Raw genomic sequence first — 57,671 nt, forward strand, 5'->3', positions numbered from 1 at the left:
TTGGAACACTTAGACGAAATTTGGTCGAGTGTCTTAGCCCAAGTCGAGAAAAAAATCTCCAAGCCCAGCTTTGAAACTTGGCTCAAATCTACTAAGCTCTTGTCCTATAAAGAAGACACTGTCACCATCTCAGCCCCGAATTCATTTGCGCGCGACTGGCTCGAAAACCATTACGTGCACTTGATCACCGGCATTTTGACAGATCTCACAGGGGACGAAGCGCTTATTAAATTTGTGGTGCCAAAAGATCAGGATATGGATGATTTCCAGCTTCCCGCTCCCCGTGTCAAACCGGGGCAGGCGGAACAGCAAGAGTTTTTGCCGGGCATGCTGAACCCGAAGTACACCTTTGACACATTCGTCATTGGTTCCGGCAACCGCTTTGCGCACGCTGCATCGCTCGCTGTCGCCGAAGCACCGGCAAAAGCGTACAACCCGCTTTTCATCTATGGGGGCGTAGGACTTGGCAAGACCCACCTAATGCATGCAATCGGACATTATGTTATCGAACACAACCCGGACGCCAAAGTGGTTTATTTGTCGTCTGAAAAATTCACCAACGAGTTCATCAACTCGATCCGTGACAACCAGACCGTCGATTTCCGCAATAAATATCGAAATGTCGATATTTTGCTCATCGATGATATCCAATTTTTAGCCGGCAAAGAGCAGACACAGGAAGAGTTCTTCCATACGTTCAATACGCTGCACGAAGAATCCAAGCAGATCATCATCTCAAGCGATCGGCCGCCGAAAGAGATCCCGACGCTTGAAGACCGCTTAAGATCTCGCTTTGAATGGGGATTGATCACCGATATCACACCGCCGGACCTGGAAACGCGGATCGCCATTTTGCGCAAAAAGGCGAAAGCGGACGGCCTGGACATCCCGAACGATGTCATGACCTATATCGCCAATTCGATCGATTCCAACATCCGCGAGCTCGAAGGCGCATTGATCCGCGTCGTCGCTTATTCCTCCCTGATCAACCGGGACATGAGCGCCGAACTCGCTTCAGAAGCCTTGAAAGACATCATGCCGAACTCCAAGCCGAAAGTGATTACTATTTTGGACATCCAAAACGCAGTCGGCGAGCAGTTCAACGTCAAGCTTGAGGATTTCAAGACAAAACGCCGCACGAAGGATATCGCCTATCCGCGCCAGATCGCGATGTATCTATCACGCGAAATGACGGATTTTTCATTGCCGAAAATCGGCGAGGAATTTGGCGGGCGTGACCACACGACGGTCATCCATGCGCACGAAAAGATCAATACGATGCTGAAAGAGAACCAGCAGCTTCAGCAGGACATCAAAGAAATTCGATCTGCACTCGGGAAATAGGGTTGTGGATAACCCTCGATTTCCTTAAGCAGTTTATGCACAGTTTACCTACATGTGGATAAACTGCTTTGATTGCTTTTTTAAGGCTTATCCACATATTCACAGCCCCTATTACTATTACTGTCTTTAATTACTAATAACTAAAATATATATATAAGCGAGGTTCGAGAATGAAATTCGAGATAAAACGTGAGCGACTAGTTGAAGGTTTAAACGATGTAATGAAAGCAGTCAGTTCAAAAACGACAATCCCGATTCTGACAGGGATCAAGATGGATGTTTCTACAGAAGGCATGCGTTTGACAGGTAGCGATTCCGATATCACCATTCAAACCTTCATCCCGGCAGAAGAGGATGGACAGCAATTGATCGAGGTCACGGAAGGCGGAAGCATCGTCCTTCAGGCAAAAGTATTCGGGGAAATCGTCCGCAAATTGCCGACCAACGAAGTCGAAATCGAAATCAACGGCAATTTCCAGACGCATATCCGTTCAGGGAAATCCGAATTCCACTTGATCGGCCTTGACGCCATGGATTATCCGCAACTGCCCGATATCCAGGACGACCGCATTTTCACGATTCCAGCGGATTTGTTGAAAACAATCAATAGAGAAACGGTATTCGCCGTGTCCAGTTCTGAGACACGCCCGGTGCTTACTGGCGTCCATTGGGAAGTGAAAGACGGGGAGCTTGTCTGTGTCGCAACTGACAGCCACCGCCTGGCACGCCGCAAAACGAAACTCGAAACTTTGCCGGAAGGGGAGTACAGCGTCGTCATTCCAGGGAAAAGCTTGAATGAATTGAACAAAATCCTCGATGACACGTCCGATCCGGTCGAGATCGTCATGACCAACCAGCAAGTGTTGTTCAAATCGAAGCACATCTTGTTCTTCTCCCGCCTATTGGAAGGGAACTACCCGGATACTTCACGCCTCATCCCATCTGAATACAAGACGACGGTGACGGTAAACGGCCGTTCATTGCTTCAGGCAATCGACCGTGCATCACTACTAGCCCGTGAAGAACGCAATAACGTCGTGCGCTTCTCCACAAACGACGGCAGCGAAGTCGAGGTATCTTCGAATTCTCCGGAAGTCGGGAAAGTCGAAGAGCAATTGCAAGCGCAAAGCGTGGACGGTGAAGAGCTGAAGATTTCCTTCAGTGCGAAGTTCATGATGGATGCATTGAAAGCGATCGATGGGCAGGATGTCATCATCCAGTTCACTGGAGCGATGCGCCCGTTCATTTTGAAATCGGCATTGGACGACTCGATTCTTCAATTGATTCTTCCTGTCCGGACATATTAATCAGCACCAAAACCCTCAGGATAGCCCATACAGGCTATCCTTTTTACTTATGGGGTCAAATAGGGTAAAATAAAGGGATAGACTACGAATCGAAGGATGAGTGCATTTTGAAGGAAATCGGTATTGAGACGGAATTTATTACACTTGGGCAATTGCTGAAAATGACGGATACGATCAGTTCAGGCGGCATGGCCAAATGGTTCTTGAGTGAACACGAAGTATTCGTGAACGGGGAAGCGGAAGACCGCAGAGGGCGCAAATTGCGTCCCGAGGACACTGTGAACATACCGGGGACGGGGGAATTCCGCATCGTTGTCGCCGAAGGCATGAGCTTCGATGCGGATTGACAACCTCGAGTTAGTCGATTACCGCAACTATGAAACGCTCAAGCTCGACTTCTCGCCGGAGATCAACGTCTTCATCGGCGAGAACGCGCAAGGCAAAACCAATATCATGGAATCGCTCTATGTTTTATCGATGGCGAAATCCCATCGGACGAGCAATGACAAAGAATTGATACGCTGGGACGCGGAATATGGTAAAATTAAAGCTGATGTGCTCCGGAAATATGGCAAACTGCCGCTTGAAATCAGCTTTTCCAAAAAAGGCAAGAAAGCGAAAGTGAACCACCTGGAGCAAAGGCGGCTGAGCGATTATATCGGCCAGTTGAACGTCGTCATGTTCGCTCCTGAAGACCTGCATTTGGTTAAAGGCAGTCCACAGGTCAGGCGCCGCTTCATCGATATGGAGATCGGCCAGATTTCACCGGTCTATCTCCACGATCTCGTCAATTACCAAAAGCTGTTGAAACAGCGTAACCATATATTGAAGCAGCATTATGGCAAACAGGCGATCAATGATGTCATGTTCGATGTTTATACCGAACAATTCATCGAAGCTGCTGTAAAAATTATACAAAAAAGATTCCAGTTCATGGAATTGCTGCAAAAATGGGCAGAACCGATCCATCACGGCATTTCCCGTGGGCTTGAAAAACTGGAAATCCGCTATCAGCCGATTAGTGGGTTGAAGCCCGAATGGACGCCTGCTGAAATGGCGTCCTTTTTAGAGCAGAAACTCCAGGAAGTGAAAAAGCGGGAACTTGACCGTGGCGTAACGCTGGTCGGGCCTCACCGTGACGATCTGCAGTTCATCGTCAACGGCTACGACGTCCAGACTTACGGCTCTCAAGGGCAGCAGCGCACGACAGCACTGTCCTTGAAGCTCGCGGAAATTGAGCTCATCAAGCAGGAAGTCGGCGAAGCGCCGGTTCTTCTTCTGGACGATGTACTTTCGGAGCTGGACGATTATCGCCAATCCCATCTACTCAATACCATCCGTGGATCCGTGCAGACCTTTGTCACGACCACCAGCGTCGAAGGCATCCAGCACGAGACCATTCAAAGCGCCCGCCTTTTCGAGGTGTCGAAAGGGACGGTCAAGGAGTGAGCATGCATGTATGTCCAGATCGGGGCCTCCCATTTGGTTGCCGTAACGGAAATCCTTGCGGTGGTCCATCATGAACACTATGTCCACTCCGCTTTTACGCGGCTTTTGGTACCGCCCGAGGCAGTGAAATCCTATGTCGTCACCGATGATTTCGTCTACGGGTCGCCTTATCGGCCCCAGGCATTATTGAATAAAATTCAGCAAAACAGGTTATAACCGATCAATGGAAATAATGAGTTGTCAAGAAAGAGCAGGTGAACGGAATGGCTATGGAAGATACGAATCTTGAACAATCGTATGGTGCCAACCAGATTCAAGTATTGGAAGGCTTAGAAGCGGTCCGGAAACGGCCGGGCATGTATATCGGTTCTACGGGATCGAGAGGACTGCATCATTTAGTATGGGAAATCGTGGATAACAGCATCGACGAAGCCCTTGCCGGTTATTGCGATGAAATCCGCGTCACGATTGAAAAAGACAATTGGATCCGGGTAGAAGATAACGGCCGCGGGATTCCAGTCGATATGCAAGAAAAAATGGGCCGCCCGGCTGTTGAAGTCATCATGACGGTCCTTCATGCAGGCGGTAAATTCGGCGGCGGCGGCTATAAAGTATCCGGCGGCCTCCACGGCGTCGGCGCTTCTGTCGTCAACGCCTTGTCCGAGACGACAGAAGTTTACGTTCACAGGGATGGCAAGCGCCATTTCATTCAATTCCAGCGCGGCGCTGTCACAAAAGAGCTCGGTGTCATCGGCGAAGCCGACAAAACCGGAACGACCATCCGATTTAAAGCGGACGGTGACATCTTCAAGGAAACGACAGTGTATGAATTCGATATTCTCGATCACCGACTGCGTGAGCTCGCTTATTTGAACCGCGGCTTGAAAATCGTGGTCGCAGATGAACGCGAAGGCCTCGAGCAGGAAAAGAAATACCATTACGAAGGCGGTATCAAATCCTACGTCGAGCATTTGAATAAATCGAAAGACCCGCTTCACGACGAAGCGATTTTCGTCGAGTCGGAGCGGGATGGCATCGATGTTGAAGTCGCGATGCAATATAATGGCGGATTTGCCGCGAATATCTTTTCATTCGCGAACAATATCAGCACCCATGAAGGCGGAACGCACGAATCCGGCTTCAAAACGGCATTGACGCGCGTCATCAATGATTACGGCCGCAAAAACGGCTTGATAAAAGACGCTGAAGCGAATCTGACGGGTGAGGATGTAAGAGAAGGGTTGACGGCAATCATTTCCGTCAAGCATCCGGATCCTCAGTTCGAAGGCCAGACCAAGACGAAGCTTGGCAACACGGAAGTGTCGACGATCGTCAATAATCTGTTCTCAGGCGGATTCGAGCGCTTTTTGCTCGAAAATCCAACGACGGCAAAGAAAATCATCGAAAAGGGCATCATGGCTTCCCATGCGCGGATGGCTGCCAAAAAAGCACGCGAATTCACACGCCGCAAATCGGTCCTTGAAGTATCAAGCCTGCCAGGGAAACTTGCAGACTGTTCTTCGCGCGATCCGAAAATCAGCGAAATCTACATCGTAGAGGGAGATTCAGCGGGCGGATCCGCAAAATCCGGCCGCGACCGCCACTTCCAGGCGATTTTGCCATTGCGCGGGAAAATCCTCAACGTAGAAAAAGCGCGCCTGGATAAAATTCTCGTTAACGCGGAAATCCGTAATATCATTACGGCGCTTGGCACAGGGATCGGTGAAGAGTTCAACCTCGACAAAGCCCGTTACCATAAAGTCGTCATCATGACCGATGCCGATGTCGACGGCGCCCATATCCGGACTTTGCTATTGACGTTCCTCTTCCGCTACATGCGCCCGCTGATCGAAGCTGGCTATATTTACATCGCACAGCCGCCTTTATTCCAGATTAAACAAGGCAAGCATGTCGATTATGTCTATTCGGATGCACAGCTGAAAGAAGCATTGGCTAAATTGCCAGCAACCCCAAAACCGCATGTCCAGCGCTATAAAGGCCTAGGGGAGATGAATGCTGAGCAACTATGGGATACGACAATGGATCCGGATTTCCGGACCTTGCTGCAAGTGACGCTTGAAGATGCAATGACAGCGGATGAGACTTTCCATATGCTAATGGGGGATGACGTCGAACCGCGCCGCAACTTCATTGAAGAAAACGCCAGTTATGTAAAGAACTTGGATGTATAAAGCAACAAGAGTTGAGAGGAGGCTGCGGATATGGCGGAACGGCCAGGCAGCGGAGTAGAAGAAATAAACATCAGCACGGAGATGCGCACATCATTCCTTGACTATGCGATGAGCGTCATCGTGTCGCGTGCGTTGCCGGATGTCCGGGACGGCTTGAAGCCGGTGCATCGGCGTATTTTATATGCGATGCATGACCTCGGGATCACAGCAGATAAAGGCTATAAAAAATCAGCCCGTATCGTCGGTGACGTAATCGGTAAATATCACCCGCACGGTGATAGCGCAGTTTATGAAACGATGGTACGCATGGCCCAGGATTTCAGCTATCGCTATATGCTCGTCGATGGCCACGGGAACTTCGGTTCAGTGGACGGCGATGCAGCAGCGGCAATGCGCTATACAGAATCCAAAATGTCAAAAATTTCCATGGAACTTTTGCGCGATTTAAATAAAAATACAGTTGATTATAAGGAAAACTACGATGGCCAGGAAAAAGAACCAATTGTCCTCCCAAGCAGATTCCCGAACTTGCTTGTCAACGGAACTTCCGGAATCGCGGTCGGCATGGCTACCAATATCCCGCCTCATAATCTAGGCGAGACGATCGATGCGGTTCTTGCGTTGGCTGAAAACCCGGCCATTACGACGGAAGAATTGCTTGAGTTCCTTCCAGGGCCCGATTTCCCGACCGGAGGCATCATCCTCGGACGGAGCGGCATCCGCCGTGCTTACGAAACCGGAAAAGGTTCGGTGTTGATCCGTGCGGTTGTTGAAATCGAAACGAAACCGAACGGCAAAGAAGTAATCCTCATCCACGAGCTGCCTTATCAAGTCAACAAAGCGCGTCTGATCGAAAAAATCGCAGAACTCGTGCGCGATAAAAAAATCGACGGCATCACTGATTTGCGTGACGAATCCGACCGCAACGGGATGCGTGTCGTCATCGAAGTGCGCAGGGACGCGAGCGCCAATGTCATATTGAATAACTTGTACAAACAGACGGCGATGCAAACAAGCTTCGGCATCAATATGCTCGCGCTCGTCGATGGCCAGCCGAAAGTTCTGGGCTTGAAAGACGTTCTTTATCATTACCTTGAGCACCAGAAAGTCATTATCCGCCGCCGGACGGAATTCGACTTGCAAAAAGCGGAAGACCGCGCGCATATCCTTGAAGGCTTGCGCATCGCACTTGATCATATCGATGCCATCATCGCTTTGATCCGTGGGTCGCAAACAACCGAAGAAGCCCGCAACGGTTTGATGAATGATTTCAATTTGTCTGAGCGCCAATCCCAGGCCATCCTGGACATGCGCCTTCAACGTTTGACCGGTCTCGAACGGGACAAAATCGAAGAGGAATACCAAGGGCTCGTCGCACTCATCAATGAGTTGCGTTCAATTCTTGCGGACGAATCGAAAATCCTCGAAATTATCCGCGAGGAAATCCTGGAAATTAAAGAACGTTTCAATGACCCTCGCAGAACGGAAATCACTGTCGGGGGATCTGAAATGATCGAAGATGAAGACCTTATCCCACGTGAAGCTTCGGTACTGACACTCACGCATAACGGCTACATCAAACGCTTGCCTGCCAATACTTACCGCAGCCAGAAGCGCGGCGGACGCGGCGTCCAGGGAATGGGAACCAACGAAGATGATTTCGTGGAACACCTTCTATATACATCGACGCATGACACCATCCTGTTCTTCACAAGCGAAGGGAAAGTCTATCGCAAGAAAGGCTATCAGGTTCCTGAATACGGCCGGACTGCGAAAGGCTTGCCACTAGTAAACTTACTGGAGATAGGAAAGAACGAAAAAGTGACAGCGGTAATCCGTGTCGAAGAATTTAAGGAAGATGATTTCTTCTTCTTCACGACACGCGGCGGCCTTAGCAAGCGTACACCAGTAAGCAGCTATGCAAATATTCGCCAGAACGGATTAATTGCTATCAATTTGCGTGAAGATGACGAATTGATTTCAGTCAAGATGACTGACGGCAATAAAGAAATTATCATCGGAACACGCGATGGCGCATTGATCCGATTCCCTGAGACGGATATCCGCAGCATGGGACGCGCAGCAAGCGGTGTCCGGGGCATTCGTCTCCGTGAAGGCGACCAAGTTGTCGGAATGGAAACTTTGGAGTCAGGTGACGATATTCTCGTAGTAACAGAGAATGGTTTTGGGAAGCGCACTAAAGAAAGCGAGTATCGTGTACAGTCAAGAGGCGGAATGGGAATCAAGACTTGCCATATCACAGAGAAGAATGGCCCGCTTGTGGCTGTAAGAGCTGTAAACGGTACTGAAGATATCATGCTGATCACACAACACGGCGTGTTGATCCGCATGGACGTTGAAGGAATTTCAACCACTGGCAGAAACACGCAAGGGGTTACATTAATTCGTCTTGGAGACGAAGAGATCGTTGCTACGGTCACTAAAGTTAAAAAGGATTTAGATGATGATGAAGTAGCAGAAGTTGAAGAAGAGACAGAACAAGTTAGTGAAGACAAAGTAGAAGCACTCATCGAAGAAAGTGCAGAAGCAGATGTCTACACAGAGGATGAGCTTGTTGAAGATGAAATAGAAGAAAATGCAGAAGACGAACTAAAAGAATAGAAGATTTTAAAAGAGCTTGCCGGCAACTCGGCAAGCTCTTTTATTTCTTAATAGAAAGAGATTTGAAGAAAGGAAAAGTTTTTTTTCTTAAAACTGTTGACGTGAATAGTAAGGCGTGATATATTTATCAAGTCGCCAAAACAAGGCGTACAACATGAACCTTGAAAACTGAACAGCAAAACGTCAACGAATATGTTTCGAGCGCTTAGCGCGAGAAACCATATTTGCGAGGGTCGCCCTTGGGCGATCGGAGCAAAAAAACTACTGATCAGCGTATGCAGATCAAGCGAATCGCGCGTCTTTCGAGACGGCGATGCGCCAGCAACTATTGAGCAATCAATACTACTCTATAATGGAGAGTTTGATCCTGGCTCAGGACGAACGCTGGCGGCGTGCCTAATACATGCAAGTCGAGCGGAACCATTGGAGCTTGCTCCTTTGGTTTAGCGGCGGACGGGTGAGTAACACGTGGGCAACCTGCCCTGCAGATCGGGATAACTCCGGGAAACCGGTGCTAATACCGAATAGTTTGCGGCCTCTCATGAGGCTGTACGGAAAGACGGTTTCGGCTGTCACTGCAGGATGGGCCCGCGGCGCATTAGCTAGTTGGTGGGGTAACGGCCCACCAAGGCGACGATGCGTAGCCGACCTGAGAGGGTGATCGGCCACACTGGGACTGAGACACGGCCCAGACTCCTACGGGAGGCAGCAGTAGGGAATCTTCCGCAATGGACGAAAGTCTGACGGAGCAACGCCGCGTGAGTGAAGAAGGTTTTCGGATCGTAAAACTCTGTTGTGAGGGAAGAACAAGTACCAAGTAACTACTGGTACCTTGACGGTACCTCACCAGAAAGCCACGGCTAACTACGTGCCAGCAGCCGCGGTAATACGTAGGTGGCAAGCGTTGTCCGGAATTATTGGGCGTAAAGCGCGCGCAGGCGGTCCTTTAAGTCTGATGTGAAAGCCCACGGCTCAACCGTGGAGGGTCATTGGAAACTGGGGGACTTGAGTGCAGAAGAGGAAAGTGGAATTCCACGTGTAGCGGTGAAATGCGTAGAGATGTGGAGGAACACCAGTGGCGAAGGCGACTTTCTGGTCTGTAACTGACGCTGAGGCGCGAAAGCGTGGGGAGCAAACAGGATTAGATACCCTGGTAGTCCACGCCGTAAACGATGAGTGCTAAGTGTTAGGGGGTTTCCGCCCCTTAGTGCTGCAGCTAACGCATTAAGCACTCCGCCTGGGGAGTACGGCCGCAAGGCTGAAACTCAAAGGAATTGACGGGGGCCCGCACAAGCGGTGGAGCATGTGGTTTAATTCGAAGCAACGCGAAGAACCTTACCAGGTCTTGACATCCCGCTGACCGCCTTGGAGACAAGGCTTTCCCTTCGGGGACAGCGGTGACAGGTGGTGCATGGTTGTCGTCAGCTCGTGTCGTGAGATGTTGGGTTAAGTCCCGCAACGAGCGCAACCCTTGATCTTAGTTGCCAGCATTCAGTTGGGCACTCTAAGGTGACTGCCGGTGACAAACCGGAGGAAGGTGGGGATGACGTCAAATCATCATGCCCCTTATGACCTGGGCTACACACGTGCTACAATGGACGGTACAAAGGGTCGCGAACCCGCGAGGGGGAGCCAATCCCAGAAAACCGTTCTCAGTTCGGATTGCAGGCTGCAACTCGCCTGCATGAAGCCGGAATCGCTAGTAATCGCGGATCAGCATGCCGCGGTGAATACGTTCCCGGGCCTTGTACACACCGCCCGTCACACCACGAGAGTTTGTAACACCCGAAGTCGGTGGGGTAACCCTTATGGGAGCCAGCCGCCGAAGGTGGGACAGATGATTGGGGTGAAGTCGTAACAAGGTAGCCGTATCGGAAGGTGCGGCTGGATCACCTCCTTTCTAAGGATAATATCGGAACCGATTCTTCGGAATCGGGTTGACGTTTTGCGTTCAGTTTTGAAGGTTCACTCCGCAAGGATTGGCTTTCAGACTTGTTCTTTGAAAACTGGATAGATCGACATTGATTAAGAAACAAGCATCAAGTAGCGTGATCGCCTCAAGCGATCAACTTATTGTTTGACCATCAGTGGTTAAGTTAATAAGGGCGCACGGTGGATGCCTTGGCACTAGGAGCCGAAGAAGGACGGCACTAACACCGATATGCCTCGGGGAGCTGTAAGTGAGCTGTGATCCGGGGATTTCCGAATGGGGAAACCCACTGTTCGTAATGGAGCAGTATCCATGTGTGAATTCATAGCACATGAGAAGGCAGACTCAGGGAACTGAAACATCTAAGTACCTGAAGGAAGAGAAAGCAAATGCGATTCCCCAAGTAGCGGCGAGCGAAACGGGAACAGCCCAAACCAGAAGGCTTGCCTTCTGGGGTTGTAGGACACTCTATACGGAGTTACAAAGGAATGGATTAGGCGAAGCGACCTGGAACGGTCCGCGAGACAGGGTAAGAGCCCCGTAGCCGAAAGTGCATTCCCTCCAGAGTGGATCCTGAGTACGGCGGAACACGTGAAATTCCGTCGGAATCCGGGAGGACCATCTCCCAAGGCTAAATACTCCCTAGTGACCGATAGTGAACCAGTACCGTGAGGGAAAGGTGAAAAGCACCCCGGAAGGGGAGTGAAAGAGATCCTGAAACCGTGTGCCTACAAGTAGTTAGAGCCCGTTAATGGGTGATAGCGTGCCTTTTGTAGAATGAACCGGCGAGTTACGATTGCATGCAAGGTTAAGGTGAGAAGCCGGAGCCGCAGCGAAAGCGAGTCTGAACAGGGCGAATGAGTATGCAGTTGTAGACCCGAAACCAGGTGATCTACCCATGTCCAGGGTGAAGGTAAGGTAACACTTACTGGAGGCCCGAACCCACGCACGTTGAAAAGTGCGGGGATGAGGTGTGGGTAGCGGAGAAATTCCAATCGAACCTGGAGATAGCTGGTTCTCTCCGAAATAGCTTTAGGGCTAGCCTCAAGATAGAGAATCCTGGAGGTAGAGCACTGTTTGGACTAGGGGCCCATCCCGGGTTACCGAATTCAGACAAACTCCGAATGCCAGTGATTTATGCTTGGGAGTCAGACTGCGAGTGATAAGATCCGTAGTCAAGAGGGAAACAGCCCAGACCACCAGCTAAGGTCCCCAAATATCCGTTAAGTGGAAAAGGATGTGGCGTTGCTTAGACAACCAGGATGTTGGCTTAGAAGCAGCCATCATTTAAAGAGTGCGTAATAGCTCACTGGTCGAGTGACACTGCGCCGAAAATGTACCGGGGCTAAACGGATTACCGAAGCTGTGGATGGACATCTGAGATGTCCGTGGTAGGAGAGCGTTCTAAGGGCGGTGAAGTCAGACCGGAAGGACTGGTGGAGCGCTTAGAAGTGAGAATGCCGGTATGAGTAACGAAAGACGGGTGAGAATCCCGTCCACCGAATGCCTAAGGTTTCCTGAGGAAGGCTCGTCCGCTCAGGGTTAGTCGGGACCTAAGTCGAGGCCGATAGGCGTAGACGATGGACAACAGGTTGATATTCCTGTACCACCTCCCCGCCGTTTGAGTAATGGGGGGGACGCAGAAGGATAGGGTGAGCGTGCCGTTGGTTGTGCACGTCCAAGTTGTGAGATGAGAAACGAGGCAAATCCCGTTTCTATATACATCAAGCAGTGATGGCAAGAGGTTTAACCTCAGAGTCCCTGATTTCACACTGCCAAGAAAAGCCTCTAGCGAGGCGGGAGGTGCCCGTACCGCAAACCGACACAGGTAGGCGAGAAGAGAATTCTAAGGTGAGCGAGTGAACTCTCGTTAAGGAACTCGGCAAAATGACCCCGTAACTTCGGGAGAAGGGGTGCTCTGGTAGGGTGAATAGCCCGAGAGAGCCGCAGTGAATAGGCCCAGGCGACTGTTTAGCAAAAACACAGGTCTCTGCAAAACCGTAAGGTGACGTATAGGGGCTGACGCCTGCCCGGTGCTGGAAGGTTAAGGGGAGTGCTTAGCGCAAGCGAAGGTGCGAACCGAAGCCCCAGTAAACGGCGGCCGTAACTATAACGGTCCTAAGGTAGCGAAATTCCTTGTCGGGTAAGTTCCGACCCGCACGAAAGGCGTAACGATCTGGGCACTGTCTCAACGAGAGACTCGGTGAAATTATAGTACCTGTGAAGATGCAGGTTACCCGCGACAGGACGGAAAGACCCCGTGGAGCTTTACTGTAGCCTGATATTGAATTTTGGTGCAACTTGTACAGGATAGGTAGGAGCCAGAGAACCCGGAGCGCCAGCTTCGGGGGAGGCGTCGGTGGGATACTACCCTGGTTGTATTGAACTTCTAACCCACAAGCCTAAGCGGCTTGGGAGACAGTGTCAGGCGGGCAGTTTGACTGGGGCGGTCGCCTCCTAAAGAGTAACGGAGGCGCTCAAAGGTTCCCTCAGAATGGTTGGAAATCATTCGCAGAGTGTAAAGGCACAAGGGAGCTTGACTGCGAGACGGACAGGTCGAGCAGGGTCGAAAGACGGACTTAGTGATCCGGTGGTTCCGCATGGAAGGGCCATCGCTCAACGGATAAAAGCTACCCCGGGGATAACAGGCTTATCTCCCCCAAGAGTCCACATCGACGGGGAGGTTTGGCACCTCGATGTCGGCTCATCGCATCCTGGGGCTGTAGTCGGTCCCAAGGGTTGGGCTGTTCGCCCATTAAAGCGGTACGCGAGCTGGGTTCAGAACGTCGTGAGACAGTTCGGTCCCTATCCGTCGCGGGCGCAGGAAATTTGAGAGGAGCTGTCCTTAGTACGAGAGGACCGGGATGGACACACCGCTGGTGTACCAGTTGTTCTGCCAAGAGCATCGCTGGGTAGCTATGTGTGGCCGGGATAAGTGCTGAAAGCATCTAAGCACGAAGCCCCCCTCAAGATGAGATTTCCCATTGCGCAAGCAAGTAAGATCCCTCAAAGACGATGAGGTAGATAGGTTCGGGGTGGAAGCGTGGCGACACGTGCAGCTGACGAATACTAATCGATCGAGGACTTAACCAACCAACTGAAACGCACGTTTCCCACAATGTCGATTTATCCAGTTTTGAGCGAACAAGCTCAAAAAAGTCCAGTGATGATGGCAAAGAGGCCACACCCGTTCCCATCCCGAACACGGAAGTTAAGCTCTTTTGCGCCGATGGTAGTTGGGGGTTTCCCCCTGTGAGAGTAGGACGTCGCTGGGCAAGCAGCAAAGCCGTTACCGGTTCATTCCGGTAACGGCTTTTTTGTATTGTATGAAAACTTCTCTTAATCTTATGTACTCACTAAGGCTTGTTTGATAAAAGAATAAATGAAATTTCAATTTGACGTTGCACACCGTCGCTAAAACTATAGTAAATAGTAAAAGATATACAGAAAATTTCATGATCCATTAGTCGGAATAGTTTTACTTTTTTCAGTTTCTTGACACCCCCTGAAACCGCTGATAACCTTACAATAATATTCAAAAGGAAGCAGGAGGCGTGTCAATTATGTGGGAATCGAAATTTCTTAAAGAAGGGTTAACCTTCGATGATGTATTGCTAGTGCCAGCTCATTCAGAAGTCTTGCCAAAGGATATTGATTTGTCAGTGGAACTGACGCCGAAAATCAAGCTGAACATCCCGATTATTAGTGCTGGAATGGACACTGTGACAGAAGCGAAAATGGCTATTTCAATGGCACGTCAAGGCGGTCTTGGAATCATCCATAAAAATATGAGTATCGAAGAGCAGGCTGAACAAGTAGTGACTGTCAAACGTTCGGAAAATGGCGTCATTACTGATCCGTTCTACTTGACTCCTCAACATCAAGTTTACGATGCTGAGCATTTGATGGGTAAATACCGTATTTCTGGTGTACCGATTGTCCAGAGCGAAGAAGATCTTACCTTGGTGGGTATCATTACTAACCGCGACCTCCGCTTCATCCAAGACTATTCATTAGAAATTAAGGACGTTATGACAAAAGAAAAGCTAGTGACGGCCCCGGTCGGCACGACTCTGGAAGATGCTGAAAAAATCCTTCAACAATATAAAATTGAGAAACTACCGATCGTGGATCAAAACGGCATGTTAAAGGGGCTTATCACCATCAAGGATATCGAGAAAGTGATCGAGTTTCCGATTGCTGCAAAAGATGAGCATGGACGCTTGCTAGCTGGTGCAGCTGTAGGGGTAACATCTGATACGATGAAACGTGTAGAGCAATTGGTGAAAGCTCAGGTAGATGTGATAGTTATTGACACCGCACATGGCCATTCAGCAGGTGTATTGAACATGGTCAGCCAGATTCGCGAGGCGTATCCGGAACTGACGATTGTAGCAGGGAACGTAGCCACTGCAAGTGGAACAAAAGCTTTGATTGAAGCGGGTGCTGATATCGTTAAAGTTGGTATTGGACCAGGTTCTATCTGCACAACACGGGTTGTAGCAGGTGTCGGGGTTCCGCAAATCACAGCTGTTTACGATTGCGCTACAGAAGCCCGTAAACATGGCAAGTCAATCATTGCCGATGGGGGCATTAAGTTCTCTGGCGATATTATCAAGGCGTTGGCTGCAGGCGGACACGTTGTTATGCTAGGCAGCTTGCTCGCAGGAACGACTGAAAGCCCAGGGGAAACGGAAATCTTCCAAGGACGCCGCTTCAAGACTTACCGTGGCATGGGCTCGATTGCTTCCATGGAAAAAGGCTCGAAAGACCGTTATTTCCAGGATGAAGCGAAAAAATTGGTGCCTGAAGGAATTGAAGGGCGTTTGCCTTATAAAGGCCCTCTTACAGATACAATCCACCAATTACTTGGAGGCATTCGCGCAGGCATGGGCTATTGCGGTACAAAAGACTTGCGTTCACTTCGCGAGGATGCACAGTTTATCCGCATGACTGGCGCAGGGTTGATCGAGAGCCATCCGCATGACGTACAAATTACTAAAGAATCACCGAATTATTCTATGTAGGATGAGGCACCTCCCCAAGGATTGGGGAGGTGTTTTTTCGTTTTGCTTCTGGAGAATATGATAAAATAGCAAAAGGAATGAAACGATGGAGGACAAGTGAGTGAAAAGTTTAGTGAAATGGGTTCAAGTGATGATTGTGTCAGCTATTGTTTTTACAATATGGGTTCCGGCTGATGTGCAGGCAGAAGAAACTGTTCCTGTATTGGCGGATGCAGCTATTGTCGTGGATGCCGAGACTGGGCAGATTTTATATGGGCAGAATGATGAAGCTGTCCTTGGGATCGCTTCGATGAGCAAAATGATGAGTGAATATCTTTTGTTTGAAGCAATCGAGGAAGGTGTCGTCAGTTGGGACGATGAATACGAGGTGACGGATTATAGCCACCGTATTTCTCAGGACTTGCGCTTGAGCAATGTTCCACTGCGCCGGGATGGTTCCTATACGATGAAGGAGTTATATGAAGCAATGGCCATTTATTCGGCGAATGCGGCGACGATCGGCATTGCAGAAACGATTGCGGGTACTGAGAAAGAGTTTGTCCGGATGATGAATGATAAAGCGAAGGAAATGGGCATAGAAGACGCACACTTCGTCAATTCGACAGGGCTTAATAATTCGTTTCTATTAGGGATGCATCCGGAAGGGACAGGAGAAGATGAAGAAAACACGATGTCAGCACGTTCAGTGGCCGTATTGACTAAAGCTTTGTTGGATGATTACCCTGAAATCCTGGATACTGCTAAAATTCCGGAATTGATGTTCCGGGAAGGCACGCCTGATCAGATCCGTATGGTCAATTGGAATACGATGCTCCCTGGAATGGACCATGAATATGAAGGCATGGACGGTTTGAAGACTGGAACGACGGATTTTGCGGGCCATTCATTTGCAGGGACTGCCAAACGTGACGGAATCCGGTTGATTGCGGTAGTGATGAAAGCGGTCGATACCGAAGGGGAGGGTTCCTATAAGGCACGTTTTGATGCGACACGTGCCTTATTGGATCATGGTTTTGGATTTCAAGAAACGGAGATCATGAAAGCTGGTCAGCAATTTATGGGGCAGGAATCCATTCCTGTCGCAAAAGGTGAAAAAGAGCAAGTCGCAATAGCAGTTAAAGAACCGATACGTTTGTTGGCGCCGTCTTCTGGTACGTATCAGGCTGAGCTTGAATTGACAGAAGCTGCCCCACTTGAGGCAACTGTTGAGGAAGGCCAACTTGTAGGTAAGGTCAGGGTTTTGGATTCTGAAGGCAGTGAAGTGGAATATTTGAAAGGCGAAAAGCCAGCTGCGGGCGTTGAAGCGATAGAAACGGTGGATCGCGCCAATTGGTTTGCGTTGTCCATGAAAGGCGCAGTGGATTTCATTAAAGGTTTATTCTAAGAAAAACCAGCTCATCCCTTAGGGGTGAGCTGGTTTTTTTGTATGTTCCAACTATGCATCAGTTGTTCGACGCCTTGCTGGATTTCAACTTCATTCAAGCCGCCAAAACCGAGGACGATTTTTGGTAAAGTGGATCTTTGCTTAAGCAGGTCATAATTCTGCATCGCGAATACGCGGATTCCGGCATCGCTTGCCAAGGACACTAAGTTTTGTTCCGTGCGTTCCGTATCGATGGTCAACACGACGTGCATGCCTGCTTGCTCGCCGGAAACAGTGACTATTGGTTGATAAGGGCTAAGTGCTTGCATCAGGCATTCGAGCTTTTTCCGGTACAGTTTACGCATGCGGTTTAAATGTCTCGAGAAATGGCCTTTTTGCATGAAGGTCGCGACGATTTGCTGGTCGATGCGCGGCACGGTGGAGGTGTAATGCAAAAAAGTATTACGGTAGGCGTTCAGCAGCCTTGGAGGTAATACGAGATAGGCGATGCGTAATGACGGCATGATCGATTTGGAGAAGGTGCTGATATAGATGACCCGCCCGCCAACGTCCATGCTTTGCAGGGCAGGGATGGGCTGGCTCGTATAGCGGAATTCGCTATCGTAATCGTCTTCGATGATAAAACGTTCAGGTTTTGCTGCTGCCCAGTTCAGCAATTGTGCGCGGCGTGTGGCGCTCAAGATGGAGCCAGTCGGAAATTGGTGGGACGGGGTAACGTAAGCGATGTCGACGCCGGTTTTGTCGAGTTCCTGCACATCGATGCCGTCTTCGTCGACTGCAATCGGGAAGGCCTGTCTGTCGTCATGTTCGAAAATACTATGGGTCAAGGCGTAACCCGGGTTTTCAAAGCCGAAGTTCAAGTTTTTGTCGAACAGGCGAATCAATAGCGGCATCAATTGCTCGGTCCCGGAGCCGACGATGATTTGTTCGGGTTCGCATACCACGCCGCGGGATTGATACAAATAGCGTGCGATTTCAACGCGCAGCGACTCGTCTCCTTGCGGGTGGCCAGCAAGAAGAAGTTCATGGTTTTCTTCATCAATCACTTCGCGTGCGGTTTTGCGCCATGTCGGGAATGGGAATGAACGGGTATCGATGCGCGCGGGGTTAAAATCATATGCATAACTGGGTTTTGGTACATCGCGGATAGCCGGTTCTTCTTGAGGCAGATCCAAATAAGCCAGTTCTTCCACCGGCATCGTGAAAAAGCCTTTGCGCGGGCGTGGTTCAATAAAGCCTTCTGCGACTAATTGGGAATAGGCGAGTTCGACGGTCGTCTGGCTGATCTGCAGATAATCTGCCAGTTTGCGCTTGCTCGGAAGCTTGGTGCCAACTGCGATTTTTCCGGCTGTGATGGCAGTACGGATTTCTCTATAAAGCTGCTTATATAGTGGCACGCTTGATTGTTTTTGCAATTGGAACATGAGCATATCCATCGGGGTTCCTCCAACTGACCTTTTAATTTAATGCAAACTGAGTCTTTTTATATGGTCACAGTTCATTATACTGGAAACAACCAACAAAAGGGAGGAATTTTCAGATGAGTGAAAAAGGCACAGATCGAGTGAAGCGCGGCATGGCAGAAATGCAAAAAGGCGGCGTCATTATGGACGTGGTCAATGCAGAACAGGCGAAAATTGCAGAAGCGGCAGGGGCGACGGCTGTCATGGCGCTTGAGCGCGTCCCATCCGATATCCGCAAAGAAGGCGGCGTGGCGCGTATGGCGGACCCGCGCATCACCGAAGAAGTGATGAATGCGGTGTCGATTCCGGTCATGGCGAAAGCGCGTATCGGCCATATTACAGAAGCGCGCGTGCTAGAAGCGATGGGCGTCGACTATATTGATGAAAGCGAAGTGCTGACACCGGCGGATGAGGAATTTCACTTGTTGAAAAATGATTACACGGTGCCGTTCGTCTGTGGCTGCCGCAATATAGGTGAAGCGGCGCGACGCATCGGGGAAGGGGCCTCTATGCTGCGCACGAAAGGCGAGCCCGGCACAGGGAATATCGTCGAAGCGGTACGCCATTTGCGCCAAGTGAACGCCGAAGTGCGCAATATCGTTGCGATGGGTGAAGACGAATTGATGACAGCCGCGAGAGATCTTGGCGCATCGTATGAGTTCTTGAAAGAAGTGAAATTGCTTGGACGTTTACCCGTCGTTAATTTTGCGGCAGGGGGCATCGCGACGCCAGCGGATGCAGCGCTCATGATGGAACTTGGGGCGGATGGCGTCTTTGTCGGATCTGGCATTTTCAAATCGGATCAGCCGGAACGTTTTGCGCGTGCGATCGTCGAAGCGACAGCTCATTATCAGGATTACGCATTGATCGCGAAACTGTCGAAAGATCTTGGGCCGGCGATGAAAGGATTGGAAATGGAGACGATCGGTGCGGCGGATCGCATGCAGGAAAGAAGTTGGTAATGATGAAAATCGGTGTATTGGCGCTGCAAGGAGCGGTGCGTGAACATGTACAGGCGATTGAGGCATGCGGCGCGGAAGCTGTCGTGGTGAAAAATGCCGGCCAGTTGGCGGAACTCGATGGTTTGGTGCTGCCAGGCGGTGAAAGCACAGCGATGCGGCGGTTGATTGACCGTGCGAATTTGCTGGAGCCATTGAAACAATTTGCTCAGGCCAAGAAGCCAATCTTCGGGACGTGTGCGGGGCTGGTGCTGCTCGCTAAAGAAATTGAAGGGCAGGACGCCGCACATCTCGGTGTCATGGACATAACGGTCGCGCGCAACTCATTCGGCCGGCAAGTAGATAGTTTTGAAGCAGATCTGGAGATTGCGGGAATCGATGAACCATTTCCGGCAGTATTTATCCGTGCGCCGCATATCGTATGTGCCGGTGAAGATGTGGACGTCTTGTGCGAATACGGCGGGCGCATCGTGTTGGCTAGGAGCGGGCCGTTCCTTGGCTGTTCATTCCATCCCGAACTGACCGGAGACCACCGGCTGATGCAGCTGTTTCTGGAGATGGTGGAAAACAGGGAACTCTTGCCAACCGAAGCGCACTATAGTAAAATATGAATAATTTCAAAGAAGAAACGTTGATGGGAATAGTAAAGCGCAGTTTTTCTGTAAGAGAGCCGGTGGTTGGTGCGAACCGGTGTCAAACGCGTTTGAATCCACCCCGGAGTTGCATGGCGATGAGCCAGTGCCGGTTTTAATGCCGTTATGTGATGAAGAGGACCAGGCTTTTTGCCGGTCAATCAGGGTGGCAACGCGGGTAGCTCTCGTCCCTTTACCAGGGGATGAGGGCTATTTTTGCGTTGTTTTTTCTTTTTTGACGAAGACTTAAGGAGGAATTTCTATGTTGGATATCCGTTTTGTACGGGAAAATTTTGACCAAGTGAAAACCAAGCTCGGAAAGCGCGGGGAAGATATTTCCGTACTCGATGATTTTGAAGCGCTCGACCAGAAGCGCCGTGAATTAATTGTCCAGACCGAGAAATTGAAAGCAGAGCGCAACGAGGCGTCCCAGCAGATCGCCGTCATGAAGCGTAACAAGGAAAATGCCGATGAGGCAATTGCGAAAACGCGTGAAGTCGGCGACCAGATCAAAGCAATCGACGATGAGTTGCGTGAAGTCGAAGAAAAACTCGACTTTATCATGATGCGTGTGCCGAACATCCCACACGACAGCGTGCCGTTTGGCGACTCCGAAGACGATAACGAAGAAATCCGTACATGGGGCGAGCAGCCGCAGTTCGGATTTGATGCAAAGCCGCATTGGGATATTGCGACCGATTTGAACATCGTCGATTTCGAACGCGCCGCCAAAGTAACCGGAAGCCGTTTCGTGTTCTACCGCGGGCTCGGGGCACGCCTAGAGCGCGCGCTCATCAATTTCATGATGGACCTTCACCAGGAAGAGCATGGCTATGAGGAAATTTTGCCGCCGTATCTGGTCAACCGTGAAAGCTTGACCGGCACAGGGCAATTGCCGAAATTCGAAGAAGATGCGTTCTTGATCGAGAAAGAGGATTATTTCCTCATCCCGACGTCTGAAGTGCCGGTAACGAACTTCTACCGCGATGACATCTTGACTGCCGACATGCTTCCGCAAGCCTTTGCTTCTTATAGCGCGAATTTCCGCTCTGAAGCGGGTTCTGCGGGACGCGACACGCGCGGCTTGATCCGACAGCACCAATTCAATAAAGTTGAACTTGTGCGCTTTGTGAAGCCGGAAGATTCTTATGAGGAACTCGAGAAGCTGACGGGCCATGCAGAGAAAGTGTTGCAATTGTTAGGGCTTCCTTACCGCGTCCTGAAGATGTGCACGGCTGATCTTGGCTTTACGGCCGCGAAGAAATACGATATCGAAGTATGGATCCCGAGCCAGGAAACGTATCGTGAGATCTCTTCTTGTTCAAACTTTGAGGATTTCCAGGCTCGCCGTGCAAATATCAAATTCCGCCGCGAAGCAAAAGGCAAGCCGGAATTCGTCCACACCTTGAACGGCAGTGGGCTTGCTGTCGGGCGTACAGTGGCCGCATTGCTCGAAAATTTCCAGCAGGAAGATGGTTCTGTTGCCATCCCTGAAGTATTGCAGCCTTATATGGGCGGGAAAACGACGATCCGCTAAACGAAAAGACCCGAATGCATTTCGGGTCTTTTTTTCGTGGAGAAAGGGTAGATAATTAAAAACAGGGAAAAGGGGCGGTGAATATGCAAGAAGTGGATTTTCACTTTGTAGAAACGAATGGCATCCGGCTTCACGTAGCGGCAGCCGGGCCGGAAGAGGGGGAGTTGGTCGTATTATTGCACGGGTTTCCGGAATTCTCTTATGGATTCCATCACCAAATGGAAGAACTAGCTGCATCGGGTTATCGCGTAGTGGCCCCGGATCAGCGTGGATATAATCTAAGTGACAAGCCTGAACGTATTGAAGACTACACAATTGATCAACTGCGTGATGATATTGTTGGCTTGATTGAAGCATTTGGGGAAACTTCGGCATTTATCGTCGGCCATGACTGGGGAGGGGCAGTGGCGTGGCATTTGGCTGCAAGCAAGCCGGTATACGTCAAAAAGCTCATCGCCATCAATATTCCTCATCCTGCAGCGATGCCGCGCGTCATGATGAAAAATCCGGTGCAATGGGTGAAAAGCTCGTATATGGCGTTTTTCCAACTCCCGGAAGTGCCGGAAAAGCTGATGGCGGCAAATGATTTCGAATCGATGAAACAGGCGATGAAAGGGACGGCAAGACCGTCCGCCTTTACGGAACAAGAGTTGGATCGATATCGGGAAGCCTGGAGCCAGCCCGATGCTTTGACAGGTATGCTCAATTGGTACAGGGCACTTCGCAAAGGCAGCCTCAATCAAGTTCCGAAAAGACCGATCGAAACCCCGGTGCGCATTTTGTGGGGGATAGGAGACCAGTTCTTATCGCCGATGCTCGCCAAAGAAAGCCTGGAGTTTTGTGAGGATGCAGAACTTGTCTGGGTGGGCGAAGCGACACATTGGGTGCATCATGAGCAACCAGTTATCGTTAACCGGCTGATCAAGGAATTTTTGGCATAGAAAAACGGAAAACCCTAGGCTTGGGTTTTCCGTTTTTCTTTATTGCGTTTGCGCAAATCGCGGAAGAACTGGGTGAGCAAGCCGCCGCATTCATCCGCCATGACGTTTTCCGTTACTTCGCATTGATGGTTGAAGCGCTCGTCGTTCAGTAGTCTATACAACGAATCGACGCAGCCTGCCTTGCTATCACGCGCGCCATAGACGATATGCGGGATGCGCGACTGCAAAATGGCGCCGGCGCACATCGGGCAAGGCTCTAACGTAACGTAAAGCTTTGTGTTTTCAAGGCGCCAATTGTCGAGCGCTTCACACGCTTGCTGGATGGCGAGCAATTCGGCATGTGTCACCGCATTGCGCGTCGTTTCACGCAAATTGTGGGCACGCGCAATGACACGGTCGCCTTGCACAATGACCGCGCCGATCGGTACCTCGCCTTTCGCCGCGGCTTTTTGGGCTTCTTCAATGGCCAACCCCATAAAATAATGGTCTTTTTCCATTCCGTTCATGATTCATCGCTCCCTAGCTTTCAGTGTATCATCTTTTCATCCTGACAAAGAACTACCAAGCGTATACATTTTTGAACACCATTTGGCTCTACTTTTAGTATCGCGGTTATGGTAAAATAAATGGCATTGCATTTCACTTGAATCGAAGAAGGGGGACTTCTTGTGCCGGTGCCATTTATCACCGTAGAAGGTCCGATCGGAGTGGGGAAAACCTCGCTGACGAAAGCACTTTCAGAACAACATCAATTTCAATTGCTGAAGGAAATCGTGGATGAAAATCCGTTTTTGAATAAATTTTACGAGGATATCGAGGAGTGGAGTTTCCAGACGGAAATGTTCTTCCTATGCAATCGCTATAAGCAATTGAGCGATATCCAAAAGAAATTCATCTCCAATCAGGAGCCGGTCGTTGCGGATTATCACATCTTCAAAAACTTGATCTTCGCCAAACGCACGCTGCCTGAAGAAGAATACGCCAAATACGAAGCGATCTATAAAATCCTGACGGCTGATATGCCGAAGCCGAATATGGTTATTTATTTGCACGCGAGCCTCGATACCTTGATGAAGCGCATTAAATTGCGCGGCCGAGAATTCGAGCAGATGATCACGCCGGATTACATGGAGCAATTGTCTGCAGATTACCACGAATTCATCGAACGTTTCGAGCGTGAGCATCCGGAAATCCCGGTCTTGCGTTTTAATGGGGACCAACTCGATTTTGTGCAGAATCATTCCGACCTCGAAGTGATTCTCGGGCAGGTCGAAGGAACGCTTGAAAAAAGGAGCTTATCAATATGAACGAGAATTTACGAGATAAGTACGGCATCCCGAAAGATGCTGTCATCACCATCGCTGGAACGGTCGGCGTCGGAAAATCGACGATGACGAAAGCACTTGCGGACTCATTGCAATTCCGTACTTCTTTTGAAAATGTGGACGGCAATCCGTATCTGGATTTGTTTTATGACGATTTCGAGAAGTGGAGTTTCCATCTGCAAATCTATTTCCTGGCAGAGCGCTTCAAGGAGCAAAAGCGCATGTTCGAATACGGCGGCGGCTTTATCCAAGACCGCTCGATTTATGAAGACACCGGCATTTTTGCGAAAATGCACCAGGAAAAAGGCACGATGAATGAAGTCGATTACGAAACATATACGAATTTATTCGATGCGATGGTCATGACGCCGTATTTCCCACATCCGGATTTGTTGATCTATCTGGAAGGGTCAATCGAGGATATCCTAGGTCGCATCCAAGAACGCGGCCGTACAATGGAGCAGCAGACACCAGTCGAATACTGGCTGGAAATGCATGAACGTTATGAACGCTGGATCGACTCGTTCAACGCTTGCCCGGTACTGCGCCTCAACATCAATGATTACGATTTGATGAACGATCCTGATTGTTCAGAGCAGATTGTTGAACGCATCGGCAAGTTCATGCAGCAGACAGCTGTACTAAAACGCTAAAAAAGAACGGGGAATCGTCTCCGTTCTTTTTTATTTCCCAGGAAATGAAGACAACAAAAAACCCACAGAGTTGATCTGTGGGTTTTTTATAATATTCAGACACATGGTTGTTAAGAAAAATTCGTTACCGGAGCAACGAATCAATCTCTATCTACATGCGCGTAGTTATTCAAAAAATGGAGGAGGAAGAGGGATTCGAACCCCCGCGGGATTTGACTCCCCTGTCGGTTTTCAAGACCGATCCCTTCAGCCAAACTTGGGTATTCCTCCGTGTTGGACAAGATATAATTTATCACGGTTTTAAAAATGCGTCAACAGTTTTGAAAGAAAAAATCGTTTTTTACTCAAAAATATAGAAAACGGTGAGAGAAAGGGGGGCTAGGCAGCTGTTTTATGCCGTTCTTAACTTTATGTTTGATTTTTCCTCTATCACTCCGTATACTAGTAAATGCCGTGCTAGGTGGGAAGGTAGCGGTGTCCTGTAACCTGCAATCCGCTCTAGCAGGACTGAATTCCTTTCTGAGGCTGTTTGTATGCAAGGTCTGCCTCATGCACGTAGTGTTGACATCTGGGTCCTGCGCAATGGAAACCCATGAACCATGTCAGGTCCGGAAGGAAGCAGCATTAAGTGGTACTTTCTATGTGCCGCGGGGTTGCCTAGATCGAGCCAACGACATGAGTAACGCTTGTGTACAGCAGTCGAAGAAAGGTGCACGGCTTAACCTAAATGATCCAAACCTGTCCGCAGTTTGCGGGCAGGTTTTTTTCTGTCCAAGAAAGCGGCCGGCCCGGTGAAATGATTCGGGGACATGCCCGTTTTATGGTACAATAAGAGGACGGAACAAAGACTTTTTAAAAGGGGAGAACCAGGTGGCGTATCAAGCTTTTTACCGTGTGTACAGACCGCGGACTTTCTCGGAAATGACCGGCCAGACGCATGTCAAACAAACCCTTCAGAATGCTCTCCTTTATGATAAAACGACCCACGCGTATTTATTCTCAGGGCCCCGGGGTACAGGGAAGACAAGTGCGGCGAAAATTTTCGCCAAGGCGCTGAATTGTGAACAAGCCCCTGCGGCAGAACCGTGCAATGAATGTTCTTCTTGCCGGAGCATCGACGAAGGCTCGAATACCGATGTCATCGAATTCGATGCAGCTTCCAATTCCCGGGTCGAGGAAATGCGGGAAATCATCGAGAAAGTGCGTTTTTCTCCAGCCAATTCCCGCTTCAAGGTATATATCATTGATGAAGTGCATATGCTGTCGAACAGCGCTTTCAACGCGTTGTTGAAAACATTGGAAGAACCGCCGGAACACGTCGTCTTCATTTTGGCGACGACCGAACCGCATAAATTGCCGCTGACCATCATCTCCCGCTGCCAGCGCTTTGATTTCAAATCGCATACGCAAGCGGACATCGTTGCACGCATGATCACCGTCTTGGAAGATGCCAAGATTCCTTATAATGAACAAGTGCTGAAAATTATCGCCCAGGCAGCAGCGGGCGGCATGCGTGATGCGCTCAGTTTGCTCGACCAGGTGGTGTCGTTCAGCGGCGATGAAATGACCATTGAAGATGCGCTTCTCGTCACGGGCTCCATCAGCCAGGATATGTTTTACGGCATTGCCGAAGCGCTGTTGAAGAAGGACGTCGGCCAAGCATTGACCCTACTTGAGCAATTGGTGCGTGACGGAAAAGACCCGGTGCGCTTAGTGGAGGATTTCATTACCTTCTTCCGCGACCTATTGCTGATCCAAACGGCGCCAGGGTTGCGCGATATGCTCGAGCTCGCTGCCTTCGAACCGCGTTTCGAAGAGCTGGCGGAACAGTTTGAAGCGTCGACGCTCTATAACTGGATCGATATTTTAACGAAGACCCAGCAGGAGATGCGTTTCTCAAACCATACGAAAATTTATATGGAAACCGCACTCCTGAAAATGGTGCAAGCAGACGCCCCAGTGCAAACCATCGGGGTAGGGGCGCCGTCTCCTGAACTTGAAGCAAAAGTCACGAGCCTTGAGCAATTGGTGCGTGAGTTGCAGCAACAACTGAAAGAAGGCGGAGGGGCAGCTAGTGCTGCACCGCAAGCAGAACAGAAAAAGCGCCAGCGTTCGCAAAGTGCCTTTAAAATTCCAACCGGCCGCATTCAGGAAGTGCTGAAAAATGCGACGAAACCGGACATCCAGGCGATCAAAACCAATTGGGCGACAGTAATGGGGCAATTGCAGCGCTCGCATTCTGCATTGCTCAACGATGCCGAGCCAGTAGCGGCATCCCCAGATGCTTTTGTGTTAAAATTCAAGTATGATATTCATTGCCAGATGGCTTCTGAAAATCAGACTTTTGCGGCTGCGTTCAGCCAGTTGCTCGAGCAGTATACAGGCAAGGCTTATACGCCAGTTTATGTACCGGACGCCAATTGGCTGAAAATCCGTGAAGAGTTTATCCGCAACGGCGGCTTGAAAAATGATGGCGGCGCTCAGGAACCGGAAGGACAGGAAGAGAATCCGTTTTCCGGTGACGGTACAAGCCCTGAAGAAGATCCATTCGTCTCTGAGGCGGAGCGGCTCTTCGGCAAAGGTTTTGTCGAAGTCCATGATGATTAACGAATACAAAATTTGAGGAGGAACCAATTATGCGTGGTGGAGGAAATATGCAAGGCATGATGAAACAAATGCAGAAAATGCAAAAACAAATGGCGGAGGCTCAAGAAGAGCTCGGCACATTGAAATTTGAAGGAACAGCAGGCGGCGGAATGGTTAAAGTAACAGTTTCCGGACATAAAGAAGTTCTTGATATTGCCTTGGATCCAGCAGTCGTAGATCCAGAAGATGTTGAGATGCTGCAAGATACATTGATCGTTGCGACAAACGAAGCGTTTAAAAAAGCGGATGAGCATGCGAACTCTACAATGGGTAAATTCACAAAAGGATTGAATATCCCCGGCATGTTCTAGGAGGTAAGCGACAATGCACTACCCGGAACCGATTTCCAAACTGATGGAGAGCTTCATGAAGTTGCCAGGGATCGGGCCGAAAACAGCGGCCCGGCTGGCATTTTTTGTGCTCGGAATGAAAGAAGACACAGTGCTTGATTTTGCGAAAGCATTGGTCGATGCCAAACGTAATTTGAGTTTTTGCTCAGTCTGCGGACATATCACAGATGTCGACCCGTGCCGGATTTGCCAGGATACAAGCCGTGACCGTTCAATGATCTGTGTGGTCCAAGACCCGAAAGACGTCATCGCCATGGAAAAGATGCGCGATTACACAGGGCTTTACCATGTGCTCCAAGGCGCTATTTCACCGATGGATGGAATTGGTCCAGAAGATATCAATGTGCCATCACTCCTGACCCGGCTTCAAGATGAAGAAGTGAAAGAGTTGATTTTGGCGACCAACCCAACGATTGAGGGCGAAGCTACCGCGATGTATATTTCGCGATTGGTAAGGCCATCCGGCATCCGGACGACACGGATTGCTCACGGGCTTCCTGTAGGCGGCGATTTGGAGTATGCAGATGAAGTGACGCTTTCCAAAGCACTCGAAGGACGGCGCGAGCTTTCCTGAGCTCTCGATAAATGGAAAATATTCTGACAAATAATGATATTTGTATAATTATTCCGTTTCGATTTAAATGGAGCTATATAGAAGGAAGTCATTTAAACCCTCCTAATTAAAAGGGTTGAATGACTTCTTTTTCTTGTTAGAAAAGAGGAAAGGATAAAGAAAGGTTTTTAAATATAATTTAATTTACCAAAAGTGTTGACTTTCTAAAGGACGTGCTTTAATATAGTAAGAGTCGTCAGGAACGACAGCAAACATGAACCTTGAAAACTGAACAGCAAAACGTCAACGAATATGTTTCGAGCGCTTAGCGCGAGAAACCATATTTGCGAGGGTCGCCCTTGGGCGATCGGAGCAAAAAAACTACTGATCAGCGTATGCAGATCAAAGCGAATCGCGCGTCTTTCGAGACGGCGATGCGCCAGCAACTATTGAGCAATCAATACTACTCTATAATGGAGAGTTTGATCCTGGCTCAGGACGAACGCTGGCGGCGTGCCTAATACATGCAAGTCGAGCGGAACCATTGGAGCTTGCTCCTTTGGTTTAGCGGCGGACGGGTGAGTAACACGTGGGCAACCTGCCCTGCAGATCGGGATAACTCCGGGAAACCGGTGCTAATACCGAATAGTTTGCGGCCTCTCATGAGGCTGTACGGAAAGACGGTTTCGGCTGTCACTGCAGGATGGGCCCGCGGCGCATTAGCTAGTTGGTGGGGTAACGGCCCACCAAGGCGACGATGCGTAGCCGACCTGAGAGGGTGATCGGCCACACTGGGACTGAGACACGGCCCAGACTCCTACGGGAGGCAGCAGTAGGGAATCTTCCGCAATGGACGAAAGTCTGACGGAGCAACGCCGCGTGAGTGAAGAAGGTTTTCGGATCGTAAAACTCTGTTGTGAGGGAAGAACAAGTACCAAGTAACTACTGGTACCTTGACGGTACCTCACCAGAAAGCCACGGCTAACTACGTGCCAGCAGCCGCGGTAATACGTAGGTGGCAAGCGTTGTCCGGAATTATTGGGCGTAAAGCGCGCGCAGGCGGTCCTTTAAGTCTGATGTGAAAGCCCACGGCTCAACCGTGGAGGGTCATTGGAAACTGGGGGACTTGAGTGCAGAAGAGGAAAGTGGAATTCCACGTGTAGCGGTGAAATGCGTAGAGATGTGGAGGAACACCAGTGGCGAAGGCGACTTTCTGGTCTGTAACTGACGCTGAGGCGCGAAAGCGTGGGGAGCAAACAGGATTAGATACCCTGGTAGTCCACGCCGTAAACGATGAGTGCTAAGTGTTAGGGGGTTTCCGCCCCTTAGTGCTGCAGCTAACGCATTAAGCACTCCGCCTGGGGAGTACGGCCGCAAGGCTGAAACTCAAAGGAATTGACGGGGGCCCGCACAAGCGGTGGAGCATGTGGTTTAATTCGAAGCAACGCGAAGAACCTTACCAGGTCTTGACATCCCGCTGACCGCCTTGGAGACAAGGCTTTCCCTTCGGGGACAGCGGTGACAGGTGGTGCATGGTTGTCGTCAGCTCGTGTCGTGAGATGTTGGGTTAAGTCCCGCAACGAGCGCAACCCTTGATCTTAGTTGCCAGCATTCAGTTGGGCACTCTAAGGTGACTGCCGGTGACAAACCGGAGGAAGGTGGGGATGACGTCAAATCATCATGCCCCTTATGACCTGGGCTACACACGTGCTACAATGGACGGTACAAAGGGTCGCGAACCCGCGAGGGGGAGCCAATCCCAGAAAACCGTTCTCAGTTCGGATTGCAGGCTGCAACTCGCCTGCATGAAGCCGGAATCGCTAGTAATCGCGGATCAGCATGCCGCGGTGAATACGTTCCCGGGCCTTGTACACACCGCCCGTCACACCACGAGAGTTTGTAACACCCGAAGTCGGTGGGGTAACCCTTATGGGAGCCAGCCGCCGAAGGTGGGACAGATGATTGGGGTGAAGTCGTAACAAGGTAGCCGTATCGGAAGGTGCGGCTGGATCACCTCCTTTCTAAGGATTTTATCGGAACCGAACTTCGTTCGGGTTGACGTTTTGCGTTCAGTTTTGAAGGTTCACTCCGCAAGGATTGGCTTTCAGACTTGTTCTTTGAAAACTGGATAGATCGACATTGATTAAGAAACAAGCATCAAGTAGCGTGATCGCCTCAAGCGATCAACTTATTGTTTGACCTTCAGTGGTTAAGTTAATAAGGGCGCACGGTGGATGCCTTGGCACTAGGAGCCGAAGAAGGACGGCACTAACACCGATATGCCTCGGGGAGCTGTAAGTGAGCTGTGATCCGGGGATTTCCGAATGGGGAAACCCACTGTTCGTAATGGAGCAGTATCCATGTGTGAATTCATAGCACATGAGAAGGCAGACTCAGGGAACTGAAACATCTAAGTACCTGAAGGAAGAGAAAGCAAATGCGATTCCCCAAGTAGCGGCGAGCGAAACGGGAACAGCCCAAACCAGAAGGCTTGCCTTCTGGGGTTGTAGGACACTCTATACGGAGTTACAAAGGAATGGATTAGGCGAAGCGACCTGGAACGGTCCGCGAGACAGGGTAAGAGCCCCGTAGCTGAAAGTGCATTCCCTCCAGAGTGGATCCTGAGTACGGCGGAACACGTGAAATTCCGTCGGAATCCGGGAGGACCATCTCCCAAGGCTAAATACTCCCTAGTGACCGATAGTGAACCAGTACCGTGAGGGAAAGGTGAAAAGCACCCCGGAAGGGGAGTGAAAGAGATCCTGAAACCGTGTGCCTACAAGTAGTTAGAGCCCGTTAATGGGTGATAGCGTGCCTTTTGTAGAATGAACCGGCGAGTTACGATTGCATGCAAGGTTAAGGTGAGAAGCCGGAGCCGCAGCGAAAGCGAGTCTGAACAGGGCGAATGAGTATGCAGTTGTAGACCCGAAACCAGGTGATCTACCCATGTCCAGGGTGAAGGTAAGGTAACACTTACTGGAGGCCCGAACCCACGCACGTTGAAAAGTGCGGGGATGAGGTGTGGGTAGCGGAGAAATTCCAATCGAACCTGGAGATAGCTGGTTCTCTCCGAAATAGCTTTAGGGCTAGCCTCAAGATAGAGAATCCTGGAGGTAGAGCACTGTTTGGACTAGGGGCCCATCCCGGGTTACCGAATTCAGACAAACTCCGAATGCCAGTGATTTATGCTTGGGAGTCAGACTGCGAGTGATAAGATCCGTAGTCAAGAGGGAAACAGCCCAGACCACCAGCTAAGGTCCCCAAATATCCGTTAAGTGGAAAAGGATGTGGCGTTGCTTAGACAACCAGGATGTTGGCTTAGAAGCAGCCATCATTTAAAGAGTGCGTAATAGCTCACTGGTCGAGTGACACTGCGCCGAAAATGTACCGGGGCTAAACGGATTACCGAAGCTGTGGATGGACATCTGAGATGTCCGTGGTAGGAGAGCGTTCTAAGGGCGGTGAAGTCAGACCGGAAGGACTGGTGGAGCGCTTAGAAGTGAGAATGCCGGTATGAGTAACGAAAGACGGGTGAGAATCCCGTCCACCGAATGCCTAAGGTTTCCTGAGGAAGGCTCGTCCGCTCAGGGTTAGTCGGGACCTAAGTCGAGGCCGATAGGCGTAGACGATGGACAACAGGTTGATATTCCTGTACCACCTCCCCGCCGTTTGAGTAATGGGGGGACGCAGAAGGATAGGGTGAGCGTGCCGTTGGTTGTGCACGTCCAAGTTGTGAGATGAGAAACGAGGCAAATCCCGTTTCTGTATACATCAAGCAGTGATGGCAAGAGGTTTGACCTCAGAGTCCCTGATTTCACACTGCCAAGAAAAGCCTCTAGCGAGGCGGGAGGTGCCCGTACCGCAAACCGACACAGGTAGGCGAGAAGAGAATTCTAAGGTGAGCGAGTGAACTCTCGTTAAGGAACTCGGCAAAATGACCCCGTAACTTCGGGAGAAGGGGTGCTCTGGTAGGGTGAATAGCCCGAGAGAGCCGCAGTGAATAGGCCCAGGCGACTGTTTAGCAAAAACACAGGTCTCTGCAAAACCGTAAGGTGACGTATAGGGGCTGACGCCTGCCCGGTGCTGGAAGGTTAAGGGGAGTGCTTAGCGCAAGCGAAGGTGCGAACCGAAGCCCCAGTAAACGGCGGCCGTAACTATAACGGTCCTAAGGTAGCGAAATTCCTTGTCGGGTAAGTTCCGACCCGCACGAAAGGCGTAACGATCTGGGCACTGTCTCAACGAGAGACTCGGTGAAATTATAGTACCTGTGAAGATGCAGGTTACCCGCGACAGGACGGAAAGACCCCGTGGAGCTTTACTGTAGCCTGATATTGAATTTTGGTGCAACTTGTACAGGATAGGTAGGAGCCAGAGAACCCGGAGCGCCAGCTTCGGGGGAGGCGTCGGTGGGATACTACCCTGGTTGTATTGAACTTCTAACCCACAAGCCTAAGCGGCTTGGGAGACAGTGTCAGGCGGGCAGTTTGACTGGGGCGGTCGCCTCCTAAAGAGTAACGGAGGCGCTCAAAGGTTCCCTCAGAATGGTTGGAAATCATTCGCAGAGTGTAAAGGCACAAGGGAGCTTGACTGCGAGACGGACAGGTCGAGCAGGGTCGAAAGACGGACTTAGTGATCCGGTGGTTCCGCATGGAAGGGCCATCGCTCAACGGATAAAAGCTACCCCGGGGATAACAGGCTTATCTCCCCCAAGAGTCCACATCGACGGGGAGGTTTGGCACCTCGATGTCGGCTCATCGCATCCTGGGGCTGTAGTCGGTCCCAAGGGTTGGGCTGTTCGCCCATTAAAGCGGTACGCGAGCTGGGTTCAGAACGTCGTGAGACAGTTCGGTCCCTATCCGTCGCGGGCGCAGGAAATTTGAGAGGAGCTGTCCTTAGTACGAGAGGACCGGGATGGACACACCGCTGGTGTACCAGTTGTTCTGCCAAGAGCATCGCTGGGTAGCTATGTGTGGCCGGGATAAGTGCTGAAAGCATCTAAGCACGAAGCCCCCCTCAAGATGAGATTTCCCATTGCGCAAGCAAGTAAGATCCCTCAAAGACGATGAGGTAGATAGGTTCGGGGTGGAAGCGTGGCGACACGTGCAGCTGACGAATACTAATCGATCGAGGACTTAACCAACCAACTGAAACGCGTTTCCAATGTCGATTTATCCAGTTTTGAGCGAACAAGCTCAAAAAAGTCCAGTGATGATGGCAAAGAGGCCACACCCGTTCCCATCCCGAACACGGAAGTTAAGCTCTTTTGCGCCGATGGTAGTTGGGGGTCTCCCCCTGTGAGAGTAGGACGTCGCTGGGCAAGCAGCAAAGCCGTTACCGGTTCATTCCGGTAACGGCTTTTTTGTATTGTCGGATGGAAACCGAACCTTCCTTTTCGTAAAAGACAGGCATTCGGTATAATGGAAGTAACTAAGAAAAAAATGTGAGGATGCAGAGATTATGACACAAAGACGCCCATTGGTGGATTCATTATTGGAATTTCAAAGAAGACGGCCGATTTCATTTCATGTCCCGGGCCATAAAAATGGCTTGTTGTCGGGGTTGCCAAAAGAGTTAAAAGCCGCCCTTGCCTATGATCTGACAGAGCTAGAAGGTTTGGATGATTTGCACGCCCCTAAGGAGGCAATTAAAGAAGCGGAAGATTTGCTTTCAGGCGCATATGGTTCGAAAAAAAGCTATTTTCTGGTGAATGGGTCCACCGCAGGAAATCTTGCAATGATCCATGCAGTCTGCGGGGAAGGGGACATGGTAGTTGTGCAGCGCAACTCGCACAAGTCGATTTTCCATGCGCTGGAACTTGCCCATGTAAATCCAGTGTACGTAGCGCCTGAATGGGATATGGCGTCCAAAAGTGCGGTTGCTGTTGCTCTTTCTTCTATCATTGCTGCCATAGATGAGTATCCGGCAGTAAAAGCGGTCGTTTTGACGAATCCCAATTATTATGGCATGGCCTCGAAGGAGTTAAAGGCCATTATTGAATTTTGCCACGGACGCGATATACCGGTTCTGGTTGATGAGGCACACGGCGCACACCTAGCGGTAGGGGAGCCGTTCCCTGTGAGTGCATTGACGTATGGAGCCGATGTGGTGGTTCAATCTGCTCATAAAACTTTGCCGGCTATGACGATGGGGTCTTATCTGCATGTAGCAGGAGAACTGGTGGAGGAAAGAATGATCAGGAAGTATTTGCGGATTTTTCAATCGAGCAGTCCTTCCTATCCTATAATGGCTTCACTTGACGATGCGAGGGCATATATCCAAAACTATTCTGTTCACGATAAACGCGATTTTCTTGAGAAACGCTTTTATTTTATTTCGAGCATCAAGCGGATTCCTGCGCTTGAAGTAGTGGAGACGGATGATCCACTGAAATTATTGCTGCGGGTCGACGATAGGGGGGGCTTTCAGCTGAAAGAAGCATTGGAACAGTCAGGTATTTATGTGGAGTTGGCGGATCCTTTTCAGGTATTGTTGATTTTGCCATTGTCGAAACCCTGGCATGCTTATCCATATGCAGAAATACGCAGCCGCATCAAAGAAGCTGTGCACAGTGTACGGCTACTGGAGAAACTTACTCCAGCCTTTCGTGTTGGCAACGCTAAACCGGTGACAGTACCTGAGCTGTCGTTTGAGGAAGTGGATTTATCTGTGCAGGAATGGGTCCCTTACACGCAGGCAATCGGCCGGATCTCGTCGGCTATGGTGACGCCTTATCCGCCTGGGGTTCCGCTGGTAACGGCAGGGGAGAAGTGGACTGTTGAAAAAGTGGAGGCGCTGTCGGATTATCTAGCGGCTGGTGCGGAAATCCAAGGGGAACATCGCTTGTCGGAAAAGCTGATTTCCGTTATTCCGTGGTGAGTAGAACGAACGCGCGGGTGGTATACAATAGCATATGCGAAAGTGAAGGTGGGGTAATAGTATGGAACAGGAAAAGTACGCAATTATCGATATCGGCTCGAATACCATCCGGTTAGTTATTTATACGCGGGATAAGAGCGGCCGTTTCTCGGAAAGCGAGAACGTCAAGGCTGTGGCCCGGCTGCGCAATTATTTAACGGACGATAATGCGCTCTCTGAAGAAGGTATACAAGTGCTGATCGATACTTTGAAAAGTTTCCAGGAAGTGACACGCCATCATCAGCTTGAGGCGATTAAATGCGTAGCGACTGCAGCTGTCCGGCAAGCGAAGAACCAGGAAGCCATTATCCAACGCGTCGGGGAAGAGACGGATTTTACCATGCGCATCCTATCGGAATACGAGGAGGCGCATTACGGGTATCTGGCCGTGGTCAATTCGATGTCGTATAAAAGCGGCATCACGGTCGATATCGGCGGGGGCAGTACGGAACTGACCTTGTTCGAAGACCGTGAACTCATCCATTTCCACAGTTTTCCGTTCGGCGCCTTATCGCTGAAGAAGCAGTTTATTGAAGGCGATACACCGAAAAACAGTGAATTGAAGGCGCTGCGGGAGTATCTCGAACAGCAGTTTTTGTCGCTCGATTGGATCGAGGGGAAGAAATTGCCGTTAATTGGGATCGGGGGCAGTGCGCGGAACTTGGCGCAGATTCACCAGGAAAAAATCGATTATCCGCTTTCCGGTGTCCACCAGTATACGATGAAGCGGAAAGAAGTGGACGAAACGAATGAATGGCTCGGATCGATGGAATTCGATGATTTGCAGCGTGTGGAAGGCTTGTCGCGGGACCGGGCGGATATTATCATTCCGGCGGTGGAAGTGTTCAATTGCCTCATGGCGTTGATCGATGCTGAGATTTTCGCCTTAAGCCGGAAAGGGCTTCGGGATGGCGTGTTCTATGAGGAAATGACCAAAGATTTCGAGATGCCGGTGTTTCCGAACGTCATTGAGGAGAGTTTCTACGATTTGGCCATCGACTACGACATCAATTTGACGCATGCCATCCATGTGACCAATAGTTCATTAATGATTGTCCGGGAATTGCAAAAGCAAGGATTTCTTGCACTGACAGAGAAGGATCACCAATGGATCCGCCTTGGCAGTTCCATGTACAATCTTGGGACGTATATTGACTCTGAATCGAGCAATCAGCATACCTTCTATTTACTCGCGAACCGGACCATCGACGGGCTTTTGCATAAAGAACGCATCCTCGTCGCCTTGCTTGCTTCCTATAAAAACAAGAACTTGTTCAAACGCAATGCAACGTCCTATGAAGGCTGGTTTACGGAAGAAGAGCTGGAGAAATTCAATATCATCGGGGCAGTCATCAAGTTCGCTTACAGTTTGAATGCGACTAAACGCGATATTGTCGAAGACATCCAGTTGGAATCCCAAAAAGAAGAGCTCATTTTCTCCATCCAATGCCGGGAAGACTGGAAACCGGAGCAATACCAGGTCGAGAAGCAGAAAAAGCATTTGGAGAAATTATTGAAGAAAGCGATCACCGTCCATTTTCATGAGTGAATGAAACCTGAGGGGGAGTTTTGCCGTGGGAAAGAAAAAGGAAGACATGATTCAGTTAAACAACCCGTCATATTATAATAACCGCGAGTTGAGCTGGCTGGCGTTCAACGAGCGTGTGCTTCAGGAAGCGCTCGACCCACGCAACCCGCTGCTCGAAAAGCTTAAGTTCCTGGCGATTTTCAGTTCCAATCTGGACGAGTTCTTCATGGTGCGTGTAGCGGGACTACAAGACCAAGTGAAGGTGGGTTTCAATAAGCCTGAGAACAAGGCGGGGATGACGCCGAAGCAGCAATTGCGTGAAATTGCCTTGAAGAATCACCAATTGGTGAATTTGCAATATGACACTTTGCGCAAAATTCTGTATCCCAAGCTCCACAAAGAGCATGTTCATTTCCTGAAAGTGAGGGAATTGAATGACGCTCAGCAACAGTCCCTGGAGACTTATTTCGACGAGCATATTTTCCCTGTACTGACCCCGATGGCGATCGATGCGTACCGCCCATTTCCGATGCTACTGAACAAAAGCATCAATTTGGCGGTAGTGCTGGAAGATTCCACAAAAGAAGCGGAGTCCGAATATAGGCGGCGTACAGCCATCGTGCAATTGCCGGCAATGCTTGAGCGGTTTGTCCAATTGCCGGAAAATGGAGGCTCGCGCAAGCTATTGTTGCTGGAAGATATTATCGGCTTCTTTATCGGCAAGTTGTTTCATGGCTACGAAGTCAAGTCGACGACTGTGTTCCGTATTACCCGAAATGCGGATATGACGATACATGAAGAAGGCGCGCGCGACTTGCTCAAAGAAATCGAAGAAGAGTTGAAAAAACGCAAATGGGGGGCTGCCGTCCGGCTCGAAGTGCAAAAAGACGGCTTGGATCCCGTGATTCTGGACTATTTGATGGAGGAATTGGAAGTACACCCTCAAGATGTCTACGAAATTGATGGCTTCCTGGATTTGACGGTATTTTTCAGTTTCTACAAGAAGATGGCCCCGGTGTGGGAGCATTTGGTATATGAAGGTAAGATTTCGCAATTGCCGGCAGGCATGGAGACTGGCAAGGCAATCTTTACTAAAATCACCGATGAAGATGTTTTTTTGCATCACCCGTATGAATCGTTCGAGCCGGTCGTCGAGTTTATCTCAGAAGCGGCGGATGACCCGGATGTACTCGCGATCAAACAGACTTTATACCGTGTCAGCGGGGATTCCCCAGTAATCAAGGCCTTGAAGCGGGCAGCGGAAAACGGCAAGCAAGTGACGGTGCTGGTCGAATTAAAGGCGCGTTTTGATGAGGAAAACAATGTGCACTGGGCGAAAGAGCTGGAAAAAGCGGGCTGCCACGTTATTTACGGCATGACCCATTTAAAGACCCACAGCAAAATCACTCTCGTTGTACGCAAAAAACAAGGGCGCATCGAGCGCTTTGTCCATCTTGGGACTGGCAATTACAACGACCAGACGGCAAAAATCTATACCGATATGAGCTTATTCACTTCGAAAAAAGAAATTGGCATCGATGCGACGAATTTCTTCAATTATTTGAGCGGTTATACGGAAAAGCCGGAATTCCATTACCTATCAGTAGCGCCGTTTTCGATCAGGAAAGACATTCTTCATTTGATCGATTCGGAGATCCGTTACGAAAAGAAGTATGGCAATGGCCATATCGTGGCTAAAATGAATTCATTGACGGATAAGATCATCATCATGAAACTGTATGAAGCGTCACGTGCCGGGGTGAAAATCGATTTGATCGTTCGCGGCATTTGCTGTTTGCGGCCAGGGATTCCGGGAGTCAGCGACAATATCCGTGTCCGCAGCATTGTCGGGCGCTTGCTTGAACATAGCCGGGTGTATTATTTTCACCAGAACGGCAAGGAGAAGACCTTTTTGTCGTCTGCAGATATGATGACGAGAAACCTGAACAACCGTATTGAAATCCTCTTTCCGATCCTGGATAAACGCGTGAAAGAGCAAGTGTGGGAGATTCTTGAGCTTGGCTTGAAAGATAATGTCAAAGCGCGTGAACAGGACGAGGAAGGCAATTATGGCTATGTTCGGAGAATGGAAGGGCAAGAGGTGATCGATAGCCAAATGGAACTGTTCGAACGCGCGTATCAAGTGGCGGAAGATGAGGAATAAGGCCAAAAGGAAGTTGTGAAACAGCCCATTCTTGCGTTATAGTGGGTAGTGCTTTAGTTAAAAGACAAGGGAACAGGTGAAACTATGGGTTATTTTATTACGCTAGAAGGCGGCGAAGGATCGGGCAAGACGACTGCGTTAAAAAAGCTGGCAGAACGCTTGACGGCAGATGGGTTTGAAGTGGTGACGACGCGTGAGCCGGGAGGCATTGAAATTGCGGAGAAAATACGCGAAGTCATCCTGGACCGCACACATACGGCGATGGACGCCCGGACCGAAGCGCTCTTGTATGCAGCGGCGCGGCGCCAGCATTTGGTGGAACGGGTGTTGCCGGCGCTTGAGGCGGGAAAAATCGTGTTATGCGACCGTTTTGTCGACAGCAGCCTCGCTTATCAGGGACACGCGCGCGGGCTTGGGCTGGATGATGTGCTCGCGATCAATGAGTTCGCAATCGAAGGGCATATGCCGGAATTGACTTTGTATTTCGACGTCAACCCGAAAACGGGGCTTGCGCGCATCGACCTCGATCAAGGCCGTGAATTCAATCGCCTGGACGAGGAGTCACTGGCGTTTCATTACAAAGTGAGGGAAGGCTATTTGCTGTTGCTTGGCCGTTACCCGGAACGCATGCAGCTGATCAATGCAGAAAACGAATTGGACGATGTGGTGGCGGATGCGTATGAAGCCTTGCAGCGCTTTTTAGTTGAAAAACAATAAAGAATTTGCCGGCAGCCCTGTTCTTTTAGGGCTGTTTTTTCATGGGGCAAGATCCAGGGGCTTGTGCATATAGTCATGAATTTTTCGCATTGCCTAAAGGAAAGATGTGACGGCACGTTCGCCGTTCGTGTTATACTAATACATAGAGAAGCAACCAAAAAAGGAGTGAGTGCTGATGAAACTCGTCGTTGCAGTGGTACAGGATCAAGACAGTAACCGCTTATCCAACGCGTTGACGAAAAATGATTTCCGGGCTACCAAGCTTGCCAGTACGGGAGGGTTCTTGCGCTCAGGAAATACCACCTTTTTGATCGGGGTCGACGATAGCCGTGTCCCGAAATTGATGGATTTGATCCGCGATAATTGCCGTGCGCGTGAACAGATGGTGGCGCCGGTTTCCCCGATGGGCGGAAATGCGGATTCGTATATACCGTATCCGGTCGAAGTGGAAGTGGGCGGCGCGACGATTTTCGTCTTGCCGATCGAACAGTTTCAGCAATTTTAAGCAGCAGGCCAGCCATTTCTTCGTCCGCACTACCCGTGATCCATCTGGAACACGGGATTTTTTACAAAGTTTGAAGGTGGAATCATGCACAAAACCATAGAGGAATTGCAAGAGATGCAGCCAGTCGTATTGAAGCGGCTGCAAGGGGCATATGCCAATGACCGATTAGCCCATGCGTATCTACTCGAAGGGCCTTCGGGATCCGGAAAAAAAGAACTGACGCATTTTTTTGTCAAATTATTATTATGCGAAACACCAATCGATAATGTTCCATGTGAAACATGCCGCAGCTGCAAACTGTATGAAAGCGGCAATCACCCGAATATTTTATTCATAGAACCGGATGGCCAAAACATCAAAATCGACCAGATCCGCGATTTGATTTATACGATGAACAAGACGGCGCTGAACAGCGGGCGCAAAATCTATGTGATTGAGCAGGCGGACCGGATGAATAATTCGTCTGCCAATGCCTTGTTGAAGTTTTTGGAAGAACCGGAAGCGAATGTGACAGCGCTATTACTGACGGAACGCTTGAATGCCATCATGAGCACGATTCGCTCGCGCTGCCAGCTAGTATCGTTCCAGCCCTTGTCACGGCCGAAACTGATGGAGCGATTGATGGTGGATGGCATGACCGGCTCGATGGCGGCAACAGTTAGCATGCTGACGCAAAGTGAGCAGGAAGCGAAACGGCTGAGCGAGGAAGAACAGTTTGCCGAGGAGCGGAGACTGGTATTGAAGCTCGTCGAAACGGTGGGGGGAAATGTCCACGAGGCATTACTTTTGATTCAATCTGACTGGCTGCCTTTGTTCAAGGAGAAAGAAGATGCCGAAAGAGGGCTCGACATGTTATTATTTGCATATCGGGACATCGCGACAGTTAAAGCGGGTCTTGAAACTGCACGCACATATCCGGACATGGAAGAAACTTGGAAGCAGATGGCGCTTCAACGTTCGTTCGATGTATTGTCCAGGCAGTTGCAGGCAGTGTTACAAGCCAAACAGCAATTGCCGCGCAATATGAACCGGACACTGTTGATGGAGCAATTAATGCTGAATCTGCAGGAGGGGTAAACAATTGTATAAAGTAATAGGAGTCCGCTTCAAGAAAGCGGGTAAAATATATTATTTCGATCCAGGCGAAGCACTGATCGAAAAAGATGATTACGTCATTGTGGAAACAGCACGGGGCATTGAATACGGAAAAGTGGTCGTCCCTGTGAAGGAAGTCGGGGAGAACGATGTTGTCTTGCCGCTCAAGCAAGTGGTGCGCGTCGCCACTGAGCGCGACCGCCGGCAAGTGGAAGAAAACCGTTCGGAAGCGGAGCGCGCGTTTGAAGTCGGGACGGAAAAAATCGAGTCACATCGTTTGGATATGAAGCTGGTCGATGTGGAATACACATTCGACCGCAATAAAGTCATTTTCTATTTCACCGCAGAAGGCCGCGTCGATTTCCGTAATTTGGTGAAAGACTTGGCATCGATTTTCCGCACGCGCATCGAACTGCGTCAAATCGGCGTGCGCGACGAAGCAAAAATGCTCGGAGGCATCGGGCCATGCGGGCGCATGCTCTGCTGTTCGACGTTCCTCGGCGATTTCGAGCCGGTGTCGATCAAAATGGCGAAAGACCAAAACCTGTCATTGAACCCGTCGAAAATCTCCGGGCTGTGCGGCCGTTTGATGTGCTGCCTGAAATATGAGAACGACGAATACGAGCAGGCGAAAAAGGAAATGCCGGATATCGGCGCACGTGTCGAGACGCCAGATGGCAACGGCCGTGTGGTCAGCTTGAACTTGCTTGAAAGAGTGTTGAAAATCCGCCTGGCAGAGCAAGACCAGACGCTGGAATATACATTGGATGAAATCATGAACCAAGGGACGAGAGCGTGAGGTGGTGGTATCAGTGAAAGAAAAGAACTTTTTGGATACGGTCATGGATTTTGAACAGCAATTGGAATCGATGCAAGAGCAGTTCCGTGATTTGAAAACAGTCGTAGCGCGTACGATGGAAGAGCATCATGCGCTGCAACTGGAAAATCACCATCTGCGTGCCCGCCTCGATGAACTGAACGAAAAAGTGCCGGAACCGGAAAAAGTCGACCCGGTCAAATTGAAGAAAGCCGTCATGGATATCGGCGAAGGCTACGATAACTTGGCGCGCCTGTACCACGAAGGCTACCACGTCTGCAACGTCCATTTCGGCAGTTCGAGAAAAGGCGACGACTGTTTGTTTTGTTTGTCTTTCCTGAATAAGCAAAACTAACGAGAAAAGCGAGGGTGCCTGTACAGCTCTGACAGGCATAAGCCGAGTTCACGAAGCGGCATCCTTTGACCGTATAGGGGAATGGACTTAAGACCCGAGCACCAGGACGTACCGGCAAGGCAGGCATCATACAGAAATAGAACCAACAGGCTTCCGACACTCCGTGTGGCGGCAGCCTTTTATTATGGCAGGAGTGAACAATATGTTAACAGATGACGAACGCCTGGATTATTTGCTGGCGGAAAACTTGCGGATCATCCAGAGCCCTTCGGTATTTTCCTTTTCCTTGGACGCGGTGTTATTGGCGCGTTTTGCCTATGTGCCGAAAAAGCGCGGCCGGATCGTCGATTTGTGCACGGGCAACGGGGCAATTCCATTGTTTTTGAGTGCCCGTACCGAATCGACCATCACAGGTGTTGAATTGCAGCCCCGCCTGGCGGGAATGGCGCGCCGCAGCATCGAATTCAACGGCCTCGAAGAACAAATCGCTATCATTGAAGGCGATGTGAAGGAAATCCCGGCGCAACTCGGCTACGAGAAATTCGATACGGTGACTTGCAATCCGCCGTATTTCCCGGCGCATGACATGAGTGATAAAAACCTGAGCGAGCATATGGCCATTGCCCGCCACGAGCTGCACTTAACATTGGATGAAGCTGTGCGGTCTGCGAGCCAGTTATTGAAACAAGGCGGCAAAGCGGCATTCGTACACCGGGCGGGCCGCTTGATCGACATCATGGCAGCGATGCGGGCCAACCGCCTGGAACCCAAGCGCATCCGGCTCGTCTATCCGAAAGCTGGCAAAGAAGCGAATACCTTATTGATCGAAGGCATCAAAGATGGCAAGCCGGATCTGAAAGTATTGCCGCCGTTAATCGTTTACGGGGAAGACGGAGAATACACGGAAGAAGTGCGGGGCTTGTTGTATGGAACCGAAAAATGAGCATTATTTCTACGTACTTGAATGCGGGGACGGGTCGTATTATGCGGGATATACGAATGCTTTAGAGAAGCGCTTAGCGAAGCATGAAAGCGGAAAAGGTGCCAAATATACGCGCTCCCGCGGCCCGCTGACGCTCATTTACCACGAGTCATTCGAAACAAAGCCGGAAGCGATGAAAGCGGAATATGCCTTTAAACAATTGAGCAAGGCGGAAAAAATCGCCTATATTCGGGACGGAAAGGCGGAACAGACATGAAATCACAAAAAAGCTTCAGCGGCGAACAGACGACGCTTTACTTAGTGGCGACACCGATCGGCAATTTGGAAGACATGACAGTGCGCGCGTTGCGGTTATTGAAAGAAGTGGACGTCATTGCAGCGGAAGATACGCGCAACACGAAGAAGCTTTGCAATTATTTTTCCATCGACACGCCCTTGGTCAGCTATCATGAACACAACCAGGACAGCGGGGGAGAGAAAATCCTCCGTTATCTAGCGGAAGGGAAATCGGTGGCACTGGTCAGTGATGCCGGCATGCCGTGCATTTCCGACCCAGGGGAAGACATCGTAAAAAAAGCGGTCGATGCGGGTTACCCGGTCGTCCCGGTGCCGGGCGCGAATGCGGCACTCAGCGCATTGATCGCTTCTGGTATCACCCCTCAGCCGTTCCTGTTTTACGGGTTCCTATCGCGCAATAAGAAAGTACGCCAAGGAGAACTTGAAAAATTGAGCCGAAAAGAAGAAACTTTGTTATTTTATGAAGCGCCGCATCGTTTGAAAGATAGCTTAAAAAGCCTGATGGCCGTGTTTGGCGGCAATCGGCGGATTGTATTGGCCAGGGAAGTGACCAAGAAATTCGAGGAATTCCTTCGAGGAAACCTGGAAGAAGCGGTTGCTTGGGCGGAGTCGAATGACATCCGTGGTGAATTTTGCCTGGTGGTTGAAGGCAATCCGGAGCCAGCTGAATCAGAAGTGGACGAATGGTGGAAAGAATTGACATACGAACAGCATGTCACTCAATTAATGAAACAAAAGCAAATTTCTTCTAAAGAGGCGATCAAGGAAGTAGCGAAAGCGCGTGGGCTGCCAAAGCGGGATGTATATGAAGCCTTTCACAAAGATTGAAGCGAAACCATAAAAAAACCGGTGTGCATAGGCACGCCGGTTTTTATTTATTCAAATTGCTTTGGATTTCTTTGACAAGTTGTTCCGCGCCTTCTGGGCTGAGGATTAACTTCCCGCCGACCAATTGCATGTTTTCATCGGAAACTTCTCCAGTTACCGCACATGTCATATTAGGCATATATTTTTTCAAGATAATTTTGTCGTCGTCGACATAAATCTCCAATGCGTCTTTCTCTGCGATTCCTAGCGTGCGGCGCAATTCAATCGGAATAACTACGCGGCCCAATTCGTCCACTTTACGAACAATACCAGTCGATTTCATAATCATTAGCCCCTTTCAATTTTAGCGGCAATATTCGTCAAAATTCGACATTTACCACTTCTTGTCATAAAGCATACCAAGTAATGTCAATTTGGTCAATAAAAAACTATGGATTTCATAATAAATATTGGGTTTTTGAAGCAAATACCCATTATTTCGTTATTTTCTTGCCAATTATTTTCCTGCCTTCCTGTTCTGGGAAGCTAATCCAGGGGGAATGAGGCTTTTCCTTACGGGAGGAAACATTGTACAAAATTCACGACTTCGTTAAAATAAAGGATATACAAAAAAACTGGAGGAATTTTTCGTGACTGCCAAGAACAAGACATTTTATTTGACGACTCCTATTTACTATCCGAGCGGAAAATTCCATATCGGAACGGCTTACACGACCGTTGCATCCGATGCGATGGCCCGCTACAAACGCCTCCGCGGCTTCGATGTCCGTTTTTTGACGGGCATGGATGAGCACGGCCAGAAAATCGAAGAAAAAGCCCGCGAAGCCGGCAAAGAACCGCAAGCATTTGTCGACGATATGGCAGAAGCGGCGAAAAAAGTATGGGAAGTCATGGACATCAGCTATGACGATTTCATCCGTACGACAGAAGCCCGCCATAAGAAAGGCGTAGAAAAGATTTTCCAAACATTCCTCGATAATGGCGATATCTACAAAGGGGAATACGAAGGCTGGTATTGCACGCCTTGCGAATCCTTCTTCACGGAATCGCAATTAGAAGACGGCAATTGCCCGGATTGCGGGCGCCCGGTGCATAAAGTGAAGGAAGAATCGTATTTCTTCAATATGAAAAAATACGCAGACCGCTTGCTTGATTATTACGACAAGCATGTCGAGTTCATCGAGCCGGAATCGCGCAAAAACGAGATGGTCAATAATTTCATCAAGCCAGGCCTTGAAGACTTGTCTGTTTCCCGGACTTCCTTCGACTGGGGCATTCCGGTTCCTGGGGATCCGAAGCATGTCATTTATGTATGGGTCGATGCTTTATCGAATTACATCACCTCACTCGGCTACGGCTCGGACGACGAATCCCATTTCAATAAATACTGGCCTGCGGATGTGCACGTGGTCGGAAAAGACATCGTGCGTTTCCATACAATCTACTGGCCGATCTTCCTCATGGCGCTCGATCTGCCATTGCCGAAGAAAGTATTCGCACATGGCTTTATCATGATGAAAGACGGTAAAATGTCGAAATCGAAAGGCAATGTCGTCTATCCGGAAATGCTCGTAGAGCGCTACGGACTGGATGCAGCGCGTTATTTCCTCTTACGTGAACTGCCATTTGGGTCCGACGGCGTGTTTTCGCCGGAATCTTTCGTCGAGCGTACCAATTACGACTTGGCGAACGATCTCGGAAACTTGCTGAACCGCACCGTCTCGATGATCAATAAATACTTCGACGGGGAAGTGCCACAAGTCGACGGCTTCAAAACCGACTTCGACGAGACTTTGCAGACGATCGCTAAAAATACAGTGGCCGTTTATGAAGAGCATATGGAAAAAATGCAGTTCAGCCTCGTGCTGAGTGAAGTATGGACATTGATTTCCCGCACGAATAAATACATCGATGAAACGCAGCCGTGGGTATTGGCGAAAGAAGACGGCGACCGCACGCAACTCGCATCGGTCATGGCGCATCTCGCCGAGAGCTTGCGCATGACCGCCGTTATGCTGCAGCCGTTCTTGCCGAATGCACCGAAGCAGATCATCGAACAGCTCGGACTTGCACCGGAGTTCCTCGAATGGCAGACATTAGAGTCATTCGGCGCGATTCCTGCAGGTACGACCGTTGTGAAAAAAGGGACGCCGATTTTCCCTCGTCTTGAAGTGGAGCCGGAAGTGGCCTATATCCGCGACCAAATGCGCGGAGGGGCGGCGCCGGAAGAGGAGCAAGCACCGGTAGAGGCCATCCCGGAAAAACCGGATACCCCTGAAATCACGATCGATGATTTCATGAAAGTGGATTTGCGCGTGGCGACGGTGACGGCATGCGAACCGGTAAAGAAAACCGATAAGTTGTTGAAGCTGCAAGTGGATATGGGCTATGAAACACGCCAAGTCGTTTCCGGCATTGCGGAACATTACAAGCCGGATGAACTCATCGGCCGAAAAGTCATCATTGTCGCCAATTTGAAACCGGTCAAACTGCGTGGCGAATTATCGCAAGGCATGATTCTCGCCGGTCAGCAAAATGGCTACTTGACCATCGCTTCTGTAGACCAAAAGTTACCGAACGGCACACAAGTTAAGTAAATATTCACGTGACAGCCTGCTCAGTCGAGCAGGCTGTTTTTTTGATTTAAAGGACTTAAAGACTAGAAAAACAGCCGAAAACGGCAATATGACTTTAAAACATCATGTTTTGTAATCCAAATGTAATATCGCTGTGAAGAAAGAAATGGCTCTAACCCGTACAATGTAATCTATGTGAAGGAGACTGATGAAGATGTATATCGATACCCATGTTCATTTAAACGCCGATCAATATGACGAAGATTTGCAGGACGTCATCGATCGCGCGCTAAACAGCAAGGTGGAGAAAATGGTCGTCATCGGTTTTGACCGGAAAACGATCAAACGAGCCATTGAATTGGCCGAGCAATACGATTTCATCTACGCCGTGGTCGGATGGCATCCTGTCGATGCGATCGATTGCACGGACGAAGATCTTGAATGGATCGAACAATTGGCCGCACACGAGAAAGTGGTCGGCATCGGCGAAACGGGCCTCGATTACCATTGGGACAAATCACCGAGAGATATCCAACAACAAGTATTCCGCAAGCAGATCCAACTCGCGAAACGCGTCAAGTTGCCAATCATCATCCATAACCGGGAAGCGACAGAAGATGTACTGACAATCTTGCGCGAGGAAGACGCACAGGAAGTCGGAGGCGTCATGCACTGCTTCGGAGGCAGCGTCGAAACGGCGCAAGAGAGCATCAAGATGAATTTCATGATTTCACTTGGCGGGCCGGTAACATTCAAAAATGCCAAAAAGCCGAAAGAAGTGGCAGCTGAAATCCCGCTTGAGTATTTGATGATCGAGACCGATGCGCCATACCTTGCACCGCATCCTTACCGCGGCAAGCGCAATGAACCTTCCTATGTGCCACTGGTGGCCGAAGAAATTGCCCGCTTGAAAGAGCTGCCGGTCGAGAAGGTAGCTGAAGCAACGACGAAAAACGCAGAACGTTTCTATAAATTTTCATAAATGCTGGTTAATTAAGAAAGCAAATGCGTTGACACGAAAGTGGGACGCGCCTATAATCACTCAGGTGTATAAAGGAGGAGTTATTTTTGACAAAAGAAGCAAATAATCCCAGTAATAATAAATCATTTACAGGTAAATCAGTAGCTGTCAGCATGGCGACGGTTTTGTTATTCGCAGCCGTGTTGGCGTTCGCAATTTTTGAAGGCACCAAGAATACGGTAACGATCACAGCGAACGGGGAAACAGAAGAAATCCGCACGCATGCCGAAACCGTTGGCGACGTATTGGACGAGCAGGCGATTGAAGTCGGAAAAGATGATTTCCTCAGCCATTCAGCCGACACTAAGATTGATGGAGACGGCGCGATCGAATGGGATGAGGCGGAACAATATACCGTGACAGTTGACGGCGAGACACGTTCGGCTTGGACGACGGAAAATACAGTAGCCGATATCCTGGAAAAAGCGGAAATCGAAGTGACAAAGCATGACAAAGTAAGCCCTGCACTTGATGAAACAGTTGATGAAGAAACAGTAATCGATGTAGAGAAAGCCTATGAAGTGACCATCATGGATGGCGGAAAAGGCAAAAAAGTCTGGTCCACTTCGACTACGGTCGCTGACTTTTTACAACAGCATAATATTGAGCTAAGCAAACTTGACCGCGTAGAACAGGATATGGACGAATTGGTTCTTCCGAATTCGAAAGTCGAAGTCGTGCGCGTAGAAAAAGTCACCGATGTAGTGGAAGATGCTGTGAAGTATGCAGTGGAAACGAGAAAAGATTCATCCCTTTTGAAAGGCAGCGAAAAGCTGGTCCAAAAAGGGCAGAACGGATTGGTTAAGAAAACGTATGAAGTCGTGAAAGAAAACGGCAAAGAAGTGAAACGCGAACTGAAAAATGAAAAAGTCGTGAAAGAACCGAAACAGCAGATCTTGGCTGTGGGAACGAAAACAGTCGTAGCGAGCGTATCGCGCGGCACGGAGAAAAAAGCGACACCTGTCAAACAGGCTTCAGCTAAAAAAGAAGTAGCGCCAGCCAAGAAAGCGGCAGCTCCGAAAGCCCCTGAAAAAGCGAAGGCAGCACCGCAGCCAGCGAAAAAAGAATCCGCTTCTGAACCTGCGGGCGGCAAGGAATTCTATGTCTCTGCGACTGCCTATACAGCAAGCTGCACAGGCTGCTCCGGCATTACGGCTACCGGTATTAACTTGAAAGCGAACCCGGGACTTAAAGTGATCGCGGTGGATCCGCGCGTCATCCCGCTCGGTTCAAAAGTTTGGGTAGAAGGCTACGGCAATGCCATCGCTGGCGATACTGGCGGAGCGATCAAAGGCAACAAGATCGATTTGTTCATGCCGAACCGTTCCGATGCCATCGCTTTCGGGCGCAAGCAAGTGAAAGTGAAGATCCTCAATTAATCGAATACAGTATTATAGAAGGAAAAGCTTTCCCGGAGTGTCGGGAAAGCTTTTTACATGTTTGCCGAAAGCGCGGTAAAATGAATAAGAGCTACAGAAACGAGGGATAGGCCATGAAGATACAAGAAGTAATCGTTGTTGAAGGAAAAGACGATACGGTGGCAATCAAGCGGGCAGTGGGCGCAGACACAATCGAGACGAACGGTTCCGCCATCTCGGGCGAGACCTTGCGCCGCATTATGCATGCCCAGGAAAAGCGGGGCGTCATCGTTTTCACCGACCCTGATTATCCGGGCAGGCGTATTCGTGCTATTATTGAAGAACACGTGCCGCATGCCAAGCATGCCTTTTTGGCGAAAGAAAAGACTATTGCCAAAAACGGCAAAGGGCTCGGCATTGAACATGCCAGTGATGAAGATATCCGCCAAGCGTTAGAGGTGGTCTATACACCGCTGACTGCAGAGCGGCCAGTGGAGATCACCCTAGAGGACTTGATCGACGCCCGGCTGATTGCCCATCCGTCAGCGAAAGCCCGCAGGACAGAGCTCGGCGAAGCGCTCAATATCGGCTACACGAACGGCAAGCAGCTGCATAAGCGCCTGCATGTGTTCGGCATTACCAAACAGCAGTTTATCGACGCAGTGCAAGCGTTAACCCAGGAGGACAGAACATGACTAAAGATATAGCAACACCGATCCGCACACAAGAGATTATGGCGAAACACGGCCTGACGTTCAAGAAGAGCCTTGGCCAGAACTTCTTGATCGACCCGAATATTTTACGCAAAATTGTCTCACAAGCGGGTCTCACGAAAGACTCGGCCGCCATTGAAATCGGCCCAGGAATCGGTGCATTAACCGAACATTTGGCGAGGGACGCCGGGAAAGTATTGGCATTTGAAATCGACCAGCGGCTATTGCCGGTGCTCGCAGACACCCTATCGCCTTATGACAATGTCAAAGTGATTCATTCCGATATTTTGAAAGCGGATGTCGAACAAGCCATACAACAAGAACTGGCCGGGTTTGACGACATCATGGTTGTCGCCAATTTGCCTTATTATGTAACGACGCCGATCATCCTCAAATTATTGCTAGAAAAGCTGCCGATCCGGGGGCTTGTCGTCATGCTCCAAAAAGAAGTAGCGGAGCGTATCACGGCGAAACCCGGAACGAAAGCTTATGGCTCTTTGTCGATCGCCATCCAGTACTATACGGAAGCCGACTACGCCATGACGGTGCCGAAGTCGGTATTCATGCCCCAGCCGAATGTCGACTCCGCGGTCATCCGCATGATCAAACGGCCGGAACCGATCGTGAAGGTCATTGATGAAGACTTTTTCTTCTTGGTGACGCGCGGGTCATTCGTCCAGCGCCGCAAGACGATCCTCAACAACCTGCAAAGCGCCATGCCGAACGGGAAAGCGAAAAAAGACCTCATTTTGCAGGCGCTCGACGAAGCCGGCATCGACCCAGCGCGCCGCGGCGAGACGCTCAGCATCAAGGAATTCGGATTGTTGTCCGATAAATTGTATCCGCATTTCCATTGAACCTTGAAACTGTAACAGTTTTGGCACAGTTTTTTTCGGAAGTAGAATATTTCGGATAAATAATTGTTGCAATTCCTGAAAAGCATTGGTAAAATTAAAAATTTATTTGACTCCGCGGTCATTTTATGCTAGACTTTAGACTATAGTGAGGTGTAGACAAAATGCCCAAAACTTTGGCGGAGATTAAAAAGTCATTAGACCTGCATTTAGGGAAAAGGTTGCTGTTAAAAGCAAACGGAGGTCGCAAAAAGACGGTAGAACGTGCCGGAATTCTGCGTGAAACCTATCACTCCGTGTTCGTGATTGAATTGGATCAAGATGAACATGCATTTGAACGTGTATCTTATAGCTACGCGGACATCTTAACTGAAGCAGTGGAAATCACTGTCTTTGAAGGAACAGAAGACGCACTTGTCGTTAAATAATTGAACTCTATTTCATACTTACTTTATAACCCGCTTCCGGCGAAATCACCGGAAGCGGGTTTTTTCTGTTGTTCCGGTTCTTCGGAAGCCGTATGACTGTGTTAAAATAGTTTTCATCAGAACAGAAAAGGAGGCAGTGGAATGCTCTATGTAAAAGCGCCTGCCAAAATCAATTTAACACTGGACGTGTTATACAAGCGTCCGGATAATTACCATGAAATCGAAATGATCATGACCACCGTTGACTTGGCGGACCGGATCGGCCTCCAGGGGACAGCGAAAGGCATACATATCCAGTCGGCGGACCGTTTCGTGCCGAATGACTCGCGCAACTTGGCGTACCAGGCTGCGCAATTGATCAAAGATACATTCAATATCAAAACGGGTGTCATCATCTCACTCGATAAGCAGATCCCTGTGGCTGCAGGGCTTGCCGGCGGCAGCAGTGATGCAGCGGCGACATTGAAAGGCCTTAACGAGTTGTGGCAATTGAATCTGTCGCTCGATGAGTTGGCGGAGCTTGGTGCGAAAATCGGCTCGGACGTGTCGTTTTGCGTATACGGCGGGACGGCGCTTGCGACAGGGCGTGGCGAGGTCATCGAAGAACTGCCGGCACCTCCGCATTGCTGGGTCATTCTTGCCAAACCATCGCTTGGCGTCTCGACGGCGGACGTCTACGGGGCATTCGATCCAGACAAAGCAGACCATCCCGATACGCAAGCGATGATTGCAGCGCTGCGTGAAGGCGATTACGAAGCGATGTGCGACAATCTCGGAAACGCACTCGAGAGCGTGACAATGAATATGCATCCCGAAGTCGGGCAGATCAAAGAACACATGCTTAAATTCGGCGCTGACGCGGTGCTCATGAGCGGCAGCGGCCCGACCGTCTTCGGTTTGGTCAATCAGGAAGCGCGCATTCCGCGCATCTACAATGGCCTTCGCGGCTTCTGTTCCGAAGTATATGCGGTGCGTTTGCTCGGTGACCGGGAGCCCCTTGCTTAAATACGTATATTTATGGTAAGTTTTCATTAGAATATTCGTGTTTAGGAGAGGGTAGTAGTGAAATGGAAGCGCAGTGAACGCTTGGTCGATATGACGCATTATCTATTGGAACATCCGCATCAATTGATTCCGTTGACATATTTCTCGGATCTGTATCAATCGGCAAAGTCTTCGATCAGCGAGGACTTGGGCATTGTCAAAGAAACTTTTGAAGAAAAAGGTATCGGCCTATTGGTGACCGTGCCGGGCGCTTCAGGCGGCGTCAAATACGTGCCGAAGATGAGGGACGCCGAGGTTCGCCAGGTCATGGATGAATTGATTACCGAATTGAGCCAGTCGGACCGGTTGTTGCCGGGCGGTTATTTGTATATGACCGATGTGCTCGGCAATCCCCAAATGATGAACCGCGTCGGGAAAGTATTCGCCAGCGCATTTGCGGATGAGAAAATCGATGCCATCATGACGGTCGCAACAAAAGGTATCCCGATTGCACAGGCCACTGCGCGCCATTTGAATGTGCCGGTCGTCATCGTCCGCCGCGACAGCAAAGTGACGGAAGGCTCCACGGTCAGCATCAATTACGTCTCGGGTTCCACGCGGCGCATCCAGACGATGGTGCTGTCGAAACGCAGCATGAAAAGCGGCCAGCGCGTGCTCATCACCGACGATTTCATGAAAGTCGGCGGCACGATGAATGGCATGAAAAATTTGCTCGAGGAATTCGATTGCACATTGGCTGGCGTTGCCGTGCTCGTCGAAGCGGAGCACGCGGATGAGCGTCTCGTGGAGAAATACTTATCGCTTGTCAAATTGGATGAAGTCAGTGAAAAAGACCGGACCATCACTTTGAGAGCCGGAAATTATTTTGAAGGAGCGGATTAATATGAAATACGTAGCGACAGACAAAGCAGCAGCGGCAATCGGGCCGTATTCTCAAGGCGTCATTTCGGGGGACATGTTCTATAGTTCGGGGCAGATTCCGTTGAAAGCGGACGGAGAGCTCGCGCAAGGCGGCATTGCAGAACAGACGCACCAAGTGTTTGCCAATCTTCAGGCCGTTTTAGAGGAAGCGGGATCATCGCTTCAGCACGTCATCAAAACGACTGTGTTCATCAAAGATATGAACGATTTTGCAGAACTTAACTCTATTTATGCTTCTTATTTCGGTGACCACAAGCCCGCACGTTCCACTGTCGAAGTGGCACGCCTGCCAAAAGGTGTGAAAGTGGAAATTGAAGTCATTGCGAAAGTTGCACAATAAAGCCACCTTTTGGGTGGTTTTTTCATTTATTAAGTAAATTTTCTAATAAATTATGTAATTTTTGAAGGAATTTAGTCCTCTCCCCCGAATACAAACAAAAGCGCCAAAAAATTACAGCAAGAGAAGGGGAGATTTGAGAATGGAAGTAACTGATGTAAGGTTGCGCCGTGTCCAGACGGATGGGCGTATGCGGGCAATCGCTTCAATCACGCTCGACAATGAATTCGTGGTACATGATATCCGCGTCATCGACGGCAATGACGGCTTGTTTGTGGCCATGCCGAGTAAACGGACGCCGGACGGGGAGTTCCGCGACATTGCGCATCCGATCAATTCGGGCACCCGCAATAAATTGCAGGAAGCCGTGCTTGTCGCATATGAACAAAGTGAAGAACAGGCAGTACTCGAGAATGCCAGTATCTGATACGCAAAAGAACCTTCCATATAGAGAGAAGGTTCTTTTTTCATGGGCAAATACCGATTTACATGGGATAGCAAAAAGCGTTCGATTGCGCTTGTTTCGGGCTTTGTCATGGGATTGTCATGTCCTGTAACCTTGAAAATCAAGGGTTTTTCAGCTATAGTCAATAAGGAAACGTGAAAGTGGCATTTTTTTGCCTTGAACGGGTAGCGCTTTCGCCAGACAATCATTTTTTCAGTTAATCAGACTTGAATACAGGAAATGGAGGGATTCGACCGATGGATAATACATATGCGGTGATTTTGGCGGCCGGGCAAGGCACGCGGATGAAATCGAAATTGTATAAAGTACTTCACCCTGTGTGCGGCATGCCGATGGTAGAGCACGTGACGGGGAATATCCACCGCCTTGGCGTCGAGAAAATCGTCACGATCGTCGGGCACGGAGCGGAGAAAGTGAAGGACCAGTTGGGGGACATGAGCGAATATGCACTCCAGGAAGAGCAGCTCGGCACAGCCCACGCCGTGCAGCAAGCAGCGCCGCTGATCGAAGGCAAAGCTGGAACGACAATCGTCGTGTGCGGTGACACGCCATTGATCCGGCCCGAAACGATGCAGGCGCTCATCGACCATCACAAAGAATCAAGTGCGAAGGCAACCATCCTGACCGCCATCGCTGAAGACCCGACAGGCTACGGACGTATCATCCGTGGCGCTGAAGGAAGCGTCGAGAAGATCGTCGAGCAAAAAGACGCATCGGCTGAAGAGCAGGCCGTGACAGAGATCAATACAGGGACCTATTGCTTTGATAACGAAGCTTTGTTTGACGCCTTGAAAAATGTCTCGAACGACAATGTGCAAGGGGAGTATTATTTGCCGGACGTCATCGAGATTTTGCAGAAGCAGGGCGAGATCGTTGCGGCACACGCAACGGACAGCTTCGAAGAGACGCTCGGCGTCAACGACCGCGTGGCACTGAGCCAGGCGGAAACTTTCCTGCGCCGCCGCATCGCCGAACAGCATATGCGCGCTGGTGTATCGATCATCGACCCGGCGACTGCGTACATCAGTGCACAGGCGAAAATCGGGGCCGATACCGTCATCCACCCGAATGTCACCATCGAAGGCGACACGGTCATCGGGGAAGACTGCGTCATCACATCGAATACGCGCATCGTAGATAGCACGATCGGCGACCGGACGGAAATCCGCAGCTCTGAAGTGTATGACAGCACCATCGGCAACGATACGGCAGTCGGGCCATTCGCCCATATCCGCCCGCAATCCGCGCTCGGGAATGAAGTGAAGATCGGCAATTTCGTGGAAGTGAAAAAAGCCGAACTCGGCACGGGCAGCAAAGTATCCCATTTGAGCTATATCGGGGACGCGCTTGTCGGCAGCGGTGTCAATATCGGCTGTGGCACAATCACGGTCAATTACGATGGCAAGAACAAGCACCTCACGACCATTGAAGATGATTCGTTCATCGGCTGCAACTCGAATTTGATCGCACCGGTCACGATCGGCAAAGGCTCGTATGTCGCAGCTGGATCGACCATCTCGAAAGATGTGCCTCACGACGCTTTGGCGATTGCCAGAGCGCGCCAGGAAAATAAAGAAGGCTACGCAAGCAAACTAAACCGCAAATAATAGGAGGGTTCCCCCCAATGGGCATTCAAAATACTAACTCGAAGTTGAAAATCTTTTCGTTGAACTCGAACAAGGAACTGGCTGAGCAAATCGCAGAGCAAGTGGGCTTGCCGCTTGGCAAAAGCTCGGTAACACATTTTAGCGACGGAGAAATCCAGATCAACATCGAAGAAAGCATCCGTGGCTGCGATGTGTTCATCGTCCAATCGACTTCACAGCCGGTCAACGAAAACTTGATGGAGCTATTGATCATGATCGATGCCGTCAAGCGTGCGTCTGCGCGTACCGTCAACGTCGTCATCCCGTACTACGGTTATGCACGCCAAGACCGCAAAGCACGTTCACGCGAGCCGATCACGGCAAAACTCGTCGCCAACCTGCTTGAGACAGCCGGCGCGACGCGTGTCGTCGTATTGGATCTTCACGCTCCGCAAATCCAAGGGTTCTTTGATATTTTGATTGACCATCTGGTAGCTGTACCACTCCTATCCGATCACTTCCTGAATGATTCCAATATCGATCTCGAAAACGTGATCATCGTGTCGCCTGACCACGGCGGCGTCACGCGCGCGCGCAAGATGGCGGACCGCCTGAAAGCGCCGATTGCGATCATCGATAAGCGCCGCCCGCGCCCGAATGTCGCCGAAGTCATGAACATCGTCGGGAATGTCGAAGGGAAAACAGCGATCATTATCGATGACATCATCGACACAGCCGGCACGATCTCGATTGCGGCGAGCGCATTGATCGAAAGCGGGGCCAAAGAAGTCTACGCTTGCTGTACGCACCCAGTACTTTCCGGCCCTGCCGTCCAGCGCATCCAGGATTCCGTCATCAAGGAACTGGTCGTAACCAACTCAATCGCTCTTCCGGACGAGAAGAAAATCGACAAGATCAAGCAATTGACGGTCGCACCGCTTCTTGCCGAAACGATCATCCGCGTGCACGAGCAGAAATCAGTCAGTACTTTGTTTGATTGATCGCGTGTCAGAGTCTTCCAGGTTTCGGTTTTATGTGAACAGGGTAGTTATAAACTATTCGTTTAATATAACTGGAGGTTGAAATTATATGGCTACTAAAATGACAGCAGCGAAACGGGAAACAGGAAAACCGCATTCGGCCCTGACCGAGTTGCGCGGCGAAGGCAATGTGCCTGGCGTCGTATACGGCTACAAGATGGAAACGACACCGATTACGGTCTCTGAGATCGACCTGATCAAAACTTTGCGTGAATCCGGGCGCAATGGCGTCATCAGCTTGGACGTCGACGGTAAGAGCACGAATGTCGTCTTGAGCGATTATCAAATGGATTCATTGAAAGGCAGTTTCAAGCACGTCGACTTCCTCGCAATCAATATGTCCGAGGAAATCGATGTGGATGCAACTGTCCACTTGATCGGCGAATCACCAGGAGAAAAAGAAGGTGGCGTCGTCATGCAGCCAAACCGCGAAGTGCATATTCGTGTCAAGCCGAGCGACATTCCGGATTCCGTCGATGTCGACGTCAGCGAGCTCGCAATCGGCGACTCGTTGTCAGTCAGCGATATCCGCGACAAGTTCAGCTTTGAAATCCTGAACGACGATGATTTCCTATTGGTCTCCGTTACAGCGCCACGCACTGAAGAAGAGCTGGAAGAGCTGGAAACGGCAGACGAAGGCGAAGGAGAGCCTGAAGTCATCGGCGACAAGGAAGAAGAAGCAGCCGGCGAAGAAAAAACCGACGGCGAAGAAAAAGAATAAGCACACTATGCTTAAACAGGGACTGCCAAAGGCAGTCCCTGTTTTTATTGAAAAGGCGCAGCTTATGGTAAAATAAAAGGCAGTGAAGAAATAAAAGGAGTTTGCTATGAAAATGATCATCGGCCTGGGGAATCCAGGAAAAGCATATGAAGAAACCCGCCATAATA

General features: G+C 49.9%; 46 protein-coding genes, 1 tRNA gene, 6 rRNA genes, 1 other RNA gene and 1 other annotated feature (1 of these 55 running past the window's edge). Of the genes, 50 read left to right on the forward strand and 4 right to left on the reverse strand.

Features of this window, described 5'->3' with window-relative positions:
- The 12 genes from dnaA (at window position 1) to BBI15_RS00060 (ending at window position 17,255) form a co-directional block, all read left to right on the forward strand.
- Window positions 1-1,344 (forward strand): chromosomal replication initiator protein DnaA, encoded by a 1,344-nt coding sequence (dnaA, locus tag BBI15_RS00005; protein ID WP_068871174.1) that lies wholly within the window; start codon window positions 1-3, stop codon window positions 1,342-1,344.
- A gap of 170 nt (window positions 1,345-1,514) precedes the next feature.
- Window positions 1,515-2,651: a DNA polymerase III subunit beta gene (gene dnaN, locus BBI15_RS00010; protein WP_068871176.1), complete on the forward strand. Its 1,137-nt coding sequence runs from the start codon at window positions 1,515-1,517 to the stop codon at window positions 2,649-2,651.
- 107 nt (window positions 2,652-2,758) lie between these two features.
- Window positions 2,759-2,998: a S4 domain-containing protein YaaA gene (yaaA, locus tag BBI15_RS00015; RefSeq protein WP_058382265.1), complete on the forward strand. Its 240-nt coding sequence runs from the start codon at window positions 2,759-2,761 to the stop codon at window positions 2,996-2,998.
- Window positions 2,988-4,100 (forward strand): DNA replication/repair protein RecF, encoded by a 1,113-nt coding sequence (recF, locus tag BBI15_RS00020; RefSeq protein WP_068871178.1) that lies wholly within the window; start codon window positions 2,988-2,990, stop codon window positions 4,098-4,100. The genes yaaA and recF overlap by 11 nt, the downstream gene beginning before the upstream one ends.
- Window positions 4,101-4,106: 6 nt before the next feature.
- Entirely contained in the window at window positions 4,107-4,316 is a 210-nt protein-coding gene (locus tag BBI15_RS00025) for a hypothetical protein (protein WP_068871180.1), read from the forward strand.
- A gap of 47 nt (window positions 4,317-4,363) precedes the next feature.
- Window positions 4,364-6,292, forward strand: a complete 1,929-nt coding sequence (gene gyrB / locus BBI15_RS00030) for a DNA topoisomerase (ATP-hydrolyzing) subunit B (protein WP_068871182.1) — start codon at window positions 4,364-4,366, stop codon at window positions 6,290-6,292.
- 30 nt (window positions 6,293-6,322) lie between these two features.
- Window positions 6,323-8,914, forward strand: coding sequence for a DNA gyrase subunit A (gyrA, locus tag BBI15_RS00035; RefSeq protein ID WP_068871184.1), 2,592 nt, complete (start codon window positions 6,323-6,325; stop codon window positions 8,912-8,914).
- A 349-nt stretch (window positions 8,915-9,263) separates the two neighbouring features.
- Window positions 9,264-10,814: ribosomal RNA gene (locus tag BBI15_RS00040) — 16S ribosomal RNA — on the forward strand.
- A 189-nt stretch (window positions 10,815-11,003) separates the two neighbouring features.
- Window positions 11,004-13,937 (forward strand): 23S ribosomal RNA (locus BBI15_RS00045).
- Between the two features lie 66 nt (window positions 13,938-14,003).
- Window positions 14,004-14,119, forward strand: a 5S ribosomal RNA gene (gene rrf / locus BBI15_RS00050).
- The 16S, 23S and 5S rRNA genes sit together here, the layout of an rRNA operon.
- Before the next feature lie 288 nt (window positions 14,120-14,407).
- Window positions 14,408-15,871: an IMP dehydrogenase gene (gene guaB / locus BBI15_RS00055; protein WP_068871186.1), complete on the forward strand. Its 1,464-nt coding sequence runs from the start codon at window positions 14,408-14,410 to the stop codon at window positions 15,869-15,871.
- A gap of 130 nt (window positions 15,872-16,001) precedes the next feature.
- Window positions 16,002-17,255, forward strand: coding sequence for a serine hydrolase (locus BBI15_RS00060; protein ID WP_084632998.1), 1,254 nt, complete (start codon window positions 16,002-16,004; stop codon window positions 17,253-17,255).
- Window positions 17,256-17,266: 11 nt separating this feature from the next.
- On the opposite strand, the gene pdxR is transcribed toward BBI15_RS00060, so the two are convergent.
- Window positions 17,267-18,691, reverse strand: coding sequence for a MocR-like pyridoxine biosynthesis transcription factor PdxR (pdxR, locus tag BBI15_RS00065; protein ID WP_068871188.1), 1,425 nt, complete (start codon window positions 18,689-18,691; stop codon window positions 17,267-17,269).
- 104 nt (window positions 18,692-18,795) lie between these two features.
- Here pdxR and pdxS point away from each other — a divergent pair, with 104 nt between their 5' ends.
- The 4 genes from pdxS to BBI15_RS00085 all read left to right on the forward strand — a co-directional run bounded on the left by pdxS (window position 18,796) and on the right by BBI15_RS00085 (window position 22,787).
- Window positions 18,796-19,680 carry a pyridoxal 5'-phosphate synthase lyase subunit PdxS gene (gene pdxS, locus BBI15_RS00070; protein ID WP_068871190.1) on the forward strand — a complete coding sequence of 295 codons (885 nt, stop codon included), beginning with the start codon at window positions 18,796-18,798 and terminating at the stop codon, window positions 19,678-19,680.
- 2 nt (window positions 19,681-19,682) lie between these two features.
- A complete protein-coding gene (pdxT, locus tag BBI15_RS00075) occupies window positions 19,683-20,288 on the forward strand; it encodes a pyridoxal 5'-phosphate synthase glutaminase subunit PdxT (protein ID WP_269466044.1) in 606 nt (201 codons plus the stop codon).
- A gap of 11 nt (window positions 20,289-20,299) precedes the next feature.
- Window positions 20,300-20,505, forward strand: a binding site (T-box leader).
- Window positions 20,506-20,571: 66 nt separating this feature from the next.
- Window positions 20,572-21,846: a serine--tRNA ligase gene (gene serS / locus BBI15_RS00080; protein WP_068871194.1), complete on the forward strand. Its 1,275-nt coding sequence runs from the start codon at window positions 20,572-20,574 to the stop codon at window positions 21,844-21,846.
- Between the two features lie 83 nt (window positions 21,847-21,929).
- Window positions 21,930-22,787 carry an alpha/beta fold hydrolase gene (locus tag BBI15_RS00085; RefSeq protein ID WP_068871196.1) on the forward strand — a complete coding sequence of 286 codons (858 nt, stop codon included), beginning with the start codon at window positions 21,930-21,932 and terminating at the stop codon, window positions 22,785-22,787.
- A gap of 14 nt (window positions 22,788-22,801) precedes the next feature.
- On the opposite strand, the gene tadA is transcribed toward BBI15_RS00085, so the two are convergent.
- Entirely contained in the window at window positions 22,802-23,293 is a 492-nt protein-coding gene (gene tadA / locus BBI15_RS00090; RefSeq protein ID WP_157101603.1) for a tRNA adenosine(34) deaminase TadA, read from the reverse strand.
- A gap of 162 nt (window positions 23,294-23,455) precedes the next feature.
- Here tadA and BBI15_RS00095 point away from each other — a divergent pair, with 162 nt between their 5' ends.
- Both BBI15_RS00095 and BBI15_RS00100 read left to right on the forward strand, forming a co-directional pair.
- Window positions 23,456-24,094: a deoxynucleoside kinase gene (locus BBI15_RS00095; protein WP_068871197.1), complete on the forward strand. Its 639-nt coding sequence runs from the start codon at window positions 23,456-23,458 to the stop codon at window positions 24,092-24,094.
- Window positions 24,091-24,765, forward strand: coding sequence for a deoxynucleoside kinase (locus BBI15_RS00100; RefSeq protein WP_068871199.1), 675 nt, complete (start codon window positions 24,091-24,093; stop codon window positions 24,763-24,765). Before BBI15_RS00095 ends, BBI15_RS00100 begins: the two co-directional genes overlap by 4 nt.
- Before the next feature lie 177 nt (window positions 24,766-24,942).
- On the opposite strand, the gene BBI15_RS00105 is transcribed toward BBI15_RS00100, so the two are convergent.
- Window positions 24,943-25,035: transfer RNA gene (locus BBI15_RS00105), tRNA-Ser, on the reverse strand.
- Window positions 25,036-25,216: 181 nt separating this feature from the next.
- Between BBI15_RS00105 and ffs the strand changes: the two genes are divergently transcribed.
- From ffs to rsmI, 18 genes are all read left to right on the forward strand, one after another.
- An RNA gene (gene ffs, locus BBI15_RS00110) (signal recognition particle sRNA large type) lies at window positions 25,217-25,482 on the forward strand.
- Window positions 25,483-25,635: 153 nt separating this feature from the next.
- Window positions 25,636-27,372, forward strand: a complete 1,737-nt coding sequence (gene dnaX, locus BBI15_RS00115) for a DNA polymerase III subunit gamma/tau (protein WP_068871201.1) — start codon at window positions 25,636-25,638, stop codon at window positions 27,370-27,372.
- A 29-nt stretch (window positions 27,373-27,401) separates the two neighbouring features.
- Window positions 27,402-27,722, forward strand: a complete 321-nt coding sequence (locus BBI15_RS00120; protein ID WP_058382250.1) for a YbaB/EbfC family nucleoid-associated protein — start codon at window positions 27,402-27,404, stop codon at window positions 27,720-27,722.
- A gap of 13 nt (window positions 27,723-27,735) precedes the next feature.
- Window positions 27,736-28,335, forward strand: coding sequence for a recombination mediator RecR (gene recR, locus BBI15_RS00125; RefSeq protein ID WP_068871203.1), 600 nt, complete (start codon window positions 27,736-27,738; stop codon window positions 28,333-28,335).
- 449 nt (window positions 28,336-28,784) lie between these two features.
- Window positions 28,785-30,335, forward strand: a 16S ribosomal RNA gene (locus tag BBI15_RS00130).
- A gap of 186 nt (window positions 30,336-30,521) precedes the next feature.
- Window positions 30,522-33,454 (forward strand): 23S ribosomal RNA (locus BBI15_RS00135).
- Window positions 33,455-33,515: 61 nt separating this feature from the next.
- Window positions 33,516-33,631: ribosomal RNA gene (rrf, locus tag BBI15_RS00140) — 5S ribosomal RNA — on the forward strand.
- Window positions 33,632-33,771: 140 nt separating this feature from the next.
- The gene (locus tag BBI15_RS00145; RefSeq protein WP_068871204.1) at window positions 33,772-35,190 is read left to right on the forward strand and encodes an aminotransferase class I/II-fold pyridoxal phosphate-dependent enzyme; all 1,419 of its coding nucleotides are present in this window, start codon (window positions 33,772-33,774) and stop codon (window positions 35,188-35,190) included.
- Between the two features lie 61 nt (window positions 35,191-35,251).
- Window positions 35,252-36,778, forward strand: coding sequence for an exopolyphosphatase (gene ppx, locus BBI15_RS00150; protein ID WP_068871206.1), 1,527 nt, complete (start codon window positions 35,252-35,254; stop codon window positions 36,776-36,778).
- Between the two features lie 25 nt (window positions 36,779-36,803).
- Entirely contained in the window at window positions 36,804-38,921 is a 2,118-nt protein-coding gene (locus BBI15_RS00155) for an RNA degradosome polyphosphate kinase (protein WP_257785643.1), read from the forward strand.
- Between the two features lie 84 nt (window positions 38,922-39,005).
- Window positions 39,006-39,638: a dTMP kinase gene (gene tmk, locus BBI15_RS00160; RefSeq protein ID WP_068871208.1), complete on the forward strand. Its 633-nt coding sequence runs from the start codon at window positions 39,006-39,008 to the stop codon at window positions 39,636-39,638.
- A gap of 175 nt (window positions 39,639-39,813) precedes the next feature.
- Window positions 39,814-40,143 (forward strand): cyclic-di-AMP receptor, encoded by a 330-nt coding sequence (locus tag BBI15_RS00165; RefSeq protein ID WP_058382245.1) that lies wholly within the window; start codon window positions 39,814-39,816, stop codon window positions 40,141-40,143.
- Window positions 40,144-40,227: 84 nt separating this feature from the next.
- Window positions 40,228-41,220, forward strand: coding sequence for a DNA polymerase III subunit delta' (gene holB / locus BBI15_RS00170; protein ID WP_068871211.1), 993 nt, complete (start codon window positions 40,228-40,230; stop codon window positions 41,218-41,220).
- A gap of 4 nt (window positions 41,221-41,224) precedes the next feature.
- The gene (locus BBI15_RS00175) at window positions 41,225-42,037 is read left to right on the forward strand and encodes a PSP1 domain-containing protein (RefSeq protein ID WP_068871213.1); all 813 of its coding nucleotides are present in this window, start codon (window positions 41,225-41,227) and stop codon (window positions 42,035-42,037) included.
- Window positions 42,038-42,050: 13 nt separating this feature from the next.
- Complete coding sequence (gene yabA / locus BBI15_RS00180) at window positions 42,051-42,410, forward strand: DNA replication initiation control protein YabA (RefSeq protein ID WP_058382242.1); 360 nt, start codon at window positions 42,051-42,053, stop codon at window positions 42,408-42,410.
- Between the two features lie 202 nt (window positions 42,411-42,612).
- The gene (locus BBI15_RS00185) at window positions 42,613-43,353 is read left to right on the forward strand and encodes a tRNA1(Val) (adenine(37)-N6)-methyltransferase (protein ID WP_068871215.1); all 741 of its coding nucleotides are present in this window, start codon (window positions 42,613-42,615) and stop codon (window positions 43,351-43,353) included.
- On the forward strand, window positions 43,337-43,609 hold the full coding sequence (locus BBI15_RS00190) for a GIY-YIG nuclease family protein (RefSeq protein ID WP_068871217.1): 273 nt from the start codon (window positions 43,337-43,339) through the stop codon (window positions 43,607-43,609). Before BBI15_RS00185 ends, BBI15_RS00190 begins: the two co-directional genes overlap by 17 nt.
- Entirely contained in the window at window positions 43,606-44,478 is an 873-nt protein-coding gene (gene rsmI / locus BBI15_RS00195) for a 16S rRNA (cytidine(1402)-2'-O)-methyltransferase (protein WP_068871220.1), read from the forward strand. Before BBI15_RS00190 ends, rsmI begins: the two co-directional genes overlap by 4 nt.
- A 43-nt stretch (window positions 44,479-44,521) precedes the next feature.
- Here rsmI and BBI15_RS00200 read toward each other — a convergent pair whose 3' ends face one another.
- The gene (locus BBI15_RS00200; RefSeq protein ID WP_068871222.1) at window positions 44,522-44,800 is read right to left on the reverse strand and encodes a transition state genes transcriptional regulator AbrB; all 279 of its coding nucleotides are present in this window, start codon (window positions 44,798-44,800) and stop codon (window positions 44,522-44,524) included.
- Between the two features lie 307 nt (window positions 44,801-45,107).
- On the opposite strand from BBI15_RS00200, the gene metG reads away from it, so the two are divergent.
- From metG to pth, 14 genes are all read left to right on the forward strand, one after another.
- The gene (gene metG / locus BBI15_RS00205) at window positions 45,108-47,075 is read left to right on the forward strand and encodes a methionine--tRNA ligase (protein ID WP_068871224.1); all 1,968 of its coding nucleotides are present in this window, start codon (window positions 45,108-45,110) and stop codon (window positions 47,073-47,075) included.
- 193 nt (window positions 47,076-47,268) lie between these two features.
- Window positions 47,269-48,036: a TatD family hydrolase gene (locus BBI15_RS00210; protein WP_068871226.1), complete on the forward strand. Its 768-nt coding sequence runs from the start codon at window positions 47,269-47,271 to the stop codon at window positions 48,034-48,036.
- A gap of 86 nt (window positions 48,037-48,122) precedes the next feature.
- Window positions 48,123-49,454 (forward strand): G5 and 3D domain-containing protein, encoded by a 1,332-nt coding sequence (locus BBI15_RS00215; protein ID WP_068871228.1) that lies wholly within the window; start codon window positions 48,123-48,125, stop codon window positions 49,452-49,454.
- A 113-nt stretch (window positions 49,455-49,567) separates the two neighbouring features.
- Complete coding sequence (gene rnmV, locus BBI15_RS00220; protein WP_068871230.1) at window positions 49,568-50,128, forward strand: ribonuclease M5; 561 nt, start codon at window positions 49,568-49,570, stop codon at window positions 50,126-50,128.
- The gene (rsmA, locus tag BBI15_RS00225; RefSeq protein WP_068871232.1) at window positions 50,125-51,003 is read left to right on the forward strand and encodes a 16S rRNA (adenine(1518)-N(6)/adenine(1519)-N(6))-dimethyltransferase RsmA; all 879 of its coding nucleotides are present in this window, start codon (window positions 50,125-50,127) and stop codon (window positions 51,001-51,003) included. The genes rnmV and rsmA overlap by 4 nt, the downstream gene beginning before the upstream one ends.
- A gap of 161 nt (window positions 51,004-51,164) precedes the next feature.
- On the forward strand, window positions 51,165-51,428 hold the full coding sequence (veg, locus tag BBI15_RS00230; protein WP_058382232.1) for a biofilm formation stimulator Veg: 264 nt from the start codon (window positions 51,165-51,167) through the stop codon (window positions 51,426-51,428).
- 141 nt (window positions 51,429-51,569) lie between these two features.
- Window positions 51,570-52,433, forward strand: a complete 864-nt coding sequence (gene ispE / locus BBI15_RS00235) for a 4-(cytidine 5'-diphospho)-2-C-methyl-D-erythritol kinase (protein ID WP_068871234.1) — start codon at window positions 51,570-51,572, stop codon at window positions 52,431-52,433.
- A 57-nt stretch (window positions 52,434-52,490) separates the two neighbouring features.
- Entirely contained in the window at window positions 52,491-53,315 is an 825-nt protein-coding gene (purR, locus tag BBI15_RS00240) for a pur operon repressor (protein WP_068871236.1), read from the forward strand.
- Window position 53,316: 1 nt separating this feature from the next.
- A complete protein-coding gene (locus BBI15_RS00245) occupies window positions 53,317-53,694 on the forward strand; it encodes a RidA family protein (protein ID WP_068871238.1) in 378 nt (125 codons plus the stop codon).
- 139 nt (window positions 53,695-53,833) lie between these two features.
- Window positions 53,834-54,118, forward strand: a complete 285-nt coding sequence (gene spoVG / locus BBI15_RS00250) for a septation regulator SpoVG (protein ID WP_068871240.1) — start codon at window positions 53,834-53,836, stop codon at window positions 54,116-54,118.
- A 275-nt stretch (window positions 54,119-54,393) separates the two neighbouring features.
- Window positions 54,394-55,764, forward strand: coding sequence for a bifunctional UDP-N-acetylglucosamine diphosphorylase/glucosamine-1-phosphate N-acetyltransferase GlmU (gene glmU, locus BBI15_RS00255; RefSeq protein ID WP_068871242.1), 1,371 nt, complete (start codon window positions 54,394-54,396; stop codon window positions 55,762-55,764).
- A 17-nt stretch (window positions 55,765-55,781) separates the two neighbouring features.
- Entirely contained in the window at window positions 55,782-56,744 is a 963-nt protein-coding gene (locus tag BBI15_RS00260; RefSeq protein ID WP_068871244.1) for a ribose-phosphate diphosphokinase, read from the forward strand.
- Window positions 56,745-56,832: 88 nt separating this feature from the next.
- Window positions 56,833-57,504 (forward strand): 50S ribosomal protein L25/general stress protein Ctc, encoded by a 672-nt coding sequence (locus tag BBI15_RS00265; protein WP_068871246.1) that lies wholly within the window; start codon window positions 56,833-56,835, stop codon window positions 57,502-57,504.
- A gap of 106 nt (window positions 57,505-57,610) precedes the next feature.
- Window positions 57,611-57,671, forward strand: partial view of an aminoacyl-tRNA hydrolase gene (gene pth / locus BBI15_RS00270; protein WP_068871248.1) — the 5' portion only. The gene runs 500 nt beyond the window's last position; the window shows 61 of its 561 coding nt (coding positions 1-61); its start codon is at window positions 57,611-57,613; its stop codon lies beyond the right edge, outside the window.

The organism is Planococcus plakortidis, from assembly GCF_001687605.2.
Taxonomy (GTDB): Bacteria; Bacillota; Bacilli; order Bacillales_A; family Planococcaceae; genus Planococcus; species Planococcus plakortidis.

Coding starts and splice junctions, on each gene's coding strand:
- dnaN (WP_068871176.1), top strand. CDS start 1,515: ATGAAATTCGAGATAAAACGTGAGCGACTAGTTGAAGGTTTAAACGAT.
- recF (WP_068871178.1), top strand. CDS start 2,988: ATGCGGATTGACAACCTCGAGTTAGTCGATTACCGCAACTATGAAACG.
- BBI15_RS00025 (WP_068871180.1), top strand. CDS start 4,107: ATGTATGTCCAGATCGGGGCCTCCCATTTGGTTGCCGTAACGGAAATC.
- gyrB (WP_068871182.1), top strand. CDS start 4,364: ATGGCTATGGAAGATACGAATCTTGAACAATCGTATGGTGCCAACCAG.
- gyrA (WP_068871184.1), top strand. CDS start 6,323: ATGGCGGAACGGCCAGGCAGCGGAGTAGAAGAAATAAACATCAGCACG.
- guaB (WP_068871186.1), top strand. CDS start 14,408: ATGTGGGAATCGAAATTTCTTAAAGAAGGGTTAACCTTCGATGATGTA.
- BBI15_RS00060 (WP_084632998.1), top strand. CDS start 16,002: ATGATTGTGTCAGCTATTGTTTTTACAATATGGGTTCCGGCTGATGTG.
- pdxR (WP_068871188.1), bottom strand. CDS start 18,691: ATGGATATGCTCATGTTCCAATTGCAAAAACAATCAAGCGTGCCACTA.
- pdxS (WP_068871190.1), top strand. CDS start 18,796: ATGAGTGAAAAAGGCACAGATCGAGTGAAGCGCGGCATGGCAGAAATG.
- pdxT (WP_269466044.1), top strand. CDS start 19,683: ATGAAAATCGGTGTATTGGCGCTGCAAGGAGCGGTGCGTGAACATGTA.
- serS (WP_068871194.1), top strand. CDS start 20,572: ATGTTGGATATCCGTTTTGTACGGGAAAATTTTGACCAAGTGAAAACC.
- BBI15_RS00085 (WP_068871196.1), top strand. CDS start 21,930: ATGCAAGAAGTGGATTTTCACTTTGTAGAAACGAATGGCATCCGGCTT.
- tadA (WP_157101603.1), bottom strand. CDS start 23,293: ATGAACGGAATGGAAAAAGACCATTATTTTATGGGGTTGGCCATTGAA.
- BBI15_RS00100 (WP_068871199.1), top strand. CDS start 24,091: ATGAACGAGAATTTACGAGATAAGTACGGCATCCCGAAAGATGCTGTC.
- BBI15_RS00120 (WP_058382250.1), top strand. CDS start 27,402: ATGCGTGGTGGAGGAAATATGCAAGGCATGATGAAACAAATGCAGAAA.
- recR (WP_068871203.1), top strand. CDS start 27,736: ATGCACTACCCGGAACCGATTTCCAAACTGATGGAGAGCTTCATGAAG.
- BBI15_RS00145 (WP_068871204.1), top strand. CDS start 33,772: ATGACACAAAGACGCCCATTGGTGGATTCATTATTGGAATTTCAAAGA.
- ppx (WP_068871206.1), top strand. CDS start 35,252: ATGGAACAGGAAAAGTACGCAATTATCGATATCGGCTCGAATACCATC.
- tmk (WP_068871208.1), top strand. CDS start 39,006: ATGGGTTATTTTATTACGCTAGAAGGCGGCGAAGGATCGGGCAAGACG.
- BBI15_RS00165 (WP_058382245.1), top strand. CDS start 39,814: ATGAAACTCGTCGTTGCAGTGGTACAGGATCAAGACAGTAACCGCTTA.
- holB (WP_068871211.1), top strand. CDS start 40,228: ATGCACAAAACCATAGAGGAATTGCAAGAGATGCAGCCAGTCGTATTG.
- BBI15_RS00185 (WP_068871215.1), top strand. CDS start 42,613: ATGTTAACAGATGACGAACGCCTGGATTATTTGCTGGCGGAAAACTTG.
- BBI15_RS00190 (WP_068871217.1), top strand. CDS start 43,337: ATGGAACCGAAAAATGAGCATTATTTCTACGTACTTGAATGCGGGGAC.
- rsmI (WP_068871220.1), top strand. CDS start 43,606: ATGAAATCACAAAAAAGCTTCAGCGGCGAACAGACGACGCTTTACTTA.
- BBI15_RS00200 (WP_068871222.1), bottom strand. CDS start 44,800: ATGAAATCGACTGGTATTGTTCGTAAAGTGGACGAATTGGGCCGCGTA.
- BBI15_RS00210 (WP_068871226.1), top strand. CDS start 47,269: ATGTATATCGATACCCATGTTCATTTAAACGCCGATCAATATGACGAA.
- rnmV (WP_068871230.1), top strand. CDS start 49,568: ATGAAGATACAAGAAGTAATCGTTGTTGAAGGAAAAGACGATACGGTG.
- rsmA (WP_068871232.1), top strand. CDS start 50,125: ATGACTAAAGATATAGCAACACCGATCCGCACACAAGAGATTATGGCG.
- veg (WP_058382232.1), top strand. CDS start 51,165: ATGCCCAAAACTTTGGCGGAGATTAAAAAGTCATTAGACCTGCATTTA.
- ispE (WP_068871234.1), top strand. CDS start 51,570: ATGCTCTATGTAAAAGCGCCTGCCAAAATCAATTTAACACTGGACGTG.
- BBI15_RS00245 (WP_068871238.1), top strand. CDS start 53,317: ATGAAATACGTAGCGACAGACAAAGCAGCAGCGGCAATCGGGCCGTAT.
- spoVG (WP_068871240.1), top strand. CDS start 53,834: ATGGAAGTAACTGATGTAAGGTTGCGCCGTGTCCAGACGGATGGGCGT.
- glmU (WP_068871242.1), top strand. CDS start 54,394: ATGGATAATACATATGCGGTGATTTTGGCGGCCGGGCAAGGCACGCGG.
- BBI15_RS00260 (WP_068871244.1), top strand. CDS start 55,782: ATGGGCATTCAAAATACTAACTCGAAGTTGAAAATCTTTTCGTTGAAC.
- BBI15_RS00265 (WP_068871246.1), top strand. CDS start 56,833: ATGGCTACTAAAATGACAGCAGCGAAACGGGAAACAGGAAAACCGCAT.